We start from the raw sequence: 55,242 nt of genomic DNA on the forward strand, positions 1-55,242 counted from the left end.
GAAAACTCAGGGGCACGTCAGTGGTTTTTCAACATTTGCGGATTGCTGAGCGTAGTGCCCGGCCACTCGTGAATATCAGAATTCAGGGTTCTGAAAGCGCGCTCATGCGGAGACCGCGCCTCTGGCAACCCCGGCAGCCCGATCTCCAGGTCGATGCCGTATCGATCACAGGACCATTTGAAGGTGTCGTTGTCGAACTCTCCAGCACCATCGACCATGACGCATTCTGGAAGGCCGCTACACTCCCATTCTCCCGGCACCAGATAGGTACGTAGCAAGTGCGTTTTGTTGGTCACGACCATCGCCATGGCCATCGCCACGGTTTCTCGTCCGGGCGGAAACCTGGAGAGAAAGCCGGCAAGCTTCACGCCCGTAAACAGGTCTGTAGCCGTCGTCAGCGTGGGCCGAACGACGTCATCAGGTCGCTCGATGCTCAGCACCTTCACGTCGGCTGGCGTGTGATCGATGATGACAAACTGAAGAGGCCTTTCGGCTTCCAAAGTACCTTTCTGGAGCATGTGTAGGCGACGCCCCGCCCGACCGTGACGTTGCGAGGCGAAATGCGCCGGATCACGTTTGTAAATGCATAGAATGGCGCGCCGTATAGTCGACTCTGATGGCTGCTCCGCTGCCGGCACTCCGTTGATCTCGAAGTGAGACGCGAGATCGGCGCTCAGCTTCCGGTCATTTCGCTTTTTGCTCGCTCTTTCATACGTCCAAGCTTCGATGATCCTCATCAACCGTGTCGAGATTCGAGTACCTGGCTTGGGTCCTGTTTTTCCGGGTTTCCAAGCTTCGAATGTGTCGAAGACCTTGGCTCGTCTGATGTCGCCTTGATGGGTTTTCAAGGAGACATTTAAGGTTTGCTTCAGAACGCTTTCGGGCAGCGCATAGCCACCGAATTCGCCAGCCGCTATCCGACGTGCAACGACAAATCGTCGTCTAAGCCGTTCTTCATAGGCACTGGATGCGGAAGGCATGATTGGCGACTCCTATCGCCAATTAACAAACGCCTTTAGGCATGGCCGCGCTAGCAATGACCGATACCACAATTGCTTCTTCAGGCCTGACGGTAGTAATTGTGAGCCAAATGGTCCTCCGCAATTTGGGAAATTTCACAATTTCCGCGACGCTATGGAGCGCATGAGGCGGCAATCAATCGCGACAAAAGCCGGAATCAATCATGGTCGGCTACACGGCTTTCCTGAGCTTGGTGTTGGACACTCACTGGCGTGTCTGCCGTTTGGGCTGCTGTGTCAGACCAACACCCTTGAGCCATAGCTTCAGCGCCTCCCAATGGATCGCCGCGACCACCTTGAACGTCATCAGCGGGATTGCTGCTGTCGCAGCGGCGATGTTGCGATCCTCCAGGCGTTCCCGCTTGGCCGCCATAGCGGCCGTGATCAGCACGCCTTCGGCATCTAGCCCATCGATGGTCATGTCCAGGCGATCGCCCGGCGTATGGCCACGGAACTGGTAATCCATCTCCATGCCCATGAATGGCGACACATAGAGCGCCTTGGCCGCGCCCTGACGAATGACGCCTGCGGCCCGATCCTCGATCGGGATCGGAATGACATAGGCGTGGCGGATGCCGAAGGTGCTGGTCACCTCGTACACCATGGCGGCCAACCGTCCGTTCGGCCAATGGCAATAGTAAATGCTGATCGGGTTGAAGACGTATCCAAGGACGCGCGGCATGGTTAACAGGCGGACAGGTCCGCCTGCGAGATCGATGCCGGCTTGAGCCATCCACGCATCCACCTGAGGACGCAGAGCGCCAGAACCGTCTCCGTAATCCTTGTCGTGGAAGGACAAGAGATTGAACCGATTGCGCGAAAACAGGCGCAGGCGCGCGTCCACATCATCGATTTCCGACAGGTCAAGCAGAAGCCAGAAGACGCGATAGTTCAGCCTATGGGTCTTGGGGCGAAGGCGTCGGTGCATGACCCGGCCGCGATAAAGGGCCGAGCTGAATATCACGCGGCACGTTCCAGCTGAGCGCTCGCCGGCGTCGTCAAATGAATGCGACCGCTTTCGTTGGCGACAGACCAAGGGCGACGTACGCCGCCGAGTTGCTCGGCGACGGCGAGGCCGGATTGCAGGCCATCCTCGTGGAAGCCGGCGCCGAAATGGGCCCCGCAGAACCAGACGCCCCCCTGCCCTTGCAGGCTCCACAACTGCTTTTGCGCCTTTATGGCCGCAGGATCGAAGATGGGGTGCTCGTACAGTTCGCTGCGTAAAATCGTGTCGGCGCGCGGTGGACGCGGTGGATTGAGCGTCACGAACAGATCGTCGCCCGGCAGGCCTTGCAGGCGGTTCATCCAATAAGTGACGCAAAGGCCGTCGTCCGCGCCAATATAGTTCCAGCTGGCCCAGGCGCGACGACGATGCGGCATCAGGCCGGCGTCGGTATGCAGGACGGTCAGATTTCGGCTGTACCGGAAAGCGCCGAGCAGCGCCTTCTCCTGCGCCGTCGGTTCGGCCACCATCGCCAGAGCCTGGTCGGCATGGGACCCGATCACAACTTGGTCGTAGCGCTCGATCCCGCCTTGGCTGTCGTGAACGAAGACGCCCTGGTCGCTGCGCCGCACCGCAGTGACGCCATGGTCCAGCCGAATGTCCTGGATGGCGCGAGCGAGATGTTCGACATAGACGCGGCTGCCACCCTCGACAGTGCGCCACAGCGGGCGTCCCACCAGTTTCAGCAGACCGTGATTGCCGCAGAAACGGATGAAGGACTCGGCCGGATAGTCCATCAGCGTGTGCGCCGGCGATGACCAGATCGCGGCGGCCATGGGCAGCAGGTGATCGTCGCGGAACGCCTCGCTGAACCCTTCGCGCTTCAAATAGTCGCCGAGCGTCAGCGAAGAATCAGACATCGCAGCCAAATCCTTTGGCGCCTCGCGATAGAAGCGCAGAATTTCGCTCAGCATGGACCAGAAGCGAGGACGCAGGGCGTTGCGACGCTGAGCAAATAGGCCCGGCGCGGCATATTCGAACCGCCCATCATCCAGGGAGACGGCGAAGGACATATCCGTCGCCCGTGTCGCGATCCCCAAATGCTCGAACAGGGCTATAAGATTGGGATAGGTCGCGTCGTTAAAGCAGATGAAGCCGGTGTCGACGGCGATGTCGCCAGAAGGCACGCCGGCCATAACTGTATTGGAATGCCCGCCCAGCCGGTCGCCCTTTTCGTAAAGCGTCACGTCATGGCGTTTCGACAGAAGCCAGGCCGAAGACAGAGCGGCGACGCCAGATCCGACCACAGCGATCTTTTGACGTTCGGCAGAGGGCGTCGCGGACGACAGGGGCATGAAAACTCCGAAAGATACGCCGCAGCGCAATCGCTAGGGCATGAACGGATTACGGGTCGCCGTCATGTTCGGATCGCGATTGATCCAGACATTTCCGCTGAGCGTATTAGTGTTCATGCATGCCGAGCCGTTATCCTTCGCATCAACGCCATGTCGGTCAAACCGCATGAAGGCGCTCGACAGCTTGCCTGATCCGCTGCTGCATGATCGGCTGATCGAACAGATCGCCCTGAGACGCGATCGTGACGCGTTCGCTGCGCTCTTCGCCTATTTCGCGCCGCGGCTGAAGGCCTGGCTGATCAAGTCGGGCGCGACGCCTGGCGCGGCCGAGGACTTCGCGCAGGACGCCATGCTGACCGTGTGGCGCAAAGCCGATCTGTTTGATTCGTCCAAGGCGCGCGCCGCCACGTGGATTTTCACCATCGCTCGCAACCGTCGGCTGGACATGCTTCGTCGTGACGCGCGTCCCCTGCCGACGCCCGAAATCGAGCTGGCGGGGGACGACGTTCGCCGACCCGATGAACTGCTGTCGATGTCGCAAGACGCGGACCGCGTGCGCGACGCTCTGGCCCGGCTCAGCGCTGACCACGTCGAGGTCCTGCGTTTGGCCTTCTTCATGGACAACTCTCATTCCGAGATCGCCAAACATCTCGGCCTGCCGCTCGGCACCGTCAAATCCCGTATTCGTAACGCCATGACCAAGCTTCGTATGATCCTCGCGCCGTCCGAGGAGGCTGCGCGATGAAACCTCAGCGCAATCCCTCCGAAGAACGTTTGCTGGCCTATGCGGCCGGCACGCTCAGCCCGCCCGAGGCTGTGGTGATGGCGGCCCATCTGGCGATGCGGCCGGCCAATGACGCCTGGGTGCGCGACCTGCAGTCGGTCGGCGGCGAGTTCTTAAACGAGACGCTCCCCTCCCCCTTGTCGAATGATGCGCTCGCCTTGGCGATGGCGCGGATCGAGACGGATGCCGGCAAGGCCAGACACAGCGCGCCCCTGAACGACATGCCCGAGCTGCCCGAGCCGCTGCGACGCTATGCGCTGGGTCCATGGCGCTGGGTCGGGCCCGGCATGCGCGTGCGCGATGTCCATGCGCCGCGGGATGGGGATTGCCGTGTCATTCTTCTGAAGATCGAATCGGGTCGTGAGACGCCAAAACACACGCATGGCGGCGTCGAGCTGACCTGCGTCATCTCCGGCGCCTATGCGACCGAAACCGAGCGGTTCGATGTGGGGGACTTTGAAGAGGCGGATCCGGAGGTGCTGCATCAACCCCGTGTCGTGTCGGACGAGCCGTGTCTGTGCGTCGTCGCGCTTGACGGTCAGATTCAGCTGGATGGGTGGGTCGGCAAGCTGATCCAGCCCTTCGTTCGCCTGTGACGGCTCTTGCGACCATTTGGGGTGTCGCGGCCCTATTTCTCGTTGTTGTCATGTCTACGGCCTGGCTGGTTCAGAAACGAACCGGTCAGGGCGGTTGGGCGGACGCCTTCTGGTCGCTCGGACTGGGAGCAGCCGGCGTCGGCGTCGCGCTGTTTCCGATCGACGGCGCCACTCCGTCGTTGCGCCAGTATCTCGCAGCGCTGCTGATTGGCCTTTGGGGCTTGCGGCTAGGATCTCACATCGCTGTTCGCGCCGCCCACGAGGAGCGCGAAGACGCTCGCTACGCGCGTCTGCGAGAGGACTGGGGCGCCGGTTTTCAGGTGAAGATGTTCGGCTTCCTCATGTTGCAAGCCGGAGCCGCAGCCTTCCTGGCGCTAAGCGTGATGGCGGCGGCGCGCAACCCAGCGCCGGGCCTGACGCTCCAGGATGTCTTAGCGACACTAATCTTTGTCGGAGCCCTGATTGGCGAAGCTGTTTCCGATCGCCAACTGGCGGCCTTTAAACGTAATCCGGCCAACAGGGGCGGAGTCTGCGATATCGGTCTGTGGGCCTGGTCACGCCACCCAAACTACTTTTTCGAATGGGTGAGTTGGTGCGCCTGGCCTGTGTTCGCCATCAATCTGAGCGGTGAATGGCCTTGGGGTTGGCTGGCGCTGACAGGGCCAGCGTATATGTACTGGCTTTTGACCAAGGTGTCCGGCGTGCCCTTGCTGGAAGAGCATATGCGACAGTCGCGACCCAAGGCGTTCGAGGCCTATGCCGCCCGCACCAGCGCGTTCTTCCCTCGCCCGCCCCGGCGATGAGGCGATATTAGTCTTTCTGAGCTGACCCCAGATGCGTTTCGCCCCGCTCGCGGGCTATCTGCATCTGCCTGTGCCGCTCGGCATATCGCTGCCGCTGGACCGCGTCGCGGGCGTCGTGACAGCGCTCGCAGCACACGCCTTCGATATAGTGCGGCGAAGCCCGACCGGCCTCATCCACGGGCAGACGACATCCCCGGCACAAGGTGTGGGGACCTTGCCTCAGGCCGTGCCCGACCGAGACGCGTTCGTCAAAGACGAAACACTCTCCACGCCATAGGCTCTGATCCTCGCCTACAGTCTCAAGATACCGAAGGATGCCGCCTTCCAGATGGTGGACGTTCTCCACGCCCTCGGCCTTCAGGAAGGCGGTCGATTTTTCGCAGCGAATGCCGCCGGTGCAGTACATGGCCACGCGCTTGGCGCCGGTCTGCTCAATCAGGGCGCGACCTTCGCTGCGAAACCAGTCTGGGAAATCGCGAAAGCTTCGAGTATTCGGCTGGACGGCCCGTTCGAACGCGCCGATCTCGCCCTCATAGTCGTTGCGCGTATCGATTACCAAGGTCTCGGGATCGGCGATCAGGGCGTTCCAGTCCGTGGGCGCAACGTAGACGCCCGCCTGGTTCGCAGGGTCCAGATCCGGCTGTCCCATGGTGACGATCTCGCGTTTGACGCGCACCTTCATCCGGTGGAAAGGCAGGGCGTCGGTCCAGGCGTATTTGAGTTCGAGCGTCTCGAAGCCTCGCATGGCATGGATCGCGGACAGCACCGCTGCGATGGCCGCCTCTGATCCGGCGATGGTGCCGTTCAGACCTTCCGGCGCGACAAGCAGGGTCCCCCTCACCTGCCCAGCGTCGCAGACCGCCTGAAGCGTCTTGCGTACGGCGTCGGGGTCGGGGTCGGCAACCGGCGCGAACCGGTAGAGCGCGGCGACAAGGACGGCTTGGCTGGACGAGGCCTGATGCTCGGTCATGGATCAGCCCCTCGAAGGCGCCGGAGATGGCGCGCCCAGCAGGACTCGAACCTGCAACATCCCGCTTAGAAGGCGGGTGCTCTATCCGGTTGAGCTATGGGCGCTCTGGCAAGACGTTAGACGTCAGTGCGTCCAGGACTGCTTGCGGTTGGTAGCGAAATTGTCGGCATAGGCCTTGATGATCACTGGCGGATCGTTCGGCTCGTGCAAGCGGAAGGCGATGCCATGACGTTCGGCGTATTCGATCGCTTCTTCCTTCGATTCGAAGCTCAGCCGAACCTGGCCGTTCATGTCGGTGGAGCTGGTCCAGCCCATTAGCGGATCGATGGTGCGCGCCGACGCGGGTTCGAATTCCAACCGCCAGTCGCGGCTCTTGGCCTTGCCCGACTGCATCGCAGTTTTGGCCGGGCGGTAGATGCGAGCCAACATGGCGAAATCCTCAGTGACGGCGTGGTCTGTGACCCTGCCATAACGCGCGCCGGACATATGATCCAGCGGCCTTCCGTTGGTCGGGGCGAGAGGATTCGAACCTCCGACCCTCTGGTCCCAAACCAGATGCGCTACCAGGCTGCGCTACACCCCGGACCGAACGGAGCGCTCTATTGGCACTTCGCGACGCGATCCGCAATCAAGGCTTGAAATAAGGATGTAAAACTTTGTCGCCGGGCTTGGCGTTGATTTCGGCCGCCCGCCCTGCCCGCAGTTCCAGGACGCCGTTGGCGGCGCCATTGGAAGGTATCGGCGCCTCGGAGAACGGCGTGGCGTGCGAAGCGATGGAGACGATCCGGCCCTGCGGATCGATATACAGAATGTCCAGCGAACTCGGCGTGTTGCGCATCCAGAAGCTTTGCTCGCGCGGCGCTTCTCCCGGCCATTGGAACAGCATGCCGCGGTCGGCCTCCAGCGGTGGACGGAACATCAGCCCCCGTTGACGTTCGGGCTCTTCGTCCGCGATCTCGACCCAGAACTGATGCTCGCCCGACGTGGTCACGACGGCCAACTTTTGCAGCGGCTCGCCATTGGGACCGACCGGCGCCTTGGCCGCGCATCCGGCAAGCGCGAGCATAATAAGCCCGGCCATCGCAAAACGTCTCGTCGCCTTGATCATACGCCTCTCCTGAGCGCTGGATCAGTCGCCCGTTCTGATGTCCGCCACCACCAGACCCTTGGGCCCGTTGGCGAATCGCACCCGCACCGCATCGCCCGGAATCAGATCATCCAGGCCGCAGCGACGTAGGGTTTCGATGTGGACGAAGATATCGCCCGGCTCGCGATCACGCACGACGAATCCGTAGCCCTTGGTGCGATTGAACCATTTGACCAGGGCGGTCTCCAGCTGTTCGTCACTTTCGGCGACCGGCCGCGGCGGCGGCGAAGTCACAGGTCGACGCACGGCCGGCGTCGCTTCGCCCTCGCCCAGGTCATGGATCTCGATCGTCTGCCAACCCTTGGCGCGCTTGACGCAGTCGCAGGTGATGGTCGCGCCTTCATCGGCCGCGTCACGGCCGAGATCGCGCAGGCTGCTGATATGCAGCAGGACGTCTCTTGTTTCGGTCAGGGTCGGATCGTCAGGGACGATGAACCCATAGCCCTTGACGGCGTCGAACCACTTCACGCGCCCAGTGACGCGAACGGTCTGCGCCGTTTCCGTCTCTCTAAAGTCAGACACTTAAAAACCCCCGCCCGCGCCTCCAGCGGACTCGTTTTATATTTAACACCGTTCCGCGAAATTTTGAAAAGCGGAAAAGGCGCGTCTATGCAGAAGCTTGCGTGTGGGAGTGCAAACGCGCGTTACGGATGCCGGCGAATGAGCGCCTGTTTCGTCTGCAATTTTGTTTAGGCTGTTTGGCGGGAGCCTCAAAAGGCTCAACCATAGTCCTGCCCGCGTGGCAGTCCCTAGGGGAATCGAACCCCTCTTTTCAGGTTGAAAACCTGACGTCCTAACCGATAGACGAAGGGACCGCTGCGCGGGAGAGCCGGCGATATAGCCGCGCCCTCGGGGCGGTGCAAGCGTGGATTTTCAGTTTTTTGGAGAGGTCGTCAGATCATTCGAGGATCGGCGACATCCTCGATCTCGAACTGCACGCCCTTGCGGCCATTCCAGTCGTCAGCCTTCAGCCGGCCCACGACACTCAGCCCGCCCTGCCCCGACAGCAAGGCCTGGCCCGTCGGCAGATCGGCGCAGCGCCAGGCGATGGCCTTGACCGACGCGCCATCCGGGCCGACCAGCCGGCACCGCACGTGACCGCCATTCATGGCGACGGGTTCGCGGGCTTGAACCCCGCTTAGGGCGAAGCTGGGTTCCGGGTTGGCAGGGCCGAATGGGGCCAGACGCTCGAACGATTCGAACAGATCGCGCGTCGCCGCCGCAGGGTCGATCAGGGCGTCGATCTCAAGCACGTCCTGTGCGACAGCTTCGACCCTTTCGGTGGCGAGTCTCTCGTTCAGGAAGACGGTCAGCTCGGACACGCGCGCACCGTCCATCGTCAGGCCTGCCGCCATGGCATGACCGCCGCCAGCGAGCAGGATCCCGCTCTCCCATGCCGCCTGGATCGCGCGTCCCAGGTTCATGCCTGGCTGTGACCGGCCCGAGCCCTTCCCGAGACCGGTGACGGGATCGACGCCAATGACGATCACCGGCTTGCGCCAGCGCTCGCGCAAACGGCCGGCGACGATCCCGACGACGCCCGGATGCCAGTCCTCGCCCGCGACCACGACGACGGCGCTCTCGTCGGCATGGGCGCCGGTCGCCTCGACTCGACGAACGGCGGCGTCGGTGACGGCTCGCTCGACATCGCGCCGTGACACGTTCAGGGCATCGAGCTCGATCGCCAGGGCCTCGGCCTCGGCCGGATCATCCGTCGACAACAACCGCGCGCCGAGGTCGGAGCGACCGATGCGTCCTCCCGCATTGATGCGCGGTCCCAGGATGAAACCGGCATGATTGCTCTTGGCCGGTCCCGGTTCGGCGCCGGCCGCCGCCAACAGCGCGCGCAGACCCGGATTGCGCCAGTCGCTCATGACCTTCAGACCAAGGCCGGTCAGCGCGCGATTGAAGCCGGTTAGCCCGGTCACGTCGCAGATGGCGCCTAGGGCCGCCAGATCCAGCCACTGACGAATGTCCGGCTCGATCCTCTCGGCGAACAGGCCCCGACGCCGCCCCTCCCGGTTCAGCGCCGCCAGAAGCACGAACACGACGCCCGCCGCCGCCAGATTTCCCTGACCCGAATTGCAGCCCGGCCGGTTCGGGTTGACGACCGCCAACGCCGTCGGCGGCTCGCTGCGCATCAGGTGGTGATCGATCACGACAACGTTCAGGGCGATGGCGGCCGCATGGGCCAGGGCTTCGTTCGCCGCCGCCCCACAATCCACCGTAATGACCAGGTCCGCGCCCGACGCCTTCAGCGTGTCGAAGGCCCTGGCGCTGGGGCCGTACCCTTCAGTCATCCGGTCCGGAACATAGATCGGAAGCGGATGGCCCATCGCCCGAAACCAACGCACCAGCAGCGCCGCGCTGGAGGCCCCGTCCACGTCATAGTCGGCGAACACATGAATGTTCGCCTTGGCCTGTAATGCGTTCAGGATCGCATCGGCGGCCGTATCCATGTCCATGAAGCTTGAAGGATCGGGAAACAGGGCGCGCAGGGTCGGGGTGAGGAAATCTTGGCCCTGGTCTGCGCGAACACCCCGCGAGGCCAGCGCTCGGGCCAGCAGCTCTTCCAGATTCAGGGTCTGCATGTGCGCGCGCGTGGTTGCGGCATCGGCCGGACGTTGACGCCAGGCGCGCCCGGACAGGGATCGAGACACGCCGAGGAATGCGTTCAGTGTCTTTGCGCCGCCGTCGTCTGCCATCAGCACATTATCGCGGGATTCTGCCTCCCGCGCGACCGGTCATCGCGTCGGGCGACGGTCGAGCGGCGGTGGAGCCTTGGCCCTGTCACGCAGACTTTGGGCGAAGGCCTCGATATCCGCCTGGGTTCGGACGGCGTCGGGCGACACCGGAACGGCGTTCACGGCCGCGCGTGTTTCGGCGGCGAGCGCCTCGGCGTCGCCGAGCGTCCAGTCGATTCGTGCGATCTCGCTGGTCAGCGTCGCGCTGTCGCCTTGGAGACGCTGCACATTCGACGCGACCTGAGTGACCGGCGGCAGATCGGTCGGCGCTGCCGGAAAGTCCTCCCAGCGCGGATAGCGCCGATTGGCGTCGACCAGTTCCTGGATACGTGGCGCAAGCGGCGAGACAGCCTCCGTCTTGGAGGCGGATGCGCCGACACAGCCGCTCAATGGCGTCGCGATCGCGGCTGCGGCGATCAGGATCATCTTTTTCGAGTGCGACGCGTTCATTTCCTTGATGGTCTTATGCCATCATCGCGGTGCGCGGAAGGGCGGATGAACCGCCCTCTGGCGCAGGAAGCGCGAAGGACGATCATGGCCAAGACTCCCAGAACGCCGACAGACGCCCCCGACCGCCCCGCACGCAAGGCCGGACGTCCGACGTCCGCCAAGCCCCGCCCGCCTCGCCAGCCCAAATCGAAAACTGCCGAAACGCGGGAAGCGGCCGCCGAAGCCCATTCCGAACCGACTCCTGAACCGACCGCAGCGACGCCCAACCAGGCCGAGTTGATCGAAACCCTGTCGATGAATCTGGCCAAGGCGGCCATGATGGCCCAAAGCGCGATCGCCGAGGCGGCGCTGACCCAGGCCGATCGGCCGGCCGCCCTTTCCGCCGATCCCTTCAACGTCGCGCCGGCCATGACGTCAGTCATGACCAGCCTAGCCGCCCAGCCCGACAAGATGATTCAGGCACAGGCTGACCTGTTTGGCCGCTATATGCAGCTCTGGTCATCGACGGCGCGTCAGGCGGCCGGCGAGGCGCCCGATCCCGCACCGGTCGACAAGCGGTTCAAGGACCCGGCCTGGTCCGAAAACCCGATGTTCGACATGATGCGGCGATCCTATCTGCTGACATCAGACTGGATGAACGGCCTGATCGCCGGGGTCGAGGACGTCGATCCGACGCTCAAACGTCGCGCCCAGTTCTTCACCCGCCTGCTGACCGACGCCTTTTCGCCGTCGAACTTCCTGGCCTCCAACCCCGTCGCGCTGAAAGCCTTGGCGGAGACCAGCGGCGAATCACTGGTGAAGGGCATGCAGAACTTCGCCGCCGATCTGGAACGTGGCGGGGGATCGCTGCGCATCAGTCAGGCCGACTATGGCAAGTTCGTCGTTGGCGAGAACGTCGCCACCGCGCCGGGCCAGGTCGTCAGGCGCGACGAGTTGTTCGAACTGATCCAGTACGCACCCTTAACTGAGAGCCAGCACGAAATCCCGCTGCTGATCTTCCCGCCCTGGATCAACAAATTCTACATCATGGACCTGCAGCCGGCGAACTCGCTGATCCGCTGGCTGTCGGCTCAGGGCTTTACGGTCTTCGTCTGTTCCTGGGTCAATCCGGACAGGGACAAGGCTGGCTTCGGCTTCGACGACTATCTGGAAAAGGGCATCTATCGCGCGGTCGAGAAAACGCTGGAGCAGGCGGAAACCAAGCAACTGAACGCCGTGGGCTATTGCATCGGCGGCACCCTGCTTGGCGCTGGCCTGGCCCATATGGCGGCCAAGGGCGACAAGCGCATCGCCGCCGCTACCTTCTTCGCCGCTCAGCATGACTTCGCCGAGGCCGGCGACCTGCTGCTGTTCACCGACGAACACTGGATCGCCGAGATCGAGCGTCAGATGGATGCGGCGGGCGGCGTCCTGCCGGGCGCAGCCATGGCCGAAACGTTCAACGCCCTGCGGTCCAACGACCTGATCTGGTCCTTCTTCATCAGCAACTATTTGCTGGGCAAGGATCCGCCCGCCTTCGACCTGCTGTTCTGGAACGCCGATCAGACCCGCATGCCCAAGACCCTGCATCTCGACTATCTGCGTCAGATGTATGGAGCCAATGCCTTGGCCAAGGGGCAGTTCGAGATCGGCGGCCTGACGGCGGACCTGTCGAAGGTCGAGATCCCGCTCTATTTCCAGGCCAGCCGCGAGGATCACATCGCGCCGATGAACTCCGTCTATCGGTCCGCCAAGCTGTTTGGCGGCAAGGATGTGACCTTCACCCTGGCCGGGTCAGGTCATATCGCCGGCGTCATCAACGCCCCGGCCGCAAAGAAGTATCAGCACTGGACCAACCCTGCCCTTCCCGCGACCTTGGCCGAATGGCAGGCGGAAGCCATCGAACATCCCGGCAGCTGGTGGGAGCATTGGTCGGCCTGGCTCGGCGCGCGATCCGGGAAGCAAATCCCCGCCCGCGACCCGGCCATGGGCCCGCTCAAGCCCATCGAGCCGGCGCCGGGCAGCTATGTGAAAGTGAAGTCTTGAACCGTCTCGAACCCAACGCCCTGCTCGCCGTCAGCACAGGCGTCGCCTTGATCCTGCTGATCATGACAGCCAGCCTGTTCGGAGAACCGGGCAACACGGTCAAATATGTGATCTCGGCCGTCATCTGCGCGGCCGCCTTCGTTCTGCTCAACGAACGAATGGCGCGCGCGATGAAACGTCCGGTCGCTCAGCCGCTGATCCACGTCAGCACGCCGGGCACGGCGGTCTGGGCCGGACTGTTTCCATTGATCGTCATCGCCATGGCCTGCGCGCCCGTTTTCTTCGCCGGTCACGACTATGGTCTGCTGGTGATCATCGCCTCGGTCATCTTCGGCCTGACCGTCGATTCAGCCGTGCGCGCCCTTCGCGCCTAGGCCGAGACGAACTTCAGCGCCACGCCGTTGTTGCAGTAGCGTAGCCCCGTCGGACGCGGACCATCGTCGAACACATGCCCTTGGTGTCCCAGGCAGCGGGCGCAATGATATTCGGTGCGTGGAATGCCGATGGCCAGGTCACGCTTCTTGCCGACATTGGCGGCGATCACGTCATAGAAGCTGGGCCAGCCGGTGTGGGAATCGAACTTCCACTGCGATCGGAACAGCGGCAGATCGCAGCCCTTGCAGACGAAGGTCCCGCGAGCGTGCTGATCGTTCAGCGGGCTGGAATAGGGACGCTCCGTCCCCTCGTGCCGCATGACGCGCCAGGAGGCGTCGCCCAAGCGTCGTCGCCAATCCGCATCGGACACCCGACGATAGGGCGAGGCTGCATATTGCCCCTCCCCGGCTTCGGACGTCTCAGGCGAACAGGCGGACAGGGCGAGCGCGCCGGCGCTCATCAGAAGGCCCCGGCGATTCAGAATCAGGGACTGGGTCATGTCCCTGATACGACGCACGCCGCCGAATGGTTTCAGACCTCAGATCAGACCGGTCGCTTCATCCAGGCCCAGCATGATGTTCAGGTTCTGCACCGCCGCGCCCGACGCACCCTTGCCCAGGTTGTCGAGCAAAGCGACCAGCCGCGCCTGCTCGCCGTTGCGATCGCCGAAGACATGCAGACGCAGGCGATTGGTGCCGTTCAGGCCTTCGGGCGCGATGCCGGTCATGGCCTCGGTCTCCTCCAGGTCGGCGACCTCGACGAACCGCTGGCCGTCATAGGCCTCGACCAAGGCGCCGTGCAGCCGTTCGACAGAAGGGGTTTCCGGCAGGGCCCCCAGATGCAGCGGAACCTCGACCAGCATGCCTTGGCGATAGTTTCCGACCGCCGGCGTGAACAGCACGTCTCGGCTCAGACCTGTGTGTTTTGTCATTTCAGGCACATGCTTGTGCCTCAGCGTCAGACCATAGGCGCGATAGGCGGTCGCGGCGCCCCCGCTGTCTTTTGCGGCCGCCTCGAGCGCGGCGATCATGGCCTTGCCGCCGCCGGAATAGCCCGACACCGCATTGACCGTGACCGGATAGTTGGCGGGCACCAGACCCGCCTTCACCAGCGGCCGCACCAAGGCAATGAAACCCGTGGGATAACAGCCGGGGTTCGAAACGAACTGAGAGCGCGCGATCAACGCACGCTGCCCGGCATCCATTTCAGCAAAGCCATAGGCCCAGCCTGGCGCGACGCGATAGGCGGTCGAGGCGTCGATCACCTTGACCGACGGGTTCTCGATCATGGACACGGCTTCCCGCGCCGCATCGTCGGGCAGACACAGGATCACCGCGTCAGCGCCGTTCAGGGCCTCACGCCGCGCATCCGCATCCCGACGACGCTCGCCCAGCAACAGCAGTTCCAAATCCGGGCGCGCTTCCAGCCGCTCGCGGATTTCCAGCCCCGTGGTGCCGGCCTCGCCGTCGATGAAGATGGTGTGGGTCATTTGTCTCTCCCGTTCCTTCTCCGCTTAAGGGAGCAAAGGCGCAAGAAAAAGGGCGCTCCGGGTCTCCCCGAAGCGCCCCAAATCCAAACCGCGTAAACGCGATCAGCGCTTCGAGAACTGGAAGCTGCGGCGAGCTTTGGCGCGGCCGTACTTCTTGCGCTCGACGACGCGGCTGTCGCGGGTCAGGAAGCCATGCGGCTTCAGAACCTTGCGCAGTTCCGGTTCGAAGTGCGTCAGGGCGTGCGACAGGCCGTGACGAATGGCGCCGGCCTGGCCCGACAGGCCCGAACCTTCGACGGTGCAGATCACGTCATACTGCGTGGCGCGATCCGAGACGGTCAGCGGCTGAGCGATCATCATGCGCAGCACGGGACGAGCGAAATACTGCTCCTGGTCCTTGCCGTTGATGGTGATCTTGCCGGTGCCGGGCTTCACCCAGACGCGAGCGATGGCGTTCTTGCGCTTGCCGGTCGAATAGGCGCGGCCCTGGGCGTCCAGCTTCTGGACATAGACGGGCGCGTCGTTCTCGACCGAAGAGCTCAGGCCCTTCAGGGCGTCGAAGCCGGTGGCGGTTTCGGTGTTGGTCACGTCGGTCATGCTCAGACGCTCCGGGTGTTCTTGGGCGACGCCGACTTGAAGTCGATCGTTTCCGGTTGCTGGGCTTCGTGGTCGTGCGCGGCGCCGGCGAACAGGCGCAGGTGCGTCATCTGCTTGCGGGCCAAGGGGCTTTCCTTGGGCAGCATGCGCTCGACGGCCTTTTCAAGCACGCGTTCGGGGAAGCGGCCGCCCAGAACCTTCTCAGGCGTGGTCGACTTGACGCCGCCCGGGTGACCGGTGTGGCGATAGTAGATCTTGTCGGTGTTCTTCTTGCCAGTGAACACCACCTTGTCGACGTTGGTGACGACGACATAGTCGCCGCAATCGACGTGCGGGGTGTAGTCGCCGCGGTGCTTGCCGCGCAGACGGTTGGCGATGAAGGTCGCAAGGCGGCCCACCACGACGCCTTCGGCGTCGATGTGGATCCACTTCTTCTCGACCTCGGCCGGCTTCAACGAAGCCGTAGTGCTCTTCAGCATGAGGGGGTTCCTGGAGACGAAAATCGGGTCCGGCCCCCGAGGGAACCGAATGAAGGCGCGCTGATACAGGAGACGATTGGTCGCGTCAACGCACTAAACAACATCACATTTGCCACAACGCATTGTTTCAACTGAGTTTTTAAAATACGGTATTAAAATACCCGACGCGAAGAGGCTAGGCAGCGTTACGGCGTAACATAAAACGTCATCAAAGGATGATTATAGGCGGGCATCGCAAAGACGACAGCTCTGGAGTCCCTTCATGATCCTTCATCGTCGCGGTCTGATCGCCACGGGCGCAGCCGCCGCCTTCTCGGGACTGGCTCGTCATGCCGCCGCTCAGACGGCGGGTGAAGAGACCTACGTCAACGAGGTCCATGGCTACGGCCCGCTGCTGCGCGATCCCAATCGCTTGCTCGATCTGCCCGAAGGCTTTTCCTATCAGGTCGTGGCCCAGAGCGGAGACACGATGGATGACGGCTTGTTAGCTCCGGGTCAGCCTGACGGCATGGCTTGTTTCCCGCTGGAAGGGTCTCGCGTGGCCCTGGTCGTCAATCACGAGCTGAAAGGCTCCAGCGGCCTGCATCGCAACCTCGGCCCCGGCGGCCTTCGTGAGGAACGGCTTGACCTGCTGGACGCCACCAAGGGCTACGACACCTATAAGAATGGCCGCCCCCTGCCCGGCGGCTGTTCCACCATCGTCTATGATCTGGCGACCCGCCGGATGGTCAGCCGACATCTGACGCTGGCCGGCACCTCGACCAACTGCTGCGGCGGCCCGACGCCGTGGGGCAGTTGGCTGACCTGCGAGGAAACGCTGGAGACGCCGGCCGACGCCGATGTGACCAAGGCTCACGGATGGGTCTTCGAAGTGCCGGCGACCGCAACCGCCCTGGTCGATCCGGTGCCGCTCAAGGCCATGGGTCGCTTCGATCACGAGGCCGTCTGCGTCGATCCCCGCACCGGCGTCGTCTATCTGACCGAAGACGACAACGCCGGCCTCTTCTATCGCTTCATTCCCAATGCGCCCGGCAGGCTGAGAGAGGGCGGCCGGCTTCAGGCGATGGCCTGGAAGGGCGCGCCCTCGGCCGACACCCGCAATCAGGACGCTCGCACCTGGGCTGTCGGGGATTGGAGGGAGATCGAATGGATTGATCTGGACGACGTCGAATCTCCCAATGGCGACCTAGCCAAGCGCGGTCATGCGTCCGGCGCGGCCTGGGTGGCGCGGGGCGAAGGCGTCTGGTGGGGCGATGACGAACTGTATTTCACCGCAACCTCGGGCGGGCCAATCCGCCGCGGTCAGGTCATGCGGCTGGTCCCCGGTCTGAACGGCGCGGCGGACCGGCTGCAGTTGTTCGTGGAAAGCACGGACCCGAAGACGATGAATATGGCCGACAACATTACCGTCGCGCCCTGGGGACACTTGATCCTGTGCGAGGACAACTATTCCTCGGACGTCCGCAATCACCTGAAAGGCGTCACGCCAGAGGGCAAGGTCTATACGATCGGCCGCAATGTCTTCACCGGCAACTCCGAGTTCGCCGGCGCCTGCTTCTCGCCGGATGGCGAGGTGCTGTTCGTCAACATCATGTACCCCGGCATGACTCTGGCGATCAGAGGCCCATGGTCCTCGGTCCGGACATGAAGATGCGCGGCTGAGCCCGCAGCACCAACCATAGGTTCACGGTGGCCGTCGCCAGCACGATTGCGGCGCCCGCCTGGTGCAGCACGCCCAGCCACACCGGAACCGCGTGCACCAGGGTCACGATCCCCAGCAGAGCCTGGAACCAGATCACACCCGCAAGCGCAAAGGCGCCGAAGCCCATTCCCTCCGCCACGCGCCAGCGCCAGGCCTGGAAGGCATAAATGCTGACGGCGATCAGCAGGCCATAGGCGACCAGTCGGTGATTGAACTGCGTCAGCGCCTGATCATGCAGAAAGGCGACCGCGCCCAGGCTCCAGTCGGCCGGCGGCAAAACGGCGCCGTTCATCAGCGGCCAGTCGGTATAGACCAGCCCCGCATGACCGCCCGCAACCAGGGCGCCCAGCAGACATTGCAGGAAGACCGCGCCGAGCAGCAGGCCGGCGCCCCTCGCCCAACCCGACGGCGGCCGGCCGTGATCCTCGCCGTTCCAGGCCTCCAGCCCCGTCCAGATCAGGGCGGCGAACAGCACGAACGCCAGACCCAGATGTGTGGCCAGACGCTCCGGCGCGACGCTGACACGCTCGGACAGGCCGCTAGACACCATCCACCATCCGATCAGCCCCTGAAGGCCGCCCAAGGCCAGGAGCAGGACACAGCGCCAGATCAGGCGATTGGGCATCGCCCACTGGTGGAATACCGACCGGGCCGGCCCAAGACGGCACAGCAGGAAGACGATCAGCGGCAGGGCGAACACCATACCCACCAGACGCCCGATCAGCCGGTGCAGCCACTCCCACCAGAAGATGCCCTGAAACTCGCCCAGGCTCATGCCGGCGTTGACCTGCGCGTACTGCGGGATCTGCTTGTACTTCTGGAAGGCCTCGGCCCACTGGGCGTCGTTCAGAGGCGGAATCGCGCCCATGATGGGCTTCCACTCCGTGATCGACAGGCCCGAGCCCGTCAGCCGCGTGATGCCGCCGATCACGACCATCAGGAAGACGACGGCGGCCGTAGTGAAGAGCCACACGGCGACGGCGCGGTTACGATCTGGATTTCCGAAACGGTTCATTCGACGCCTGACACTGACCCGGATATGGTGTCGCGTCGAACGAAGACCAGACGCGACCGGTGCGGTATGCCCGCCCCAAGCGACAAGATCGAGTCGGATTGAGTTAACGGCGCTGTTGCCGCAGGAGATCAGGGTTGCAATACGCCGATATCGCCGCCGCCGTCGCAGGCGGCCTGCTGCTGGCCTGGATCGCGGACCTTCTGACGGGCCGGCGCGGCTTTGGCGGCACAAGCCTTGTGTCCGGGATCGGCCTGGCCTGCGGATGGTTTCTGGCGGTGCGGGTCTTCGCGGTCAGCACGATGGACAGCTGGGTCTGGGTGCCGTGGGCGCTCGTCGGATCGGGCATCTGTCTCGTGGCCTTCTTCCTGTTCCGGAACAAGCGCTGATGCCGCCGCGTCTGCGTCGCTTCGTCGCCGCGATCGGCGTGCTGCTCTTTCTCGTTTTCTGGGTTTGGGGCCTGATCGCCCTGCGCGGACTGCTGCCGCCGTCGCAGTGGATCGACTTCCTGTTCTTCGGCATCGGCGGGACCGCCTGGGGCCTGCCGCTCATCCCGCTGCTGCGATGGGCCGAGCGCGGCTGAGCGCCGAACCTGCCTCCAGATACGGCGATGGGGCCGCCCGCAAGGACGACCCCACCATCATCATTCTTTTTCAAGAATGGTCGGAGCGACAGGATTCGAACCTGCGACCCCTTGACCCCCAGCGGCCTCCAATGCCTTTTCAGGACTGTTCAGGACTGTGCTAATGCACTGTTTTTAGAAAGTTTTTGAATTCACCCCTCTTCGTCGCTATGCTTCGAGTTGCTGCAATTTGCTCCCCATTTGCTCCCCAAAATCGGGGCGCTTCGGACGAGGATTCAGATGGGCGCGACACGACTGACAGACCGGAGCGTCGCGGCGCTCAGACCGACTGACGAACATCGTCTCGAGCTCTGGGATGCGGACCTGAAGGGTCTCTACCTGCGGATTTCGGGGCACTCGAAAGTCTGGGGCTTTCGTTATCGGCGTCTGGATGGAAGTCAGCCGAGAGTTCGGCTCGGTCGCTATGTTCCGCCGGATCAAGCCCTGGGCGACGCCGCCGCGCTGACGGTCGCGGGGGCCCGCGCGAAGGCGAGGAAACTTCAAACCGAGATCGACGCCGGCCGCGATCCAGCGACCGAAATTCAGGTCATCAAGGCCGAAGCCAAGGCTCAGACGCTGAGGACGTTCGACGACATGGCCGAGGGCTACTTCAGGGCCACCGAGACCGGAGAGTATCGCCCGAGCAAAAAGCGCAAGCGCGCGCCCACCATCCTTTCCGAACGGAACCTCTACCGGAAGCATCTCCGCCAGATCGCGGGTTTGCGCATCGAAGCGGTGACCAAGGACGTGGTGCGCAAACGCCTTCGGGAGATCCTGCAAGAGGGCAAGGGAGTTACGTCCAATCGCGCCCGGAGCCTGATCAGCCAGATTTTCGCGTGGGGAATCTCCGAAGATCGGGTTCTCAGGAACCCCGCCCAGCAGCTCGACGATCTCGCGGAGGAAACCCCGCGGACGCGCGTCCTCAACGATGTCGAGTTGCGAGCGCTCTGGCGGGCCCTCGAAGACACGTCCGGCTACCGACGTCCGCTGCCGAAAGGCCGGGACGAGGCGCTAATGGTGGGGCGTCCGATCCGGATCGCGATCCAGCTGGCGGCCCTACTTCTGCAGCGACGCGCGGAGGTCGCGGAGATGCGAGTCGCCGAACTCGATTTCGCCGAGAAGACATGGACGATCCCCGCCGGCCGCACCAAGGCCGGACGCACCACCGTCGTTCCCTTGGGCGCGTTTTCGATCGTCCTGATCAAGGAAGCCCTGGCGCTTCGGCCAAAGCCGTCGGAGGGCGCGGAGCCGTCGCCGTTTGTCTTCGTCGGGCGCGGCGAGGCGCCGGGCGCCATTCATCCCTCGGCGATCAGCCACGCCATGCGCGACATCAGGGCCGCGATCGATATTCCGGACATCACGGTCCACGACCTGCGCCGCAGCGGAGCGACCAGGCTGGCGCGAGCCAGGACAAGCCCCTTCATTCTGTCCAAGCTTCTCAACCATGCGAACGAGCTAGGCGGCGGATCGTCCATCACCATGTCGGTCTATGTCCAGCACGACTATCTTGAGGAGAAGCGGGAGGCGATCGAATGCCTGGAGCGCTTGATCCTCGCGGCGGTTCGTCCCGGCACTGAACTCCAGCCGCCCCCTCCCCCGGCCTTGCCGGCTCCACCCAGATTGCTATTCCACGAGCCCGCTTGACGGTCGGGAGGTCAGAAAGACAATCCCCTCGCCATAGGACCTCGCTGCGGGTTTGGCCAATGTCAGATGCTTGCACTCCCCGCTCTCCCTCCACCCTCGCGCAGCGCATTCGAACGCGACAGGTGAAGCTCGCCATGGCCCACACCTGGGCAATGACTGAGCGCCGGCTTACGTCCCGCAAGGGGCATGGCTAAGGTCGGCGTTCCTTTTACTATCCGGTGCGATCCCGTGGATTCCAGTTTCGTAGACCTCGACATCCTGCTGACCAAGGTCCGCAACCCGCAATCCCGCACCTACTTCCTGGACGCCGTGCGGGCCTACAAGGCCGGGGCGCTGCGCGCCTCGCTCACGGCCGCCTGGGTCGCTATCGCCTATGATCTGATCGCCAAATATCGCGAGCTCAGCGCCATGGGCGATGCCGCGGCGACGGCCTTCCTACAGTCGTGGGACAATGCGACGGCCATCCGCGACATCCGGCAACTGCTTCAGCTAGAGGGCCGCATTCTCGAAGACGCCGCAGACAACACCCAGGCGATCAGCCAGATCGCGGGCCGGCAGCTCGAACGCCTGCGCGAGGATCGTCACCTCTGCGCCCATCCGGCCTTCTCCGCCGAAGCCCTCCTATTCGAACCGACCCCCGAACTGGTTCGGATGCATCTCGTCAACGCCGTCGACCTGGTTCTCGGTCAGGAAGCCCTCCAGGGCCGCGCCATCTTCGAGGTCTTCGACGCCGACGTCCAATCGTCCGGCTTCCCGACCGATCCCGCGCGGATCCTCGACTATGTCGAGCAGCGCTACCTCGCGCGGGTCCGGCCGCAGGCGATCCGCAACTTCGGCACCGTGCTGGCGAAGTCTCTGCTGAAGGGCGTTCCTGCCCATCTCGACGTCGTCCGCCCCAAGGTCGAAGCCGCGCTGGTCGCGGTTCGCGACCGGGCGGCTGCAGCCTGGCCTGACGTGGTGGCCAGCATCGTGCGTCTGCTCGACGCGCTCGACCCGGCCGACCGCGCGCGCGCCATCGCCTTCGTCGCAGCCTTCCCCGACTTCTGGCACCTCGTGCAGGAGCCGACCCGGACCTCCCTGCAGGAGACGGTCAACAACGCCGACGGCGCCACTCTGACGGACTACCTCCTCCTAAAGGGCGTCGCCTTCGCGCCATTCAGGGCGCCGATCCTCGCCCTTATCGCCGGGTTAGACCGCGAGCCTCTGGCTCAGGCGATCGCCGCCGCGCCCCTGCGGGAGCTTTGGCCCCATGCGGTTGAGCTCTACGCCCAGTCCGGAAGCTTCCGCGGCTCCGAAGCCAATTTCGACGCGTACATCACGCCCTACACGGGCCGGCTCGACACGGCGGCCCTCGATCAACTGCTCGACGCCGTCGCCGCCACCGGCCAGAACTACGCGGCGTCCGGCACCAGCGCGCTGCTCCTGAGCCTGGTTCGGAACGCGGGCGGCGGACGCCTGCCCTCGCCGGACGCCCGCAATCGCTTCTATCAGATGCTCCTACGGTCACATCGGCGCGAGGCTTTCGGCGAAGTGGTCGCCCTGTTCGAAGCCGACGGCTGGACGCCGCCTCCGCGGGAACGCGAGGACGAAGAGGACTGACGTCTTGGCGACGCCGGGGACTGAGCAGGGACCAGCGCGAATGCGGCCTACGCGGCGACTTTCGGTTTCGACATGAAGGCGAACTTGACCTTGCCGCACATGCACTGGAGGTACTCACGTCGGCCACGTCCCGGACTTACCTCGATCAGGACGCCGCACTGGTCACAGTTGAAGAGCACGAACAGCGCCTGAAACGCGTCGATGACCGCGATCATCTCCGCCTTCTGCAGGTCAGCCCATGCATTGTAGTGGACGGCCGGATTGATCTGCCATTGTTCGACCTTGGCGTCGGTCACGGCCTGGGCGAAGGCCGTTTCGCTCGCCTTCACCGCCGCCAACCGCTCCGTATCCGACCAGCTTTCCGCCGCCAGACGCGCGTCTTTGAGAAGAGACTTCATCTGTCCGATGGCCGGATCCAGCAGGTCGCCCAGGTCATGATGTCCATCGACGCTGAACTCGACCTTGGCGCGCAGCGCCTGGCAGGCTTCCGCGGATAGGTGCTCCAAAGATCGACGCAGAGCGCCAGCCGCGCCTGCGACATCGTCATTTCGCGCCTTCTCGCGCATTTCGTCCCACACGTCGCCCTTGCTCCAGGTCGTGGGACCTTCCTCCACCGTCCATTTGCGGAACTGGACCGTGTCCTTTGGGGCCACGAGGCCCGTGGTGCTCATGAACTTCAGCCAGGCGCGGTCGTGGGTGGTGAGAACGAACTGCGTGTCCGGGAACTCCGCCTTCAGCAGCTTCGACACCTCGCGCCGATGACCGGCGTCCACTGACATCAGCACGTCGTCAAGGACCGCGAAGGTGAAGCCCGTTCCCAGGAGATACCGCATCAGGGCGAGGTAGAGACACAGGCCCATGCTGTCCTGGTGTCCCTCGCTATGGTAGGCGCCCGGCGGAAAGAAGCCCCGTCCGTAGAAGTCCACCCCGAAGCCGAGCTTTCCCAGGGAGGGTTTCAGTTTGGCCTCGAAGTTCCCCTCGTCATCGGCGTTGATGCGGCGGTAGAGCTCGGCGAAATGGCCTTGAACATCTTCGTAGACCTTCTCCAGCGCCGCGGTGGAGGTCGCAGAGTACAGGTCGAAGACCTTCTTCGCCCTGTCGGCGCGGGCGTTCGCCGTCCGGGCGGCCGCGCTGGCTGTCCGCAACGCCTCAAGGCGCAACTGACCCGTGATGAGGTAATCGCGCGCGGCGTCCTGGTCCGAAGGCTCCGGCAGTCCGCCGATGGCTCCCGAAAGCCGGGTCAACACATCGACCAAACCTGCGGAGGGCGTCAGCTCGTCAAGCCGGGCCAGCGTCTTGTCGAGCGGCAGAAGCGCCGCAAGCGCAGCGCCGGCATCGACCAGAGCCTTGCCATGGTCGGCGATCTGATCGAGTTCATGGGCTTCGAGAAGCGACTTGCCTGTGAGGTAGACCGGCCGGGTCAAAGCCGCTTCCGCTTCGAGCGCGTCTCGAACCCCCATCAGCTTGTCTTCGGCCGCCGCGCGCAGGACCTTGACCGCCTCCAGTTTCGCCCGCTTGGCCTGAATGATCGCGGTGAGCTCGTCCAGGGTCTTGGGCGTGTCGCAGACGGGACAGACTTCACCCTCATAGAGATCGAGAGCCGTCTTGAGAAAATCGTCGCGCACGACGTCCTTCAGCAAAGATTCGTCAGCGATTAGCCGCTCGACCGCCGTCCTCGCCGCCGCGACCTGGGCGCGGACGTCTTCCCCCGATCGCCGATCGACTGAGTCCCGCAGCGCGGCGAGATCAGCGGCGGCGACCGCCTTGTTGACCGCGGCGACCGGGCCGCCCGCTTGTGAGCTCAACCCATCGCGTAGCGACCCCTCGGGCCCCAGCGTCGAAAGACCCTCCAGTCCAAGCACCCTCCGGCGCCGGTTGGCGGCTTCGAGGATTTCCGGTGCGGTCGCGTCAGCGATATCCATGGCGCGTACAAACTCAGCCTTCGCCGCATCACGGGTCGCGGCCGCGGCCTTCGCAGCGGCCTGACTGGCGTTAGAGATGCGCTGCAGCCGCGTTCTCAGGACTTCGAGGTCGTCCAGTTTGAGGAGAGCCTGGACGTCCTTGGCGCGTTGACCCGGCTCGGTCAGGACAAAGCGAATGATCTCCCGGCGAGACAGGGCGATCTCCGGATGGGCCTCCAGCTGGCGGAACACCGCCTGCACCTCCGGGCTGTCAGGATGGGCCTGAAGCACGGCGGGCGCCTTCACCGATCGCCGAACCTGGACGGATCGCCTGAGCGACGGGATCCACACTGTCGCTTCGACGAACGCCTTCTCCGGTTCCGTCTTCCTATCGACGTGAGGGCCATGATCCTTGATGGACAGGTCGCCGCGGCCTTTCCCGGTCAGGCGCGAGATTGTGCCCGTCAGAACGAACTCCAAGGCGTCCACGACGCCGCTCTTGCCGGTGCCGTTGGAGCCGCAGACGGCGAAGTTCCGCCGCTGAAGATTAAGCGACAGGCTGCGGATGCCGCGGAACTCCGCGATCGTGAGGCTCTCGACCTGGATCATGCCGGATCGCCTCCGAAGAGCGCCTGACTGATCGCGGCCTCGCTGAGATCCTTCTTCGTGATGAGCGTATCGACCAACCGCTGTGCGGTGTCAGCCAGCCCCTCTTCGGATTCAACAGCGGTCGTGAACGCCGTCAATACACGGTCGAGCACGGACAGGTCCGTGGCCGGTTCGTTCGATTGAGCGTCTTGGTCTGTCATGGTCGCCTCCCCGGTCAGGAGCCTAGAGCAACTGCGCGGCACAACCAACACGATTGACCGAGACGACTTTCCCGCTTGCTGGCGGGTAAGCCAAGCCCGCCGGCCCAATCCGTGATAAAGCCGATCAGCGCCCTGTCGCGCTCGCCATCCGCGCGCCTGCCAGGCTATCGGACTCGCGACTATTTCATTTCGACGCTGGAGCGTCGGCGCCGCTCGAGCAGACGGCTAGAGCCGCAGGTGAGGACAGTCGATGACGCTCCAACATCCCGAATGGCATCCACAGCGCCATCCCGAGTTCGACGACCGAATGGCCGTCGAAAGCGCGACGCTTCTCCAAAAGCTGCGAACGGACCCCGTCTATCGGAGGGCCTGCCTGGACGATCCGCGCGGTCTTCATCGAGACCTCTACTCCGCCTTCGTCCCGCCAGCCCATCCGGAATACGCCGGCGGCTATCGCGGCGTCCCCGGCACATCCCTCGCGCTGCGTGTCATGGGCGGTCCGAGCGTCATCGTCGAGGGTCAGACGTTCACCTTCATGGACCCGCCGGACGTCCCTTCGGCCATGCAAAGCCTCGTCGGGACCGTGCGCTTGCGGATCGACACCCTCGTCGAGCCGTGGGACCAGTTGGTGACGCTCTCTTATCTCTTCAGCCAGTTCGGCTTCATCCATCCCTTCCTGGATGGAAACGGGCATGTGCAACGGTCGCTCTTCGCGGCCGCGGCGGTGGAGATGAACCTGCCGCTCTCCAACCGGTTCGCGATCCATCCACGACCGTACGACTTCCTGCTGGCCCACACGCTTGAAAACTACAGTCGCCGCCCCGCCCAGCGACCGCAGTGGTTGAGCGCCGTGGCGGAGTATCTGGTTCAGTGGCTTGAGGGACCGTTCGACGCCCCGGGCATGGGCATGGCGCCTCTTGACCGGGAGGGTGGCTAACGGCGGGGATGGGCGCGCCAGCCCCCGCGCGGAGACCGGGCCCGACGTTCGATCCTCTGGCCGTGCGATAGGCCGGGATATCCAGAAGATGGGCGTCGCCGTCGGTTCGAGCGCCCGCGACGATCACCACGCCGTCGCCGAACTCGATCACGCAGTTCGATCCCTGCGGCGGATCGTCAATCACCGAGACAACCGCGCCCGGGTAGGGATGGCTCCTGGAGAAACGAAAGCGCATGCGCCGTCTGCGCCCGCCGCGTCGTGCGGTTCCCGAGCCCTGAACGTCGGGATATGGACGCGCGCTGGCGGCCTGAGCCCGACGATTGACCGATCAGGCATCCGATCGGCCAACAGCCGAGCCGCACCCGGTTGCACAGGGTTCGGTGATGCGCCCTTCAAGCCACCGGGCGGTCAGAACTCACGCCCGGCTGCGCCGGTGGTCGCCGCGGCGGATTGAGCCAGGCTTGCACCGGGCCGTCGAAACCGTATCGGAACACCGCCGCCGCCGCAAAGGCGGAGGCCAGACCCAGCCCCCAGACGCCCCAGCGAACGGTCGCCGGCCAGGCCGCCTGGCCAAGGGCGTCGAACGCGCCAAACCAGACGATCCGGGTCACTTCGTTTGTCAGGAACATAGCGAAGGACATAAGACCAAGCTGCTCGATCAGCCGTGACGGACGCGCCACGGGCAGGGCTCCGGCGGCCCAGATCATGACGGTGAGCAGGAGAAGCGAAATCAGGGCGAGATCGGACACGGCCTGGGCCGCGATCAGACCCGCGAAGGCGGCGAGCCCCATCCATGCCGCACGGACCGGCGGGACCCAGACGCGCGCGCCTAGGATCGCAGCCGCGACGCCCAGCAGGAACAGGGGCAGCGCCCGGATGAATCCGTGACGGAGCGGAAGCCGGTAGAGGGGGTCGCCCAACCATGCCCGGCTCGCACCATCCGCCACCAGAAGCAGCATTACGACGCCTGCAACCACGAGCCAAGGGCGCAGGCGCCAGAGCGCCCTGCAGATCCAGGGCAGGGCCAGGTAGCAGCCCAGCAGCGCCGATAGCGTCCAGGTCGGGGCGTTCCAGCCCTGCCCGCCCGGGACGCCGTAGGCCTGGACGAGGAAGACCTGGGCCGGAAGCTCGGGCCAGGCGAACCATTGCGGGTTGCTCGGACGGATTCCGACGGCGGCGGCGGTCGCGACGAGCAGCGCGAGCGCGGCGATGACGACGAGATGAGAGGGCGCGACGCGAAGAAGCCGTTGGCGCACATACAGGGAGAGCGAGAGGGTGCGATTGGCGAAGCCCTCCCCGTAGATGCGCGCGAGGACGTACCCCGAGTCGATGATGAAGAAGTTCGTCAACAGGTAGCCCCGGTCGAAGACGGGATGAACCTCGCCGAGCGCGACCGGGGCGGCCTCGCGGAAATGGTAAAGGACGATCAGGGCGGCCGCCACGAAACGCAGAATGTCGAGCCATCCCCCGCGCGTGATCCGGACGGGAACCCGCGCAGTGGCCTCTAGGGCCGTCATCGGCCGGGCCTGACGGAAGCGGCGGCGTCTGGGACGGCGTGCCTGTGGGGCGGCGCGAGATTGATCTGATCGCGTCCGACGTACAAGGCGGCGGTCCCGAGAACGCACACCAGCGCCAGGATCGCGGCCAACAGCCGGCCGGCCGGGTCCTTGGCCGCCATCCGGAAGGTCAAGGCGGTCAAAAGAAGCATCAGCCCGCCGAAGGCGCCGTACAGGGGAAACCGGTAAGTCGTCGCCATGGGCGCCGCCACGCAGAAGACGACGAAGGCGGCCACCAGGCCGGCCCCGACCGCGATCAGGGTGTCTCGGACCGGCCGAAACGGCGCCGGCGGACGGGGGCGCCGGGACCTACCGCGGGCGCGGTATTTGCCGGGACGCCAGCGGGGCGCCCGGCTGTGGATCGTGGACCGCTTTGAGCCCATCGGCCTAGTTCGTCCGCATGCGGGTGGCCAGCCACACCCGCATGCGGACGATCTCCGCCTCCTGGGTCCGGATGACCTCTTGGGCGAGGCCGCGTACCTCCGGATCAGAGCCGTGCTCGAGCGCGATCCTGGCCATGGCGACCGCGCCCTCGTGGTGGGCGATCATGCCCCGCATGAAGTCGACGTCGGCGTCGCCGCTGTACTCGATCTCCATGGCCGAATGCATCCGGGCGTTCGCCTCCTTGTAGGACCGCGTCGCCGGGCTGTCGGCCGCCGCGTCGCTGTGGCCGGCGTGTTGATCGATCGGCCGGGCATCGACCGCCGGGGTCGCGGACGGTCTCGCGGCCTGGCGGGACAATACGCCGAAGCCGAACACCGAGACGAGAAGGAAGAGCGCGATCACGCTGACCCATCCGATGCGTTTCATAGGGGTTCTCCTGTGCTTGGGGTTTGCGAGTTCACGCGGCCTCTCGCGGGCCGCGCCAGGCGAGCAGACGCAGCGCGTTGAAGACGACCAGCAGCGTCGAACCCTCGTGCAGAGCCACCGCCGGACCGATGCCAAGCCCGAAGATCGTCGCCGGAACGAGGAAGGCCACCACGCCGAGGCTGACGAACAGGTTCTGACGGATGATGCGGCGGGTCTGCCGGCTGAGGCCGACGGTGAACGGCAGCTTTGACAGGTCGTCGGCCATCAGGGCGACGTCGGCCGTCTCCAGGGCGACGTCCGATCCGGCCGCCCCCATGGCGACGCCCACGGTCGCCGTCGCCATCGCCGGGGCGTCGTTGACCCCGTCTCCGACCATGGCGACCTTGGCCTCCGCCCGCAGTTTCTTGATGGCCTCGACCTTGTCCTCCGGCATCAGGTCGCCCCAGGCCTCGGTCAGGCCGACCTGCCCGGCGACCGCCTGAGCGGCTTTCTGATGATCGCCCGAGATCATGATCATCCGGCGGATGCCGAGCGCGCGCAGCGCCGTCAGTGTCTCGCGCGCCTTCGCCCGGGGCGTGTCCAGAAGTCCGATGACGCCGAGGTCCTTGTTCCCCTGCCGCACCACCATAAGGGTGCGGCCCTCGTTGCGCAGGGCGGCGACCGCGATCTCCGTATCGGGGCCCAGCGGCGCGATGCCGTCGGCGCCGAACATCTCCGGCTTGCCGATCCAGATCTCCTTCCCCTCCAACCGGGCGGTGACCCCCTTCCCCGTCAGGCTGCGCAGATCCGTCGCGGTTCGCGCGGGCGCGGTCGCCAGGCGCTGGCTTCCATCCCGGACGATCGCCTCCGCGAGCGGGTGGTCGCTGAGCCGTTCGACGGCGACGGCGATCTCCAGCAGTTCGTCTTCGGTCGTCTGGCCGAAGGGCACGACATCGGTGATCCGCGGCTTGCCTTCGGTGAGGGTTCCGGTCTTGTCGAAGGCGATGGCATCCAGCGCGCCGAGGTTCTCCAGCGGCGCCCCACCCTTCACCAGGACCCCGGCCCGGGCCGCCCGGGCCACGCCGGACAGCACCGCGCTGGGCGTGGCGATGGCCAGGGCGCAGGGGCTCGCCGCCACCAGCACCGCCATCGCGCGGTAGAAGCTGTCGCGGAAGGGCTCGTCGACGACCACCCAGGCGAACAGGAGAACGAAGGCCAGACCGAGGACCAGGGGGACGAAGACCCGTTCGAAGCGGTCGGTAAAGCGCTGCGTCGGCGATTTCTGGGTCTCGGCCTCGCTGACCATCCGGACGACCTTGGCCAGGGTCGTGTCGTTGGAGCGCCGCGTCGTCTCGATCTCGATCGCGCCGCCGCCGTTGATCGTGCCAGCGAAGACCACCGACGACGCCGCGACCGATGCGGGTCTGGCCCGCGCTTCCTCGGCGTCCGCGACCGGCTGCTTGTCGACCGGGATGCTCTCTCCGGTGACCGGCGCCTGGTTGACGCTGGACGTGCCCTTGATCACGAAGCCGTCGGCCGGCAACCGCTCGTTCGGCCGGACGACGACCAGGTCGCCGATCTCCAGCTGCTCCACGGGCAGTTCGACGACCTGATCGCCGCGCCGCACATGGGCGGTGCGCGGCGCCAGGGCCGCCAGCGCCTCGATCGCCTTCTTGGCGCGGCCCATGGCGTAGTGCTCGAGCGCGTGCCCCAGGCTGAACAGGAACAGCAGCAGCGCCCCCTCCGCCCAGGCGCCCAGCGCGGCCGCGCCCGCGGCCGCGACCAGCATCAGGGTGTCGATCTCGAACCGCTTGCGCCGCAGGTTTCCGATAGCTTCGCCGACCGTGAACCAGCCGCCCAAGGCGTAGGCGATCAGGAAGAGCGCGAACGGCAGCGCCGCCGGGAGGGCCGGAACGAATTTCTCGATCAGCCAGCCGACCGTCAGGGCGACGCCGCTCCCCACGGCGAAGATCAGCTCCGTGTTCGGCCCCAGCACCCCGCCATGGCTATGGTCATGACCGTCGCCTTCGGAATGGCCGTGGTCGTGTCCATCGCCCTCGGCGTGTCCGTGATCGTGGCCGTCGTCCGGACCATGACCCGACGCCGCGTTCCGGGCCGCTTGCGGCGCCGGACCCACAGCCGCCGATGGGCCGGCGACGTCCGACGTCTCCGTCAATTTGAGACCAAGAGACGCCAGGCGCTCGACCAATCTCTCGCGGCTCGTGGCCTGACGGTCGAACTCCAGACGCAAGGCGCCCGCCGGATCCAGCGCGGCTTCGATGACGCCGGCTTCCTCGCCCAGCTCGGCCGCGAGCGTGCGGGCGTGGCGCGCATGCCGGACGCCGTGCACCCGTCCCGTCAGGTGGCCGAACCGCTCGCTGACCTCGGCGCCGGCCTGCCGCGCCCGCCGTCTGACCTGGGCCAGCGACAGCAGGTCCGGATCATAGTGGATGCAGAGCTCCGCGCCGTCCGCGCCCTCGACCAGATGCGCCTCGGACACGCCCGCCTCGGCCCGCATGAGGGCGATCAGACGTCCCACGCAGCCGTCCTCGGCGTCAGGCGCGTGGGGAAGAAGGACGGGAATATTGAGCCGGAGGGTCTTGGGCATGGTCGGGCCTCAGGGGAAGTCGCGGGTAGGGTTGGAGCGTTCGGGGATGAGAAGACCGGCGCCGTGCATGGCTGCGCCCGCAGCGAAGGCGGCGAGGGCCAGGATCGCGCTGAGCAGGGTGACGAGACGTTTGCGGTTCACCTCGCACCTCCTCAGGGCAATGCGACGACGGCGTCGAGCCAGCCGATCGCCTGGAGGCGCTCCAGCCCCTCGAACACGGGCAGCGCCAGGAGAAAGACCAAGCCGTCGCGGACGGTCTTGAGAAAGAACGACGGGCGGACCGACAGCTCCGCCTCATCTCGCCAGAGGCGAGGATCGGGCAGGAAGCGCGGGGTCCGCTCGAAATACGTCCGGTAGGTCTCGCCGAAGGCGGTCCCCCGGTAACTCTCCTCGCGTCTCGCGACGATCAGGAAGACCCCCCAGCAGGCCAGGGCGAACGCGAGGCCGACGCTGAGGCTGCCGGTCTGGGCGCCGACCCCGAAGGCCCCGATGACGCTGAAGACGTAGAGCGGATTGCGGCACAGCGAATAGGGTCCGCTGGTGACGATCTCCTGCTTCTTGCGCCCGCCGATATAGAGGGAGCACCAGGCGCGTCCGAGCACGCAGACCATGATCGCCACCATGCCAAGATGCTCGACCGGGTGTTCGAGCCCGGGCAGCGCTCGCACCAGAGCGGTCCAGGCCAGCAGGGCGAACAGGCCCGCGCCGATGAAGAGTTTCCGCCAACGCTGGACCGAGGCGATGTCGATCAGGGGCGGGCTCATGCGTCCGGCTCCGGTCCGTCGCGTCGCGCGGCCCGGGCGTCGCCGAGGATGTCGAGCCCCCCCTTGGCCGCGATGGCCGCGACCAGGACGCCGACCACCAGGTCGGGCCAGGCCTGGTCCAGCCACATCACCAGACCGCCGGCGACGAGGATACCGCCGTTGGACGCGAAATCGTTGAGGCTGAAGGTCTCGGCGGCCTTCATGTTGACGTCGCTGCTCTGCTGCCGGCGGATGAGCATGAGGCAGATCAGGTTGATGACCGCGGCGATGACGGCGAGGACCATCATGGTCGGGCCGACCGGTTCCGTCCCGGTCAGCGTCCTGCGCAGGGCGTCGAGCAGGACGAGGACCGCGAAGATCAGCAGCATCACGCCGGAGACCTGCGCCGCGCGGGTCTTCCAGATCAGGGCCCGGCCGACCGCGAGGAAGCTGATCAGATAGACGGCCGCGTCGGATCCGTTGTCCACGGCGTTGGCCAGCAGGGCGCTGGAGTCGGCGGCGAGGCCGCCGACTCCCAGGCCCACGAACAGCAGAGCGTTTAGGGCCAGAACCGCCAGCAGGATACGGCGCTGGACCTGCTCCGTGTCGTGGGCCCCGCTCATTCCTCCAGTCCTTCCGCGGCGCGGTGCTTCACAGCCTTGGCCGCGAAGGTGGGCAGGACCAGGAGGGTGAGGGCCGTGGCGGTCAGAAGACCGCCGATGACCACGGTCGCCAGAGGCTTCTGCACCTCAGCGCCCGCCCCGTGCGCGATCGCCATCGGAATGAAGCCGACGATCGCCACCAGCGCTGTGGTCAGGACCGCGCGAAGACGGCTTGAAGCCCCCTCAATGGCGGCGATCATGGGTTCCGCCCCGGCCTGGAGCCGTTCGCGGATCGCCTGCATCAGGACCAGCCCGTTCAACGTCGCAACGCCGGAGACGGCGATGAAGCCGACTGCTGCGGACACCGAGAAGGGCATGCCCCTCAACAGCAGGGCCAGCGCCCCGCCGACCAGGGCTAGGGGCACGCAGGCGAAGACCAGACCGGCCTCCGCGAAGGAGCCCAGAGCCATGAACAGCAGGATGCCGATCAGGATGAAGACGACGGGGATGACCAGACCCAGCCGCTGCTCGGCCCGCTTCAGGTTCTCGAACTGGCCGCCCCAGGTCAGGGAGTAGCCCGCCGGAAGTTGAACCTGTTCCTGCACGCGCGCCTGGGCGTCCGTGACGAAGCCGCCCAGATCGCGCCCGCGCACATTGGCCTGGACCACCATGCGCCGGCTGCCGTCGTTGCGGCTGATCTGGTTCTGGCCTTCGGCGATCTGGATGCGGGCGACCGAGGACAGGGGCACCGTGACGCCGGTCGTCGTCGTGATCGGAAGCGCGGCGAGCGCCGCCGGATCGTTGCGGGCCTCATCCGCCAGACGGACCACCACGTCGAAGCGCCGGTCCCCCTCGAAGATCTGCCCCGCTTCGGCGCCGCCGATGGCCGCAGAGACGGCGTTGGACACCTCAGCCGCCGACAGCCCGTAGTTGGCCGCAGCGAAACGATCGACGCTGACCGTCAGGGTCGGCAGGCCGGAGGCCTGTTCCACCCGCACGTCGGCCGAGCCCTGGGTATTGCGCAGGACATTGGCCACCTGGTCGGCCGTGGCCTGCAGTTGGGTGAAGTCATCGCCATAGACCATGACCGCCAGATCGGTTCGTACGCCCGAGATCAGTTCGTTGAACCGGAGCTCGATGGGCTGACTGAACTCGAAGCTGTTGCCGAGCTGGGCCGAGGCCAATTCCTCGAACCGCGCGATCAACTCCTCCTTCTCCAGCCGCGGATTCGGCCATTCCTTGCGGTCCTTCAGGATGATGACCGCGTCGGAGATGTTGGGCGGCATGGGGTCTACGGCCGCCTCGGCGGTGCCGGTCCGGGCGAAGATGGTCTTCACCTCCGGCTGGGCCGCGATGGCGCGCTCGATCGCCATCTGCATGGCGAGGGATTGTTCGAGCGAGGCCGACGGAACGCGCAGCGCCTGCATGGCGATGTCGCCTTCGTCCAGCGTCGGGATGAACTCCCGGCCCAGGGTGGTGAAGGCGACGCCGCCCACCGCCAGCGCGCCCAGCGCCGCGATCAGGACGATCTTGGGACGGCTGACGGCCGCCCGGATCGCCGGTTCGGCCCAGCGGCGGACCCAGCGGATGATGAAGGTCTCGTGCTCGTGCGCGTGACCGTGCTCGTCCACGTCGACCTTCTTGGGCTCACGCACCAGCAGCGCCGTCATCGCCGGCACGAAGGTGAAGGAGAAGATGAAAGCCCCGACGAGGGCCAGCATGACGGTGGCGCCCATCGGAATGAAGGTCTTGCCCTCCACCCCCTCGAGCATCAGCAGGGGTGTGAAGACGAGCAGGATGATCAGTTGGCCGAAGGCGGCCGGCTTGACCATCTTCATCGCCGCGGCCCCGGCGACGCTCAGGCGCTCTTTGCGCGTCAGCGCCCGACCGACCTCGATCCGCTTCTGCGATAGCATCAGAAGCGTACTTTCGACTACGATGACCGCGCCATCGACCAGAAGGCCGAAGTCCAGCGCGCCCAGGCTCATTAGGTTACCGCTGATCCCGAACCGGTTCATGCCGATGATGGCGAACAGGAAGCTGACCGGGATCATCAGCGCGGTGATGCTCGCGGCGCGGATGTTTCCAAGCAGCAGGAACAGCACCACGATCACGAGCAGCGCGCCCTCGGTCAGGTTCCGAGCCACGGTCGCGATGGTCTTGTTGACCAGCGCGCTGCGGTTCAGGACCGGCTCGGCGACGATGCTCGGCGGCAGGCTGGCGCCGACTTCCTCAAGACGTTCGGCCGCAGCTTGGGCGACGGTGCGGCTGTTGCCGCCCGCCAGCATCAGGGCCGTGCCGATGACGGCTTCGTGGCCGTCGCGGCTTGCGCCGCCGAGACGCGGCGCCTGCCCCACCTCGACGGTGGCGACATCGGCGACGCGGACGACCAGACCGTTACGGTTGACGACAGGGGCCTGGGCCAGATCCGGAATGGTCTGTGCCAGGGCGTCGGTGCGGACGGTCAGGGCTTCACCCGAGCGCTGGACATAGCCGGCGCCCGCCTGGGTGTTGGCGTTCTCCAGCGCCAGGATTAGATCGCTGAGCCCCAGACCATAGCTGGCCAGCTTCGCCGCGTCGGGACGGACCGCGAACTCCTTCACATAGCCGCCGTTGACGTCCACGCCGGCCAGACCAGCCGCCGTGCGCATGCGCGGGGCGATGATCCAGTCCTGAACGGTGCGCAGATAGGTCGCCCGCGCCTGCGGCGTAGTCAGCAGCTCGCCTTCGGGCGTCAGATAGGCGCCGCCGGCCTGCCAGCCGGGCTGGCCCGGTTTGGCGAGGTTCTGGGAGTTGAACGGCTTGTAGTCGACCGTCCACATCAGCACCTCGCCGAGACCCGTGGTGATCGGAGCCAGACCCGGCTCGACCCCTTCGGGGAGGTTCTCCCTGGCTTGGGCCATCCGCTCGGCCACCTGCTGGCGGGCGAAATAGATGTCTGTCTGTTCGGTGAAGATGACCGTGACCTGGCTGAAGCCGTTGCGGCTCAGGGACCGGGTGCTCTGCAGGCCGGGGATGCCGGCCATGGCGGTTTCAATGGGATAGGTGACCTGCCGCTCCATCTGCTCGGGCGCGAGCGCCGGGGCGATGGTGTTGATCTGGACCTGCCGATTGGTGATGTCTGGCACGGCGTCGATGGGCAGCTTGGTCAGCTGGAACAGACCCCAGGCCGAGACGAGGGCCGTGGCGAGGACCACGAACCATCGGAATTTGACCGAGGCTTCGATGATGAATTTGAACATGCGATCGCCCCCTTAGTGACCGTGCTCGGCCTCGCCCTTGGCCAGTTCGGCCTTGAGCAGGAAGGCGTTGGCGGAAGCGATGCGTTCGGAGCCGGTCAGGCCGCGCAGGATTTCGGTGCGCCCGGCGGCCTGGCGGCCAGCGAGCACCTGGACAGCCTGGAAGCCGCCCTGGACCTGCACGAAGACCACAGTGTTGCCGTCGACGGTCTGGACCGCTTCGGACGGCACGGTCATGCCGCCCGAGGTCGCCTGTCCGGTGACCACCGAGCCGGACACGGCGGACCCGGCGGGCGGCAGGGTTCCGGAAGACGGACGGGCGCGGATGACGGTCGCTCCGCTCTCGTTCAGACCGGCGTCCGCGGCCACCCCGGTGACGACCGCGTCGAACTCGCCGGACGGCCCGGTGACCCGCATCGCCGCGCCCGGGCGAACATTCGCCGCCAGGGCGGGAGGCGCGTTGAACACCATCTCGACGCGGGCCGGGTTGGACACTTCGGCGACCACGCCGCCCTGGGCGACGAAGCCGCCCGGTCCGACCTGCACATTGCTCACCACGCCCGAGATCGGGCTGGTCACGCTGAGCCGTCCTGACGCATTGGGCGATCCTGCGGCCGCAGAGCGCGCCCGCGCCGCGCGGGTCGCCGCCTCTGCGCTGAGAAGCTGCGCCCGGGAGGCCTCGACCTCCTGGCGGGCGACCACCCCCTGTTCGGACAGGTTGCGATTCCGCTGATAGGCCTGACGCGCGGCCTCGGCGGAGGCTGCAGCGGCATCGGCGTCGGCGCGGAAGGTGGCGGCTTCACCGCTGACCAGGCTGACGAGCGGCTGACCGGCGCGGACCGACTGACCGGGCGCCACAAGCAGCCGCTCGACCCGGCCGCCAACCGCAGCGGCGACCGCAGCGCGGGAATCGACCATCGGCTCGACCCGCCCCGCCAGACGCGTTTCCGCCCCGCCGCCGGCGCTTACGCCGACGACGGAGATGCCGGCCGCCTGGATCTGCGCGGCGGTCAGTTCGACGCGGCCCTCTTCGGCCTCGCCCTCCTCGGCATGACCGGCCTCGCCTTCCGCATGCCCGCCTTCCTCTTCGCCATGGCCGGCTTCGCCCTCCGCGGCCGCCGGAGCAGGCGGCGCGTCGGCGCCTCGCGTGGCGAGATAGAGCCCGCCGCCGCCAAGGACGACGAGGGCGGCGACGCCGCCGATCAACAGGGTCTTGTTGGATGTGCGCTTGCGCATCACTGGGCTCCTTGGAAGGGGGCGCGGCCGTCCAGGCGCGCGAGATCGATTTCGGCGCGGACGCGCGCGAGGCGGGCGTCGACGGCGGCGGACCGCGCGTTGACGAGGGCGGTTCGGGTGACGCGCAGCTCGACCTGGGAGATGCGACCGGCCTCGAAGCCGATGCGCGACAGCCGGTAGGCCTCCTCGGCCGCGGTGACGCCGGCGTCGGCGGCGGACACGCGGCTCACCGAGGCGGCCAGGCGCGCCACCGCGGCGGCCCGGTCGGCTTGGGCCTCCTGCCGCGCCGACATCAGGCGGGCGTCGGCCGCCCTGAACTCGGCCTGCGCCGCCTCGATGTTTCCCCGGTTCCGGTCGAACAGCGGCAGCGGCATGCTGATCCCGAAGGTAAGCGCGGTGGCGTCCTCCGCCTCGAAGCGGCGAATGCCCACGCTGGCGTTGATGTCCGGGCGGGCCTGGACACGTTGCACGTCGATCCGGCGTTCGGCGGCCGTGCGCTCGGCCTCGGCCACGCGCACGGTGGGCGCGTCGTTGATCGCGGAGCCCACCCCGGACGGCGCCTCGTCCAGCAGACTGACGTCGATGCGCGTCACGGGCGACGGGATCATCGCCACGGCGGTGAGGCGGGCGTAGGCGGCGTCCCGTTCGGCGACGGCTTCGTCGAGGGTCGCCCGGGCCGACGCGGCTTCGGCCTCGCCCTGGATGCCGCGCAGGAGCGGCTCGCGCCCCTCCTCCACCAGCGCCAGGGCGGCGCGGGCGTCGGCCAGGGTCAGGGTCAGGACCTCATCCGCCAGGGCCGCGCGGCGCTGCGCCGCCTCGGCTTCGGAATAGACCAGGGCCAGGCGACCGGCGGCGTCGATCACCGCAAGATCGCGCTGCAGGCCGACGGCGCCGGCCTCGGCGCGCGCGGCGGCGATGCGGCTCGCGCGACGTCCCCACAATTCGAGGTCCGTGCTCAACGCGAGGGTCGTATCGGCGTTGTCCATCCCCGAGAAGGGGCCGGAGCCGTACGCGTTCTCGACATCGAGCCCGAGCACGGGGTTGGGACGCACACGGGCCTGACGCACGCGGGCTTCTGCGGCGTCGAGGTTCGCGCCCGCCTCCAGGGTGGCGGGCGTCTGGCCGAGCTGCGCGAGCAGTTGGGCGTAGGTCGGGGCGGGGTCAGCCCAGGCGGGACTGACCAGAGTCGCTGCGATCGCAGCAACCGCGCAGCCGACCGCGAGACGCGGTCGCCGGCGAGATGTGGGAGACATATTCCATTTCCAGATTTCTGATCACGAAGAGGCGCCCGCAAGGGCGCAGGCCTTCGGTCAGACTCTGGGGGGTCGCTTCAGGCCGTCGGGCGTGACCGAGGCCAGGACGTCATCGTGGCGGCCGCTTTGCAGCAGCAGTTCGCCGAACGCGGGTGCGATGGCGTCGACGCCGTGAGTGCGCGCTGTGGAGGTATGGTGGCAGTGTCCGTGCGCGCAGATGCCATGGCTTCCGGACGGGTCGCCGTGGTCGCCGTCGTCGGGATTGTGATCGACGAACGCGTGCGCTGCTGGGGGCTCCGGCATGCAGGTCGCGGCGTCGACGGCGGGCGCAAAGAAGAAGGCGGCGAAGACAAGTGTCATCACCGCGATCAGCTTGGCCCATGTCGTCATCGACGAGGTCATCGCGCGTTCGTTACTTCCGTTCTGCGGAGGTGGCAATCTGTTACAAAGTCCACGGGCCTGCCAACCACCCTGCCAGCGGCGACGTGTCGCGTGCGCGGAGCCGGCGTGCTGCTAGGATCAGGTCCATCCGCAGGAGCCGTCATGTCCTCTCTTCGCCTCACCCGCCGCGCCGCGCTCGTCACCGGCTTGGCGACCGCCGCCCTCCCGCCGCTCGCCCAGGCTCAGACCCCCGGTCGGGTCGCGCGGCAGATCACGGTCTACAAGACGCCTTGGTGCGGGTGCTGCGGCGGTTGGGTCGCGCACATGCGCGGCGCCGGCTGGACGGCGCTCGTGGTCGATCTTGATGACCTCGCCCCGATCCGGGCCCGTCACGGGATACCGGACCGCCTCGCGTCGTGCCACACCGGCGTGGTCGGCCGCTACGCGATCGAAGGCCATGTGCCCGCGTCGGATGTCGAACGGCTTGTGCGTGAAGCGCCTATCGCGCGCGCCCTGACCGCACCCGGCATGCCGGCCGGATCGCCCGGCATGGAGGCCGCCGGCCGAGAGCCCTATGTCACTCTCCTGATCCTCGCGGATGGCTCGACGCGCCCCTTCGGACGACACAACGGCGCTTAAGGCGGCCGCGCCACCCGATCCCATCCGACCAGGCGGGATCAGCTTCACGGGGCGGACAGGGAGACCCGGCTCGAGCCGTCACTTGGAGGCGCTCTCAGGGCGTCGAGGACGCAGCAGGCTTCGACCGTCGTCCGCCCACACTGGTCGAGCACCGAGACAAGGGTCTTTTCCAACCGCCGAAGATCCGAGATCTTGACCCGCACCGCGTCCAGATGCGCCGCCGCCACGTGATCGACCGCCTGGCACGGACCGGCGGCAGGCCCGGTGGACAGCGTCAACAGGCTGCGGATGTCGTCATGCGAGAAGCCGAGATCGCGGGCGCGCCGGATGAAGAACAGCCGGTCCAGATGCGCCCGTTCATAGACCCGGTGGCCGCCCTCCCCGCGTTCCGGCGCGTCCAGCAGACCGATCTGCTCGTAGTAGCGGATGGTGACCACCTTGCAGCCGGTGCGCCGCCCCAACTCGCCGATAGAAAATCTCTCTGTCAAAGGCCTTGAACCTATAGGGACTATAGATCGTATATCGGCGGCCGACACGTTTCCGGCAAGGCTCGCTCCGATGAAAGACTGCTGCTCCTCTCCGACGTCCGACGAGGTCGGACCGACCTGTTCAAGCCGGAGCGTCCTGGAGCCGGCGTCCGCGCCGGCGGAGGCGGGGTGCTGCGCCGGACCGAGCCCCTGCGCCTCCAAGCCGCCCTTCGTCACGACCGCGCCCATCGTCCCGGCCCATACCCACTTCGCGGGCGATGACTGCTGTTCCGCCAAGGGCGACGAGATCGCCGCGCTGGGTGAGCACGCCGACGTCCGGCGCGTGCTGGTCATCGTACTGACGATCAATCTGCTGATGTTCTTCGCCGAGTTCGGGGCGGGTCTGTTTGCGCGGTCCACCGCTCTGATGGCCGATTCCATCGACATGCTCGGCGACGCCCTCGTCTACGGGCTGAGCCTTTACGCCCTGAAGCGCAGCCTGCGCTGGCGCGCCGGAGCGGCGCTCGTGAAGGCCGCCGTCATCGCCGCCTTCGGCGTCTGGGTCTTCCTGGAAGTGGTCCGCAAGCTGATGGGCGACATCACCCCGACCGCCGAGACCATGGGCGTGTTCGGCGCGATCGCCCTGGTCGCGAACCTCGCCTGCCTCGCCATGCTCTACCGGTTCCGGAACCGCGACGTGAACCTGTCGAGCACCTTCGAGTGCTCCCGCAACGACGTCATCGCCAACACCGGCGTGCTCATCGCGGCGGGCGGGGTGGCCTGGTTCAACGCCGGCTGGCCCGACATCCTCGTCGGCGGCGTCATCGCCCTTCTGTTCTTCCGCTCGGCGATCAAGGTGCTCGGCGAAGCTTGGCCCCAGTTCCGCGCTGCGCGGCCACAGGCCGTTGCGCTCGACTAGAGCGGATCGCGCGCCGCAGCCGAGGCGGCGCGACGGAAACGACGACCCCGCTGTCTGAAAGCGCCAGCCGGAGGTCAGGACCCCGGCGAGGTCTCGGGGTCGTCGCCGGCCTCCCGGCCGAAGCTTGTCTGCAAGGCCCGAAGCCGACTGGCGATCTCCTCGTCGGAAACCTCCACCTTCAGATGGTCCTGGATATACTGGAGCCGGGCGTCGCATTCGCGGAGGATTTCGCCCCAGCACCGCACCCACACCGTATAGTTGGGCTGTCGCACGGCGATGCCGATCTCGCGTCCTTCCTGGGTGATCGCCTGTCCGACGATGTCGTCGTATTCCCCCACGACCAGGAAGAAGTTCCACCGCGTGTCGGTGTGCCGGAAGTCGGGCGCGCCGGCCAAGGCCAGGGCGTAGTCGGAAATCTGGTTGAGCATCTTGCGATCGGCCTTGGCCGACGGCCGCTTGAGCTCCACGATCAGATACTCCCGCTTCTCTTGATGGGGTCCGGGAATGCTGCGGCCGAGCAACTGGTCGACCCGGCCGGTTCGGCCGTCAGGCTTGGTGACCCGCCCGCCGGCGCGCTTCCCGCCCAGGTCCTCCGAGACCCGTTGCATCACCTTGGTCAGGCCCGCTTCGGGCACCGCGAGGTGAAACTGCTCGCCGAAGATCCAGGTGTTGTCCCGCACCAGCAGGTCCAGGCCGCCGCGTTCGCGAATGACCTTCTTGCCGTCGGTGTCGAACACAGCCTGGCGCAGCGTCTGGAGGAAGGCGATCCGGTCCGCGATCAGGCTGGACGCCGCGATGATGTTGGACAGTTCGGTCTTCTTGAGCAGGGCCGAGAACTGGTTCTGCCGCTCCTTGGGGAGTCCCACCACGGCGTGAAGGATCTGGGTGAGCGAGTCCGGATTGTGCCGCAGAGCCTCGCGCAGCAGGGTCAGGGTCATCCGCTTCAGGCCGGTGTCGGCCTTGCGGAACTCCTTGGAGTAGTTGGACACGGCGTAGGTCGCCATGTCGAACACGTCCCGCTCCCGCTGCTGAAGCGTATCGGTCGGGTCCCCCTCGTAGGGATAGGCCCCTGCGGCCTTGAGCTCCTCGATCAGGCGTCCGGCCCGCTCGTGGCCGCGTCGACGGAAGTGCGCCTGCGACTGATCGCGGACCGCCTCGACGACCTTGGCGAAATCGCCGTCGGTCAGCTCCAGTTCGAGCAGGTTGTCGGCGGCGAGTTCGACGAAGAAGCTGGAGGTCGCGTAGATCGAGAAGGCGAAGTCGGGCGCATTGATCCGCGCCGGCTGCGAGCCGAGCACAATGCCGTTGTCGCCGCAGAAGTGGATCTTGCGGCTGTCGATCGGCGTCGACCATTCGACGATGTCGAGCTTCAAGTCGCGGATCGTCCGGTCCTTGCCGACGATGGGCGGCAGGACGAGAGAGACGGCGTCGGCGATCGCCGTCGACGGATCGATCCGGGCGCCGTCGTACCAGAGCTCCAGCTGCGGGTAGAGCTTCAGATACTGGGCGAAGGTGGCGGTGAACTGCCGGCGCTGCTCGTCGGTGACGAGAGCGTCGAGGTTCTGTTTCAGGGGATGCAGCGACACCGAAACGCCCGGAGCGCCGACCGCCGGCTCCGGGTCGCCAATCTCGGCGGTCTCGATGGCTTCGGCGCGGATGTCGATCGACAGCTGTTTGAGACCGTCCTCGCTCGCGTATCGCGAGGTCCAGCGGGCGCGGTCGGCCAGGGAGAAGAACCGCAGCCGACCCCGTCCCTCCTTGCCGTGATAGGCGCGGCCGCTCGGCGCGGCGGAGCGTTTCCAGGATTCGCCGAGTTGTCCGAAGTCCCGGTCCGCGCGGTCCGCGCTGATCCCCTCGCCGTCGTCGTTGACGATGATCTCGTCGACGCCGCCCAGCGCCGTGCGCCGGAATTCGACATGGACGCGCGTGGCGCCCGCGTCGAAGCCGTTCCACACCAGTTCGGCGATCGCGCGCAGCGGCTCCGTCGTACGGACGACGGTCTCGATGTGGTCCTGCTTGGCCTGAAGCTGAACGCGATGGGTCGCCATCAGGCGGCCAGCGGCCGCGACGCCAACCAGCCCTTGTCCTGCAGGACGTCATAGGCCAGCCGCAGCTGCTCGGGCGAGAACTGGCGCTTGCGCTCGCCCCAGGCGTAGGTCTCGGACACCGCCGCGTCCGCGCTTCCGGCGTCCAGACGGGTCGCGACCCAGTGCACCGTCGCCAGAAGCTCCAGGCCGAACGGCGACTCGAAGCCCTCGACCAGGTCGGTCACGCGCTCGAAGCGCGCCTGCGTCTCGGGGGCGTCCTTGAGCTTGGCCTGGGCGTCGACGACCGCGCCGGGCACCAGCTCGAGCCGCTTGGTCGGCGCGTCGCCGCCATCGGCGTAGCCGGACAGATAGTGGCCTTCGACCTCGCGCAGCACGTGCCGGAGGTTCTCGGCGTAGGGCCCGTAAAAGGCCTTGGCGTAGCGCAGCTTCAGCGGTTCGCCGGCCTCCTGCATGAAATACATCAGCTTGTGGACCTCTAGCAGACTGACGAACGGGTCCAGAAGGCCGTTGAGATATCGGTCGACCAGCCCGACCAGCGCCGCGCGCCCCGGCGACATCGCGGGCGCCGCGCGCGACCTCGACATCGCGTCGGCCGCGGGCGCGCCGCCCGGCTCATAGACGATGACCTCGACATCCGGGACTGCCTGCAGGGCTTGCTCGATGCGCGGCCGCACCTGACGCCAATCGAGACCGCCCAGGCCGCTGCCGAGCGGCGGAATGGCGATCGACCGGATCTTCCGCTCACGGATCACGCGAACCAGATCGATCAGGCCGGCGTCGATGTCCTCCATCCGGCTCTTGCCGCGCCAGTGGCGTTTGGTCGGAAAATTGATGATGAAGCGCGGCGTATCCAGGCGATGACGCTCATAGACGAACATCCGGCCCGGCTGGACCTCCTGCGCTTCGCACGCCCGCGCATAGGCCTCGTAATTGTCCTGGAACGCGTTCTTGAATTGCAGCGCGACGCCCCGGCCCATGACGCCGACGCAGTTGACGGTGTTGACGAGCGCCTCGGCGCCCGACTTCAGGATGTCGCCGCTGGTGAATGTGATCATCGCTCCCCCCTAGTAATACCACGTCGGCTGCAGGTCGACGCGCGCCGCGTGGGCGGCGCCGCGCAATCGGGCCTCCACCGCCAGCTTGACGGGCTGGTTCAATACCCCGATGCGTTCCACCAGATCCCACGGGACGCTGTCGTGCAGGAGAAACTCGGCCTGCTTGCCTTCCCGAACCTCGGGGGCGGACCAGGCGTTGGACATCACCGCGTCCCAACGGATTTCGTCGAGCGCCTCGAGGCTGTCGCGAAATTCCGCATAGTAGGCCCCTGCATTCGACAAGGTGAACGCCCAGCGCCGCCCATGAGCCTGCGCCCAGTCCACCACCGTGCGCAGGTCGGCCTCCAAGTGGACGATCGGTTCCTGGCCGCCGCGGTAGTTGACCTCGGGGTGATTGCCCCGGTGTAGCAGATAGAGCATTACCGATCTAGAACAAAAATAGAACGGGACATACTGGCCGACCGTATCGCCAGGATGGCAGCGCACCGGAAGGTCCAGGCGCCGCGCCTTGATCGAGGCCATGCCGATGGCGGTGACCGGGCCGCCGGCGGCGATCATCCGGGCGTCGCTGAACAGCCCGCCCTGGCCGATGATCGTCGGCAGGTTGTCCATGTGGGTGATGTGATAGATTTTCGGGCGTGCCGGCGCAGGCATGGCGTGCGTGGTTCCCCCCGAGAAATGCGGCAAGTCCTTTGTCTGCCTGATTCGGACGATTGTCGTGCAGAAGCCGCCAGGGAGCAATGCGCGACCCCTTGCAAAACGCCGGCAAGCCTGCCGACCTGTCTGATCGGTCGCCCCATCGACCGGACGGGCAGGCGCTGCCGGTCAAGCGCGTCTCAGAATCCGAAGTCGATCTGGGCCCCGGGGTCAGCCGGCCGACGCCGTGGCTTCCTGGGCGCAAGCGCAGGGGCCGCGACCGGGAGGCTCGGCGTGGGCTCCGGTCCGGAACTCGGACGCGGCATGGAGCGCGGCATGCCCGGCAACCTCGGCGCGCGGGCGCCCTTGCGCGGCGGGGGGGGCGGGACCTCGCCTGACCGGCTCCGCTTCCATTGGGTCAGTTCGCTCTCCCACCAACCGACGCGGCCCGGCGACACGCGGACGCGGCGCGGGAACGCGCCATCGCGCTCCATGCGCCAGGCGGTCGACCGGCTGATGCTGGCGATCCGTTCCACCTGATCCCAGGACAAAAGACGGTCGTCCCTGCCGCCGACGTCCGGCGCGCCCTCATCCACGGTCATCACAGATCCCCACAAGCCTCTGGTCCGCCTCGTCTTCCAAGAGGTCCCGCAGCAACCGGGCGTCGTTCGCCGCGTCGATCGGGTCCCGCCGTCGCCAGGCCATCAGGACGGCTTTCAGGGCGAAACTCGCCGCAGGGTCGGCGAGAACCTGCGCCGCTGTGACATCGGCCCTAGCCACGACGCCGCCCCCGAGCGGCCGTCGGCGCCCCGGTTCGAACGTCGGTGATCTGGCTGCACGCCCAGTCGCGCAGCAGCCCGCGGGGATAAAACGGCTTGGAACGGATGTGGCGGCATGGCGGTCCGTTCGACCCCGTCGACCAGAGCCGCGCGAGGCTCGCCGGCTTCAGCTGGATGCCGAGCTGCGACAGGAAGGCGGAGGCTTCAGCGCGCGTCAAAAGGTCGTCCGCGTCACCGGCGGCGCCCGCCTCCTGCCCGACCCCGAGCCCGATCATGGGTGTACACGCGGGCGGCAATGGCGGCTGTTGCGCGGGGCCTGCCCCGCCGTCAGCGCCAGGTAACAATCGATGACCGCGATCACATACGCCTGGGTCTCGGCGATGTCCGGAACCCGGCCGAGCCGCGCGACGCGGCCGGGCCCGGCGTTGTAGGCGCCGAGCGCGAGGCGCAGATCGCCGAAGCGCAACAGTTGTCGGGCGAGGTAGTCCGCGCCCCCGCGAAGGTTCTGGACCGGGTCGAAGCGATCGTCCACCCCGAGCTCGCGCGCCGTATCGGGCATAAGCTGGGTCAGTCCGCCCGCGCCCGCCGGGGACAGGGCCGCAGGTTGGTAGGCGGACTCGGTCAGGACCAGGGCGTGCAGCAGCTTCTCGTCCAGTCCGTGCGCCGCCGCCGCTCGGGCGATCTCGGCCTGGAAGGGCTGGCTGAGCGCGGCCAGGCGGGGCACATCCCCTTCCCCGGCGTCGGCCGGCGCCGATCCGGCCTCCGCCGTCGCTCGGCCGAACAGATCGCCGCCCGCCGCGCGCCAATCGACGGTTTGGGCGGAAGCCGGCGCACCCAGGGCGAGGAGCGCCGCCGCCCAAAGGATCGATCTCACCATCTCAGCACCTCCTGATATACGCCGAGCACCTCGGAGCGGGTCACGGGCCCGAAATACCGGCTGTCGAAACTCCCGGCCGTGTCGCCGAGCAAAAAGAGTTCGTCCGGCGCGAGCCGTCGGCATCCGGACCAGCGCGGCAGGATTGCGCCGCGCCGACCACGGGAGCGGACCGTCCAGACGCCGTCTGGCGTCAGCAGTTGCGCCCCTTCCACGCAGACGCGGTCGCCGCCCGCCGCGGCGACCCGTTTGATCAGCGCCGCGTCCCCCGGCATGCCCAGATCCCCGAGATAGGCACGCGCGGCGGCCGGTTGGGGGATGGCCACGACGACGCCGCGCTCGATCTCGGCGCCGAACCGCCGGGCGTACAGCCCCTCGGGCAGGCTCGGGCTTTCGTTGACGAGGGCCAGCGCCGGGACGTGTTGAGCGACCAGCGCCAGGCAGCCGAGGGCGAAGACGGCGACGCCTGTTACGCACCAGCGGTTTCCATTATCGAGCGGGCTCATGGCTGGTACGGCTCAAGGATGAGGTCACGGGTGATCATCACCCGCACGGGCGCGCCCGCCCGCAGCCGGATGGACGGGCGGACCTCCAGTTCCCGGTCGATCAGCCGGCCGCCGACGCGGGCGCCCTCGATGGCGGCCGCATCGCCGGCGTCGCCGAGAAGGCCGCCGCCGCCCTCGTCGTCGCGGGCGATCTGCCCGAGCGTGGTGATGGCCCCGGCGAACAGCGTCCCGACCAGCAGGGGAAACAGACGACGATCGACCGAACCCCGAACGCCGACGGCGCCCTGGGGGTCGACGCCGGGCTCGCCGGTCAGGACCAGGCTCTTGCCGTTGGGCAGGATGAGCCGGTCCCACGTCAGGAAGGCGCGCCGGTCTCCGTAGGCGCTCTCGCCCTCATGCCGCCCGATCAGCCGCGTCCCCTGCGGGAGCACCAGGTGGCGGCCGCTGACCGTGTCGTAGACGTTCTGGGTGACCGTGGCGATCACCGGGCCCGCGCGGGCGGTGTCGACCGCCGTCAGCAAGGCGGCGGGGATGATCGCGCCAGCCTTCAGTTCATACGGCGACAGGGGTGCGGTCAGGACGTGGCCGTTGTAGGTGGCGCCGTAGTCCGCGCTGGCCGGAGGGACGCCGGTCGGAGCCCGGCGCTCGGCGCCCGCCGGGACCGCGGAGGCCGCCGCACCGTCGCGAACCTCGGCGAAGAACAGGCCGGACCGGCGCGCCAGATCTCCGGGCGCGGGTCCCCGCGGTTCAGACACGGGGCGATAGACGGGCGGGGCCGCCCGAGGCGGCGGTTCGGAAAGCTCGGCCGGCGCGTCGTCGATCTCGCTCGGCTCCGCCGATGAACGCGGCTCCGGCAGGCGGTCGTAGGTGGCCGGTTGCTCGGTGACGACCTCGGCCGGACGGACCACGCCGCGGGCCTCGTCCTCGCGTGCGGCCTCGGCGCGGGCGCGAGCGCCCTGCCGCAATTCCGGCTGTACGACGAACGCCCATGCCAGAGACCCGGAGATCAGGACCACGCCGCCGATGACGATGATCTGGACGACGGATTTGCGCAGACGCACCGCGCTCGGACGAGGCGCCCGGCTGGCGAGCTCCGGGGCCGGAGACTTGGGCGCGCGGGGCCCGGCGCCGTCGCCCGGCGTCAGACCGGGGGCGGGTTGCGGGGGCGTCTCGATCATGGGCGGACTCCTTGAAGACGACGAATGCGGACCACCTGCGGCCTGCGATCGCCCAGTCGCAGTTCGGCGCGATCGAGCACGCGATCGACGATGAACAGGCCGCCGGCCTGCCGGTAGTTGACGAGCTGCGCCTCGCCGTCGGGCGCGATGGCGAACAGTGCGGGCGCCTCGTCGACCTGGAGGTCGGCGGGGAAGGCGATGAAGGTGCGCCGGCCGTCGTGGAACACGGCCGAGGGGGTCCATCTCGGACGCCGTCCCTGGGGTTCGAGACGGTATCGGGCGTCGAGCGGCCCTTCCGGCATTACGACCGGGTCAGGCACCCGCACGGCCGGTTGCAAGGCGACAGCGGCTGGCCCTGCGTCGACGCCCCCGGTCGGCGCGCTGTCCCAGGCGACGGCGGCGTTGAAGGCGTCGGCGGCTCCGCTGCGCAGATCGACCAGGTAGACGCGCTGGTTGGTGGTCAGGACCAGGTTGGTCTCCAGGCCGCGTTCGAGCGGCTTGATCAGGACATGGACGCGACGGTCCGGCCCCTCCCCCGACGCGACCTCGCCGATCTGCCAGCGGACGGTGTCTCCCGCCGCCTTGGCGATCAGGCTTTCCCCCGCGCCGAGCGTCAGGGTCGTCACCCGGAGCGGCGCGGTCCACACCTCGAACACCCGGCCGGGCTCCCAGGCGAAGATCTGGACGCCGCCCTGGAAGCGGTCGGACCGGGACGGCGCGCTCGCCGCGCTGTTGGCTTCGGCGATCGCCCTGCGGCCGGTCAGCGCCGGGAGCGCCGGCGCGGCATCCGCGGCCGGTCGCGGCGCCGTTTCCATGAGATAGGGCCGCGCCGCGTTCGCCTCCGGCGCCAACGCCGCCGGCTCCGGCTCCGGCTCGTCCGCCGTGGTCGGCGCCGGCCCGTCCAGAGCGATCGGAGCCTGCGGCAGGGCGGACGCCTGGCTCAGGCTTGCGGTGGACGCCGCATTGGGCGCGACCGCGTCTCGCAGGATCGCGCAGCCGGACAGCAGGGCGCTCGAAAGCGCCAGGATCAGGACGCGTCGGGGGTCCATGACACATCCTCGATCTTCAATCCCAGGGGATTGCGCAGGAGTTCGGCCTCCGTGCGCGGCGGTTGCAGGGTGGTGGTGATCAGCGCGCGCCAGCGCTCCGAGCCGGCGGCCTGGCCGTTGACGAAACGGGTTTCGCGCCATTGCAGATCGAAGGTGCGGCCGGAGCGGCGGACCACATTGAGGATCTCGACGTTGACGGCCTCGCGCCCCGCCTCGGCGAAGGGGTCATGGGTCTGCGCCCAGGCGTTCAGGAAGCCCGCCGCCTTCGGCGTCAGAAGATCGTAGGCCCGCAGCCAGTTCTGCCGGATGACGATCGGATCGATCGACTTGGAGCGGACGTCCCGGACCCAGCCGGCGAGGGCGTGGGCGATCTGCGCCTCGTTGGGCTCGTAGCGGCCGCCGATGGCGGTGATCCGCTGGGTCTCGCCGTAGTCCGACACCTCCACCACGAAGGGTTTCACCACGGCCCGCTCGGCCTGGACCCACCATCCCGCGCCGAGGAAGCCGGCCAGGACCAGGTTGGCAACGGCGATCCGACGCCAGTTCCGCGCATGGGCCAGCGACAGGCCCATGCGGTCGTCCCACATCTGACCGGCGCGAAGCCATGGGGTCGCTTCCGGCGCGGCGGCCAGGGTCCGCTTCGGGCGGAAGAACGGATGCATCTCAGGTCTCCTCTGTGCGGAGGTTGGGGGACAGGACGCCGCTGGTCTCGCCCGCGGGCATCAGGGTTCGTCCGGCGTTGGCGACGAAGAAGGCCTGGAGGGCGGCCGCCCTGCCCGGCGGGCGGGGACGCCCGGGCGTCGATCCCGACGCGGCGACGGCGCGGTGAAAGCCCGAGCGGGCGGCCCGGGCCTCCGCATCGCGGACGGAGGCGGGCCGGCTGGCCCCGGCGCCCACGGCTCCATCGCCCGGCTCCGCCTTGTCGGAGCCGGTCTCGGTCTCGGCGGCGCCAGGATGATGGGACCACGCCCGGGCCGGCTCCGCGACCCCCGGACCGGACGATGACGCCGAACCCGCCGGACGGACCGCGCCGGCGCTGGGGCGCATCGACCCGTTGTCGTTCGAGGCCGGCGGCGTCGACGGGCCGCCGCCGCCCGGATTCGGCCCGAACGGTGGCGACGACGGCGGCGCCCGTCCGCCGGTCGCCCCGGCGGCGGCGCGCGCCGGCCCCGCAAGCCGCGCCGCGCCTCCGCCGATCAGGGCGCCGGCGCCCGCGATCCCGGCCGCGCCCAGGGCTCCGGCGCCGCCCACGGCGAGCGCGCCGGTCAGAGCGCCGCCCGCCCCTAGGGCCGGCCCGCCGGTGACGAGCGCGGACGCGAGGTTCGGGATGAACATCGCCAGCATCGCCAGGAGCATTGAGGCGACGAGGATGGTGAGGGCCTCGTAGATGTCCGGGTTGGCCGAGGGCTGGAGTTGATCGAACACCGTCCGCGCCCCCGACACTACGATGGCGAGCGCCAGGACCTTGAGGCCGGAGGAGACGACGTAGCCGAGCGGCCTCTCGGCCAGGAAGGCGGACTTCGACCAGATGCCGAACGGCAGGAGGATGAAGCCGCCCAGGGTGACGATCTTGAATTCCAGCAGGGAGACGATGATCTGCAGCGCGAGAAGGGCGAAGGCCAGCAGGATGCCGATCATGGCCAGGCCCAGGATGAGGGCGTCCGCCATGTTGCCGACCACGTCCAGGGGATTGTCCACCGGCGCCGGGGTCTCGCCCAGGGCCTTGACGATCTCCCACCCCTGCTGGAGCACGGCACCCGGGTTGAGGAACTCGGCCCGCGAAAGCGAGCCGCCTCCGGCGACGAGCCCCAGCTCCAGGAAGCCGGCGTAGATAGTCTCCGACAAGGCCTGCCAGTCGTTGATCAGCCAGGCGAAGACGCCGATGAGCAGCACCTTGCCGAAGCCGGCGGCCAGCACCTCCCGGTTGGAGGAGAGCGCCCACTGGATTCCGGTGAGGGCCACGACCAGCACGATCAACAGGCCGAACACGCCGTTGACGGCGCCGGACAGGGCGTCGAAGCCCGCCGAGACGGTGTTCGAGAACACCACCATCAGGTCGTTGGGCGTGTCCATGCTGACCGGGGCCATGACGATCAGTCCCGGGCGCGGGCGAACGGATCGAAGGACGGCGCGACGGGGACTTCGCCCGAGCCGGCCCAGCGCTGGCGGCGGGCCGCGTCGCCGGAGGCGCGGTCGGCCGCCTCCCGCGCCGTGGCCTCCGCCATCAGCCGCGACTGGGCCAGCACCAGGGTCCGCAGGGCCGCCAGGTCCTCGGCCAGAACCGCGAGCAGCTGATTGGTCGACTGCACGGCCGCGGTCTGTCCCGCAGCCGACTGGCTGGCGCCGAGCGCACCGGCCACCCGGGCGTCGCGGGTCCCGCCCAGCCGTTCCAGTTCCGCCGCCGTCCGCGCCAGATCCTCGGCGGTGCGCCGGGCGTTCGCGGTGCGCGCCCCGCTCTGCTCCAGCAGGCGCAGGGCGTCCGCGCCGGCCAGATCGTCGGGATAGTAGGTCTCGAACTGGCGCTCCAGACCGCTGACCGAGGTCGCCAGCCCGCGCGCCGTGCGCGCCAGCTCGGCCATATCCCGCAGCGACTGGCTGCTGCCCGCCAGATGGCTGTAGGGCGAGGCGGCGAGGCTGCGGGCCTCGTTGGCGAGGCTCTCCAGCTGGCGGGCGGCCTGCAGCGCGTTCTCCAGGTGATTGCGGGGGTCGAACACCACCTGCTGGGCGCCGGCCGAAACCGGCGCCGCCAGGGCGAGGAGACCAGCGACGGCCAGGCCGGTCGCCCTATTCCGCCGCGAGCGGCGGGTCGAAGGCGTCGAAAACGGAATCCACATTCTGCACTCCCTTGGCTTTGAGGAATTCGCGGGCGAAGGCGGCCTCGCCGGATCGGGCCAGGACGTCGTCGATGAGGGTCTGGTCCTCGGGCGTCCCGGCGCCGCACAGAGCCAGGGCCACGCCCGTCAGGCGCAGGTCGAACAGCCGACGGCCCCGAGGCTGCCGCCAGTAGTAGGACCGCTTGGGCGGGGCGAAGGCGATCAGCTCCAGCTGGCGCCGGTTCAATCCGAAGCCCCGGTAGAGCGCGGCCGAAGACGGCTCCATCGCGCGCGGGTTCGGCAGGAACACCTGGGTCGGGCAGCTCTCGATCAGGCTGGCGGCGATGGCGGAGGCGGCCACGTCGTCGAGGCTCTGGGTGGCGAACATCACCGCCACCCGCTTCTTGCGCAGGGTCTTCAGCCACTCCCGGATCTTCGCCGCGAAGGCCGTCTCGCCCAGGAACAGCCAGGCTTCGTCCAGGATCAGCAGGGTCGGCCGGCCGTCGAACCCCTGCTCCAGCTCGCGGAACAGGGCCGAGAGCACCGGGGCCACCGCTGACGGCGTGGCCATCAGCGTCTCGAGCTCGAAGGTGTCGAACCGGCTGGTTCCCAGCGCCGCCCCCTCCCCGTCCAGCAAGGCGCCGTGCGGTCCCTTCAGGGTGAGGGGTTCGAGGGCGGCGGCGACGGCGCGATCCTGCACCAGGGCGCAGAACACCGTCAGGGTCCGTTGAGACACCGGCGCCTCGGCCAGGGCCGCGAGGGCCGCCCAGATTTCCTCGCGCACCCGCGGGGTGGGCTCCAGCCCGGCCAGCCGCACCGTCTCGGCGAGCCATTCCGAGGCCCAGGCGCGCGCATCATCGCGATCGATCCCCGCCAGCGGCTGCAGCGAGAGCCCCGCGCCCGGCTCCATCGCGCGCCAGCGCCCGCCGGCCGCTAGCGTGGCCGCCCGCGCGGAGCGGCCCTTGTCGAAAAAGACCACGCGCGCGTCCGGATACCGGAACCATTGCAGGGCGAGGAAGGCCAACAGCGCGGACTTTCCCGAGCCGGTCGGTCCCACGACCATCGCATGACCGACGTCGCCGACATGAAGCGCGAGGCGGAACGGCGTCGATCCGGTTGTGCGCGCCGTGGCCAAGGGTGGGCCGTCGAGGCAGGCGTCTTCCGACGGCCCCGCCCACACCGCCGAGATCGGCAGCAGGTCGGCCAGGTTGAGGGTGGACACCAGCGGCCGGCGGATGTCCGCATAGGGTTCGCCCGGCATCGATCCGAGCCAGGCCTCCACGGCGTTGAGGTCTTCGATGCGCGCCATCAGACCCTGCGCGTTGAGCGCGGCCTCGATCGCGCGGGCCTTGGCCGTCGCGCCCTCCTCGGTCGCATCGAGGACGGAGACCGTCAGCGTCAGATAGCCAAAGGCGCAGCTTTCCGCGCCCAGCGCGGCGAGCGCGCCGTCGCACTCTTCGGTCTTGGACGCGGCGTCGGTGTCGAGGAGCGGCACCTCCTCCTTGGTGATGGCCTCGCGCAGCAGCACGCCGACGCCCTTGCGCTTGGCGAACCAGCGCTTGCGCAGTTTGACGATCTCGCGCTCGGCCTCGGGCTTGTCGAGCCCGATCCAGCGCGCGGTCCAGCGGTAGTCGAACGGGAGGGCGCCCAGGGCGTCGAGCAGACCCGGCCGGGTCACGGACGGCAGCCCGCGCACCGAGACCACCTTGAGCCACCGATCGCCGAGCCTGGGCGCAATTCCCCCGGTCAGGTCCGCGTCCGCCAGCCAGCCGTCCAGGAACATCGGCGTCTCCGGCGGGCGGACCTCGAAGGACCGGGGGGACACGCAGTCATGGAGCCAGGAGAGAAGACCGGCGTCGTCGAGCTGGCGGATCTCCGTTAGGCCGTCCGACAGCAGGTCGAACACCGCGTGTGCCTCCCGGGTGAAGGCGTCGAGCGCCACCCGCCAGTCGGCGCCGCTCCTGGCCAGACCGTCGAACAGCCAGCGCTCAAGGCGTCGGGTCTCATCGGCGGGCGGCAGCCAGGTCAGCGCCAGCCGGTGGTCGGTCTCGAAGGCCGGATCGGCGGTTTCGAACCGGCTGCGGCGTTCCTCGTCGAGCAGCCAGGCGACGCCGAGGTCGAAGTCGCTTTGCGGATAGGGCGCTGCGGCCCGGCGGTGCGCCTCGACGTGAAGGCACCAGCCGGTCCCCAGCCGGCGCAGGGCGTTGTTCAGGCGCGCGCGGACCGCCATCAACTCCTCCTCGGTGGAGGATTCCAGGTCCGGCCCGCGGAAGCGGAAGCCCGCCAGGAAGGAGCCGTCCTTGTTCAGGACGACGCCGGGGGCGACGAGGGCCGCCCAGGGCAGGTGGTCCGCGAGGGCTGCGGGCCGGCGCCGGTATTCGTCGAGAAACCGCATCGCCCCTCACCCGTCCAGATGGCCCGGCAGGGCCAGATGGCGCCGCAGAACGTCGAAGAAGCGCCGATCCGACCGCGCGGCCCAGAGGCCGATGGCGTGGGCGACCGCCCACCACAGAAGACCGAGCCACCAGATGCGCAGCGCCAGACCCAGCACGACGGCGATGGTGCCCATGGCGATGGCGTAGTCCCGCGGCATGCCGGCCATCAGGACCGGCTCCGCCAGCGCCTGGGCCACGGGCAGGTCCCAACCCTCGGGCCGGTCTTCGGACCGCGACGCCATCAGGCGAACTCCACCCCTCCGGCGAAGCCGAAGAAGTCCAGGAAGAAGGTGGAGGCGGCGAACGCGATCGAGAGGCCGAACATGATCCCCAGCCCCCGGCGCATCGAGGAGCCGTTCTCGCTCATGGCGATACCGGCGCCGAAGATCACCACGGCGACGACGGCCGCCGCCTGGACCACGGGTCCGGTGATCGACTGGACCACCTGCTGGAGCGGGCCTTCCCAAGGCATGCCCGACCCGCCGGCCAGCGCCGGTCCGGCGACCGCCAGGCCAAGCATCATCGTCGCGCCGAACAGGCGGCGCCCAAGTCTCCGTCGCATGATTTGCTTTCCTTGTGTTCAGCGCGTTTCACCGCGCTTCGACTCATTGCAAGCAAAACTATCCCGCTACTGTCAACAGTAAAATACGCAAATAATTCACGACTTGAAGACGACTACACTGTAACTCAGATCGACTTGAATAGTAACTTGGATCGACTTACAGTGTTGATGCCGCGACGACTTGGTTTGACTTGAGACAAGTCGTCACACAATGCCTTGAATTATCCTCGCTTTTCTGGAGTCGGCATTTGCGACGCCATTCGCGGCGTCGTCAGGCCAGGCCTTCGACCGCGTAGCCCGCGTCCGACGCGCCGTTCACCGCGATCACGGATTCAAGCCGCCGCCCCGCCGTCGAGCGACGGATATGAGCGATAACGTCCACCGCCTGGCCGATGGTGCGACGCGGCGGCGCCGCGGCGATCTCGAGGGCCAGATCCTCGATCCGGCGCAGCGCCTCCTCGGCGGAGTTGGCGTGAAGGGTCGAGAGGCCGCCCGGATGACCCGTGTTCCAGCTCTTCAGCGTTTCGAGGGCGGCCGCGCCGTCGCGCATCTCCCCCACGACGATCCGGTCCGGACGCATCCGCAAGGCGTCGCGGACCAGATCGGCGACGCCGATGGCTACGGGGGCCCGGCGCGTCAGGACCGACACCGTGTCCCAGGCCGAGCATTGCAGCTCGGCGGTGTCTTCGATGAGAAACACCCGGTCGTCGGCGAAGGCCGGCTCGGCCAGGATGGCGTTGGCCAAGGTGGTCTTCCCCGACCCCGTGCCGCCGGAGATGAGGATGTTGCGCCGCTCGCGGGCGGCCTGGGCGAGGACATCGGCCTGCCGGGCCGTCATGACGCCGTCACGCACATAATCCCCGAGGGTCCAGA

Annotated in this window: 57 protein-coding genes and 3 tRNA genes (1 of these 60 only partly in view); 13 read left to right on the forward strand and 47 right to left on the reverse strand. The window is 67.3% G+C overall.

What is annotated here, in order from left to right:
• Positions 1-17: 17 nt before the first annotated feature.
• From VH88_RS13555 to VH88_RS13565, 3 genes are all read right to left on the reverse strand, one after another.
• Positions 18-980: a hypothetical protein gene (locus tag VH88_RS13555; protein WP_156146847.1), complete on the reverse strand. Its 963-nt coding sequence runs from the start codon at positions 978-980 to the stop codon at positions 18-20.
• A gap of 244 nt (positions 981-1,224) precedes the next feature.
• A complete protein-coding gene (locus tag VH88_RS13560) occupies positions 1,225-1,947 on the reverse strand; it encodes a DUF1365 domain-containing protein (RefSeq protein WP_045811762.1) in 723 nt (240 codons plus the stop codon).
• Between the two features lie 32 nt (positions 1,948-1,979).
• Positions 1,980-3,317 (reverse strand): NAD(P)/FAD-dependent oxidoreductase, encoded by a 1,338-nt coding sequence (locus VH88_RS13565; RefSeq protein ID WP_045811715.1) that lies wholly within the window; start codon positions 3,315-3,317, stop codon positions 1,980-1,982.
• Positions 3,318-3,483: 166 nt separating this feature from the next.
• Between VH88_RS13565 and VH88_RS13570 the strand changes: the two genes are divergently transcribed.
• Genes VH88_RS13570 through VH88_RS13580 form a run of 3 tightly spaced genes read left to right on the forward strand, consistent with a single transcriptional unit; the run spans position 3,484 to position 5,500 of the window.
• On the forward strand, positions 3,484-4,062 hold the full coding sequence (locus tag VH88_RS13570; protein ID WP_045811716.1) for a sigma-70 family RNA polymerase sigma factor: 579 nt from the start codon (positions 3,484-3,486) through the stop codon (positions 4,060-4,062).
• Entirely contained in the window at positions 4,059-4,697 is a 639-nt protein-coding gene (locus tag VH88_RS13575) for a ChrR family anti-sigma-E factor (RefSeq protein WP_045811717.1), read from the forward strand. Before VH88_RS13570 ends, VH88_RS13575 begins: the two co-directional genes overlap by 4 nt.
• Complete coding sequence (locus VH88_RS13580) at positions 4,694-5,500, forward strand: DUF1295 domain-containing protein (RefSeq protein ID WP_082064507.1); 807 nt, start codon at positions 4,694-4,696, stop codon at positions 5,498-5,500. The genes VH88_RS13575 and VH88_RS13580 overlap by 4 nt, the downstream gene beginning before the upstream one ends.
• A 7-nt stretch (positions 5,501-5,507) precedes the next feature.
• Here the strand turns inward: VH88_RS13580 and VH88_RS13585 are convergent, their stop codons facing one another.
• The 9 genes from VH88_RS13585 to VH88_RS13625 all read right to left on the reverse strand — a co-directional run bounded on the left by VH88_RS13585 (position 5,508) and on the right by VH88_RS13625 (position 10,787).
• Positions 5,508-6,470, reverse strand: coding sequence for a rhodanese-related sulfurtransferase (locus tag VH88_RS13585; protein WP_045811718.1), 963 nt, complete (start codon positions 6,468-6,470; stop codon positions 5,508-5,510).
• A 27-nt stretch (positions 6,471-6,497) separates the two neighbouring features.
• A tRNA-Arg gene (locus VH88_RS13590) sits at positions 6,498-6,574 on the reverse strand.
• Positions 6,575-6,593: 19 nt separating this feature from the next.
• Positions 6,594-6,956 (reverse strand): ETC complex I subunit, encoded by a 363-nt coding sequence (locus tag VH88_RS13595; protein ID WP_082064508.1) that lies wholly within the window; start codon positions 6,954-6,956, stop codon positions 6,594-6,596.
• A gap of 20 nt (positions 6,957-6,976) precedes the next feature.
• Positions 6,977-7,053: transfer RNA gene (locus tag VH88_RS13600), tRNA-Pro, on the reverse strand.
• Between the two features lie 45 nt (positions 7,054-7,098).
• Positions 7,099-7,578, reverse strand: coding sequence for a DUF192 domain-containing protein (locus tag VH88_RS13605; RefSeq protein WP_052689615.1), 480 nt, complete (start codon positions 7,576-7,578; stop codon positions 7,099-7,101).
• A 21-nt stretch (positions 7,579-7,599) separates the two neighbouring features.
• Complete coding sequence (locus VH88_RS13610) at positions 7,600-8,139, reverse strand: cold-shock protein (protein ID WP_045811719.1); 540 nt, start codon at positions 8,137-8,139, stop codon at positions 7,600-7,602.
• Positions 8,140-8,357: 218 nt separating this feature from the next.
• Positions 8,358-8,432: transfer RNA gene (locus VH88_RS13615), tRNA-Glu, on the reverse strand.
• A gap of 78 nt (positions 8,433-8,510) precedes the next feature.
• On the reverse strand, positions 8,511-10,322 hold the full coding sequence (gene recJ / locus VH88_RS13620; RefSeq protein ID WP_045811720.1) for a single-stranded-DNA-specific exonuclease RecJ: 1,812 nt from the start codon (positions 10,320-10,322) through the stop codon (positions 8,511-8,513).
• Positions 10,323-10,361: 39 nt separating this feature from the next.
• Positions 10,362-10,787, reverse strand: a complete 426-nt coding sequence (locus VH88_RS13625) for a hypothetical protein (protein ID WP_197071091.1) — start codon at positions 10,785-10,787, stop codon at positions 10,362-10,364.
• Between the two features lie 108 nt (positions 10,788-10,895).
• Here VH88_RS13625 and phaC point away from each other — a divergent pair, with 108 nt between their 5' ends.
• Positions 10,896-12,836, forward strand: coding sequence for a class I poly(R)-hydroxyalkanoic acid synthase (gene phaC, locus VH88_RS13630; protein WP_156146848.1), 1,941 nt, complete (start codon positions 10,896-10,898; stop codon positions 12,834-12,836).
• Positions 12,833-13,210 carry a hypothetical protein gene (locus VH88_RS13635; RefSeq protein ID WP_045811722.1) on the forward strand — a complete coding sequence of 126 codons (378 nt, stop codon included), beginning with the start codon at positions 12,833-12,835 and terminating at the stop codon, positions 13,208-13,210. The genes phaC and VH88_RS13635 overlap by 4 nt, the downstream gene beginning before the upstream one ends.
• Here the strand turns inward: VH88_RS13635 and msrB are convergent.
• From msrB to rplM, 4 genes are all read right to left on the reverse strand, one after another.
• Entirely contained in the window at positions 13,207-13,710 is a 504-nt protein-coding gene (msrB, locus tag VH88_RS13640; RefSeq protein ID WP_045811723.1) for a peptide-methionine (R)-S-oxide reductase MsrB, read from the reverse strand. The genes VH88_RS13635 and msrB overlap by 4 nt on opposite strands.
• Before the next feature lie 39 nt (positions 13,711-13,749).
• Positions 13,750-14,700 carry an N-acetyl-gamma-glutamyl-phosphate reductase gene (gene argC, locus VH88_RS13645; RefSeq protein WP_045811724.1) on the reverse strand — a complete coding sequence of 317 codons (951 nt, stop codon included), beginning with the start codon at positions 14,698-14,700 and terminating at the stop codon, positions 13,750-13,752.
• Positions 14,701-14,802: 102 nt separating this feature from the next.
• On the reverse strand, positions 14,803-15,297 hold the full coding sequence (rpsI, locus tag VH88_RS13650) for a 30S ribosomal protein S9 (RefSeq protein WP_017503896.1): 495 nt from the start codon (positions 15,295-15,297) through the stop codon (positions 14,803-14,805).
• Between the two features lie 2 nt (positions 15,298-15,299).
• Positions 15,300-15,776 (reverse strand): 50S ribosomal protein L13, encoded by a 477-nt coding sequence (gene rplM, locus VH88_RS13655; RefSeq protein WP_017503897.1) that lies wholly within the window; start codon positions 15,774-15,776, stop codon positions 15,300-15,302.
• 262 nt (positions 15,777-16,038) lie between these two features.
• On the opposite strand from rplM, the gene VH88_RS13660 reads away from it, so the two are divergent.
• Positions 16,039-17,424 (forward strand): alkaline phosphatase PhoX, encoded by a 1,386-nt coding sequence (locus VH88_RS13660; RefSeq protein WP_045811725.1) that lies wholly within the window; start codon positions 16,039-16,041, stop codon positions 17,422-17,424.
• Here VH88_RS13660 and VH88_RS13665 read toward each other — a convergent pair.
• The gene (locus VH88_RS13665) at positions 17,393-18,493 is read right to left on the reverse strand and encodes a COX15/CtaA family protein (RefSeq protein ID WP_045811726.1); all 1,101 of its coding nucleotides are present in this window, start codon (positions 18,491-18,493) and stop codon (positions 17,393-17,395) included. The genes VH88_RS13660 and VH88_RS13665 overlap by 32 nt on opposite strands.
• Before the next feature lie 134 nt (positions 18,494-18,627).
• Between VH88_RS13665 and VH88_RS13670 the strand changes: the two genes are divergently transcribed.
• The 4 genes from VH88_RS13670 to VH88_RS13695 all read left to right on the forward strand — a co-directional run bounded on the left by VH88_RS13670 (position 18,628) and on the right by VH88_RS13695 (position 22,355).
• Positions 18,628-18,879: a hypothetical protein gene (locus VH88_RS13670; RefSeq protein ID WP_017503900.1), complete on the forward strand. Its 252-nt coding sequence runs from the start codon at positions 18,628-18,630 to the stop codon at positions 18,877-18,879.
• A complete protein-coding gene (locus tag VH88_RS13675; protein WP_045811727.1) occupies positions 18,879-19,073 on the forward strand; it encodes a DUF2842 domain-containing protein in 195 nt (64 codons plus the stop codon). Before VH88_RS13670 ends, VH88_RS13675 begins: the two co-directional genes overlap by 1 nt.
• 279 nt (positions 19,074-19,352) lie before the next feature.
• Positions 19,353-20,756, forward strand: coding sequence for a site-specific integrase (locus VH88_RS15435; RefSeq protein ID WP_052689616.1), 1,404 nt, complete (start codon positions 19,353-19,355; stop codon positions 20,754-20,756).
• A gap of 228 nt (positions 20,757-20,984) precedes the next feature.
• Positions 20,985-22,355, forward strand: coding sequence for a hypothetical protein (locus tag VH88_RS13695; RefSeq protein ID WP_045811731.1), 1,371 nt, complete (start codon positions 20,985-20,987; stop codon positions 22,353-22,355).
• A 47-nt stretch (positions 22,356-22,402) separates the two neighbouring features.
• Here the strand turns inward: VH88_RS13695 and VH88_RS13700 are convergent, their stop codons facing one another.
• Positions 22,403-24,865: an ATP-binding protein gene (locus VH88_RS13700; RefSeq protein ID WP_045811732.1), complete on the reverse strand. Its 2,463-nt coding sequence runs from the start codon at positions 24,863-24,865 to the stop codon at positions 22,403-22,405.
• Complete coding sequence (locus VH88_RS13705) at positions 24,862-25,065, reverse strand: hypothetical protein (protein ID WP_156146849.1); 204 nt, start codon at positions 25,063-25,065, stop codon at positions 24,862-24,864. The genes VH88_RS13700 and VH88_RS13705 overlap by 4 nt, the downstream gene beginning before the upstream one ends.
• Positions 25,066-25,372: 307 nt before the next feature.
• On the opposite strand from VH88_RS13705, the gene VH88_RS13710 reads away from it, so the two are divergent.
• A complete protein-coding gene (locus VH88_RS13710) occupies positions 25,373-26,002 on the forward strand; it encodes a Fic family protein (protein WP_197071092.1) in 630 nt (209 codons plus the stop codon).
• A 392-nt stretch (positions 26,003-26,394) separates the two neighbouring features.
• Here VH88_RS13710 and VH88_RS13715 read toward each other — a convergent pair whose 3' ends face one another.
• From VH88_RS13715 to VH88_RS13760, 11 genes are all read right to left on the reverse strand, one after another.
• Positions 26,395-27,519: an acyltransferase gene (locus VH88_RS13715; RefSeq protein WP_045811735.1), complete on the reverse strand. Its 1,125-nt coding sequence runs from the start codon at positions 27,517-27,519 to the stop codon at positions 26,395-26,397.
• Positions 27,516-27,794 carry a hypothetical protein gene (locus VH88_RS13720; RefSeq protein ID WP_156146850.1) on the reverse strand — a complete coding sequence of 93 codons (279 nt, stop codon included), beginning with the start codon at positions 27,792-27,794 and terminating at the stop codon, positions 27,516-27,518. The genes VH88_RS13715 and VH88_RS13720 overlap by 4 nt, the downstream gene beginning before the upstream one ends.
• Before the next feature lie 151 nt (positions 27,795-27,945).
• Positions 27,946-28,368 (reverse strand): DUF305 domain-containing protein, encoded by a 423-nt coding sequence (locus VH88_RS13725; protein WP_045811737.1) that lies wholly within the window; start codon positions 28,366-28,368, stop codon positions 27,946-27,948.
• A gap of 31 nt (positions 28,369-28,399) precedes the next feature.
• Positions 28,400-30,955 carry a heavy metal translocating P-type ATPase gene (locus tag VH88_RS13730; RefSeq protein WP_045811738.1) on the reverse strand — a complete coding sequence of 852 codons (2,556 nt, stop codon included), beginning with the start codon at positions 30,953-30,955 and terminating at the stop codon, positions 28,400-28,402.
• A gap of 9 nt (positions 30,956-30,964) precedes the next feature.
• Positions 30,965-31,096: a hypothetical protein gene (locus tag VH88_RS16625; RefSeq protein ID WP_255360440.1), complete on the reverse strand. Its 132-nt coding sequence runs from the start codon at positions 31,094-31,096 to the stop codon at positions 30,965-30,967.
• Positions 31,097-31,107: 11 nt separating this feature from the next.
• Positions 31,108-31,719, reverse strand: coding sequence for a methyltransferase (locus tag VH88_RS13735; protein WP_045811739.1), 612 nt, complete (start codon positions 31,717-31,719; stop codon positions 31,108-31,110).
• Entirely contained in the window at positions 31,716-32,321 is a 606-nt protein-coding gene (locus tag VH88_RS13740; protein WP_045811740.1) for a cation transporter, read from the reverse strand. The genes VH88_RS13735 and VH88_RS13740 overlap by 4 nt, the downstream gene beginning before the upstream one ends.
• A complete protein-coding gene (locus VH88_RS13745) occupies positions 32,318-35,542 on the reverse strand; it encodes an efflux RND transporter permease subunit (RefSeq protein WP_045811741.1) in 3,225 nt (1,074 codons plus the stop codon). Before VH88_RS13745 ends, VH88_RS13740 begins: the two co-directional genes overlap by 4 nt.
• A gap of 12 nt (positions 35,543-35,554) precedes the next feature.
• A complete protein-coding gene (locus tag VH88_RS13750; protein ID WP_045811742.1) occupies positions 35,555-36,775 on the reverse strand; it encodes an efflux RND transporter periplasmic adaptor subunit in 1,221 nt (406 codons plus the stop codon).
• Positions 36,775-38,028, reverse strand: a complete 1,254-nt coding sequence (locus tag VH88_RS13755) for a TolC family protein (RefSeq protein ID WP_045811743.1) — start codon at positions 38,026-38,028, stop codon at positions 36,775-36,777. Before VH88_RS13755 ends, VH88_RS13750 begins: the two co-directional genes overlap by 1 nt.
• A 57-nt stretch (positions 38,029-38,085) precedes the next feature.
• Positions 38,086-38,430 (reverse strand): hypothetical protein, encoded by a 345-nt coding sequence (locus VH88_RS13760; protein ID WP_045811744.1) that lies wholly within the window; start codon positions 38,428-38,430, stop codon positions 38,086-38,088.
• A 141-nt stretch (positions 38,431-38,571) separates the two neighbouring features.
• On the opposite strand from VH88_RS13760, the gene VH88_RS13765 reads away from it, so the two are divergent.
• The gene (locus VH88_RS13765; RefSeq protein ID WP_045811745.1) at positions 38,572-39,048 is read left to right on the forward strand and encodes a DUF411 domain-containing protein; all 477 of its coding nucleotides are present in this window, start codon (positions 38,572-38,574) and stop codon (positions 39,046-39,048) included.
• Between the two features lie 44 nt (positions 39,049-39,092).
• Here the strand turns inward: VH88_RS13765 and VH88_RS13770 are convergent, their stop codons facing one another.
• Positions 39,093-39,536 carry a helix-turn-helix domain-containing protein gene (locus tag VH88_RS13770; protein ID WP_231576693.1) on the reverse strand — a complete coding sequence of 148 codons (444 nt, stop codon included), beginning with the start codon at positions 39,534-39,536 and terminating at the stop codon, positions 39,093-39,095.
• Positions 39,537-39,606: 70 nt separating this feature from the next.
• On the opposite strand from VH88_RS13770, the gene VH88_RS13775 reads away from it, so the two are divergent.
• Positions 39,607-40,434 (forward strand): cation transporter, encoded by an 828-nt coding sequence (locus tag VH88_RS13775; RefSeq protein ID WP_082064510.1) that lies wholly within the window; start codon positions 39,607-39,609, stop codon positions 40,432-40,434.
• A 74-nt stretch (positions 40,435-40,508) separates the two neighbouring features.
• Here the strand turns inward: VH88_RS13775 and VH88_RS13780 are convergent, their stop codons facing one another.
• The 16 genes from VH88_RS13780 to trbB form a co-directional block, all read right to left on the reverse strand.
• On the reverse strand, positions 40,509-42,482 hold the full coding sequence (locus tag VH88_RS13780; protein ID WP_045811746.1) for an ATP-binding protein: 1,974 nt from the start codon (positions 42,480-42,482) through the stop codon (positions 40,509-40,511).
• Positions 42,482-43,537 (reverse strand): macro domain-containing protein, encoded by a 1,056-nt coding sequence (locus VH88_RS13785; RefSeq protein ID WP_045811747.1) that lies wholly within the window; start codon positions 43,535-43,537, stop codon positions 42,482-42,484. Before VH88_RS13785 ends, VH88_RS13780 begins: the two co-directional genes overlap by 1 nt.
• A gap of 9 nt (positions 43,538-43,546) precedes the next feature.
• The gene (locus VH88_RS13790; RefSeq protein WP_197071094.1) at positions 43,547-44,224 is read right to left on the reverse strand and encodes a DUF4433 domain-containing protein; all 678 of its coding nucleotides are present in this window, start codon (positions 44,222-44,224) and stop codon (positions 43,547-43,549) included.
• A 149-nt stretch (positions 44,225-44,373) separates the two neighbouring features.
• Complete coding sequence (locus VH88_RS13795) at positions 44,374-44,775, reverse strand: AlpA family transcriptional regulator (protein ID WP_045811749.1); 402 nt, start codon at positions 44,773-44,775, stop codon at positions 44,374-44,376.
• A gap of 170 nt (positions 44,776-44,945) precedes the next feature.
• On the reverse strand, positions 44,946-45,227 hold the full coding sequence (locus tag VH88_RS13805) for a hypothetical protein (RefSeq protein ID WP_045811751.1): 282 nt from the start codon (positions 45,225-45,227) through the stop codon (positions 44,946-44,948).
• Positions 45,224-45,829 carry a lytic transglycosylase domain-containing protein gene (locus VH88_RS13810; protein WP_045811752.1) on the reverse strand — a complete coding sequence of 202 codons (606 nt, stop codon included), beginning with the start codon at positions 45,827-45,829 and terminating at the stop codon, positions 45,224-45,226. Before VH88_RS13810 ends, VH88_RS13805 begins: the two co-directional genes overlap by 4 nt.
• Entirely contained in the window at positions 45,823-46,332 is a 510-nt protein-coding gene (locus VH88_RS15790) for a S26 family signal peptidase (protein ID WP_082064511.1), read from the reverse strand. The genes VH88_RS13810 and VH88_RS15790 overlap by 7 nt, the downstream gene beginning before the upstream one ends.
• Positions 46,329-47,510: a TrbI/VirB10 family protein gene (locus tag VH88_RS15445; RefSeq protein ID WP_052689617.1), complete on the reverse strand. Its 1,182-nt coding sequence runs from the start codon at positions 47,508-47,510 to the stop codon at positions 46,329-46,331. The genes VH88_RS15790 and VH88_RS15445 overlap by 4 nt, the downstream gene beginning before the upstream one ends.
• The gene (locus VH88_RS13825; protein ID WP_045811753.1) at positions 47,507-48,559 is read right to left on the reverse strand and encodes a TrbG/VirB9 family P-type conjugative transfer protein; all 1,053 of its coding nucleotides are present in this window, start codon (positions 48,557-48,559) and stop codon (positions 47,507-47,509) included. Before VH88_RS13825 ends, VH88_RS15445 begins: the two co-directional genes overlap by 4 nt.
• Complete coding sequence (gene trbF / locus VH88_RS13830) at positions 48,538-49,221, reverse strand: conjugal transfer protein TrbF (RefSeq protein WP_045811754.1); 684 nt, start codon at positions 49,219-49,221, stop codon at positions 48,538-48,540. The genes VH88_RS13825 and trbF overlap by 22 nt, the downstream gene beginning before the upstream one ends.
• Before the next feature lies 1 nt (position 49,222).
• On the reverse strand, positions 49,223-50,647 hold the full coding sequence (trbL, locus tag VH88_RS13835) for a P-type conjugative transfer protein TrbL (protein WP_231576694.1): 1,425 nt from the start codon (positions 50,645-50,647) through the stop codon (positions 49,223-49,225).
• A gap of 5 nt (positions 50,648-50,652) precedes the next feature.
• On the reverse strand, positions 50,653-51,393 hold the full coding sequence (locus VH88_RS13840; protein ID WP_045811755.1) for a conjugal transfer protein TrbJ: 741 nt from the start codon (positions 51,391-51,393) through the stop codon (positions 50,653-50,655).
• Positions 51,344-53,767, reverse strand: a complete 2,424-nt coding sequence (gene trbE / locus VH88_RS13845; RefSeq protein WP_045811756.1) for a conjugal transfer protein TrbE — start codon at positions 53,765-53,767, stop codon at positions 51,344-51,346. Before trbE ends, VH88_RS13840 begins: the two co-directional genes overlap by 50 nt.
• 6 nt (positions 53,768-53,773) lie before the next feature.
• The gene (locus tag VH88_RS13850; RefSeq protein WP_045811757.1) at positions 53,774-54,049 is read right to left on the reverse strand and encodes a VirB3 family type IV secretion system protein; all 276 of its coding nucleotides are present in this window, start codon (positions 54,047-54,049) and stop codon (positions 53,774-53,776) included.
• Positions 54,049-54,369 (reverse strand): TrbC/VirB2 family protein, encoded by a 321-nt coding sequence (locus VH88_RS13855; protein ID WP_045811758.1) that lies wholly within the window; start codon positions 54,367-54,369, stop codon positions 54,049-54,051. The genes VH88_RS13850 and VH88_RS13855 overlap by 1 nt, the downstream gene beginning before the upstream one ends.
• Positions 54,370-54,640: 271 nt before the next feature.
• Positions 54,641-55,242, reverse strand: partial view of a P-type conjugative transfer ATPase TrbB gene (gene trbB / locus VH88_RS13860; RefSeq protein WP_045811759.1) — the 3' portion only. 355 nt of this gene lie beyond the right edge of the window; the window shows 602 of its 957 coding nt (coding positions 356-957); the start codon falls outside the window, past its right edge — the gene reads right to left on this strand; its stop codon occupies positions 54,641-54,643.

This window comes from Brevundimonas sp. KM4, from assembly GCF_000964075.1.
GTDB lineage: Bacteria > Pseudomonadota > Alphaproteobacteria > Caulobacterales > Caulobacteraceae > Brevundimonas > Brevundimonas huaxiensis.

Excerpts from the sequence above, each read along its gene's own strand:
- VH88_RS13575 (WP_045811717.1), top strand. The coding sequence starts at position 4,059 with ATGAAACCTCAGCGCAATCCCTCCGAAGAACGTTTGCTGGCCTATGCG.
- VH88_RS13725 (WP_045811737.1), bottom strand. The coding sequence starts at position 28,368 with ATGAAACGCATCGGATGGGTCAGCGTGATCGCGCTCTTCCTTCTCGTC.
- VH88_RS13745 (WP_045811741.1), bottom strand. The coding sequence starts at position 35,542 with ATGTTCAAATTCATCATCGAAGCCTCGGTCAAATTCCGATGGTTCGTG.
- VH88_RS13735 (WP_045811739.1), bottom strand. The coding sequence starts at position 31,719 with ATGAGCCCGCCCCTGATCGACATCGCCTCGGTCCAGCGTTGGCGGAAA.
- recJ (WP_045811720.1), bottom strand. The coding sequence starts at position 10,322 with ATGGCAGACGACGGCGGCGCAAAGACACTGAACGCATTCCTCGGCGTG.
- argC (WP_045811724.1), bottom strand. The coding sequence starts at position 14,700 with ATGACCCACACCATCTTCATCGACGGCGAGGCCGGCACCACGGGGCTG.
- VH88_RS13780 (WP_045811746.1), bottom strand. The coding sequence starts at position 42,482 with ATGGCGACCCATCGCGTTCAGCTTCAGGCCAAGCAGGACCACATCGAG.
- VH88_RS13560 (WP_045811762.1), bottom strand. The coding sequence starts at position 1,947 with ATGCACCGACGCCTTCGCCCCAAGACCCATAGGCTGAACTATCGCGTC.
- trbE (WP_045811756.1), bottom strand. The coding sequence starts at position 53,767 with ATGCGGTTTCTCGACGAATACCGGCGCCGGCCCGCAGCCCTCGCGGAC.
- VH88_RS13805 (WP_045811751.1), bottom strand. The coding sequence starts at position 45,227 with ATGATCGGGCTCGGGGTCGGGCAGGAGGCGGGCGCCGCCGGTGACGCG.
- VH88_RS13555 (WP_156146847.1), bottom strand. The coding sequence starts at position 980 with ATGCCTTCCGCATCCAGTGCCTATGAAGAACGGCTTAGACGACGATTT.
- VH88_RS13625 (WP_197071091.1), bottom strand. The coding sequence starts at position 10,787 with ATGATCCTGATCGCCGCAGCCGCGATCGCGACGCCATTGAGCGGCTGT.
- trbL (WP_231576694.1), bottom strand. The coding sequence starts at position 50,647 with ATGGCCCCGGTCAGCATGGACACGCCCAACGACCTGATGGTGGTGTTC.
- VH88_RS13775 (WP_082064510.1), top strand. The coding sequence starts at position 39,607 with ATGAAAGACTGCTGCTCCTCTCCGACGTCCGACGAGGTCGGACCGACC.
- VH88_RS13740 (WP_045811740.1), bottom strand. The coding sequence starts at position 32,321 with ATGAGCGGGGCCCACGACACGGAGCAGGTCCAGCGCCGTATCCTGCTG.
- VH88_RS13700 (WP_045811732.1), bottom strand. The coding sequence starts at position 24,865 with ATGATCCAGGTCGAGAGCCTCACGATCGCGGAGTTCCGCGGCATCCGC.
- VH88_RS15435 (WP_052689616.1), top strand. The coding sequence starts at position 19,353 with ATGGGCGCGACACGACTGACAGACCGGAGCGTCGCGGCGCTCAGACCG.
- VH88_RS13755 (WP_045811743.1), bottom strand. The coding sequence starts at position 38,028 with ATGTCTCCCACATCTCGCCGGCGACCGCGTCTCGCGGTCGGCTGCGCG.
- VH88_RS13565 (WP_045811715.1), bottom strand. The coding sequence starts at position 3,317 with ATGCCCCTGTCGTCCGCGACGCCCTCTGCCGAACGTCAAAAGATCGCT.
- msrB (WP_045811723.1), bottom strand. The coding sequence starts at position 13,710 with ATGACCCAGTCCCTGATTCTGAATCGCCGGGGCCTTCTGATGAGCGCC.
- VH88_RS15790 (WP_082064511.1), bottom strand. The coding sequence starts at position 46,332 with ATGAGCCCGCTCGATAATGGAAACCGCTGGTGCGTAACAGGCGTCGCC.
- VH88_RS13730 (WP_045811738.1), bottom strand. The coding sequence starts at position 30,955 with ATGCCCAAGACCCTCCGGCTCAATATTCCCGTCCTTCTTCCCCACGCG.
- VH88_RS13765 (WP_045811745.1), top strand. The coding sequence starts at position 38,572 with ATGTCCTCTCTTCGCCTCACCCGCCGCGCCGCGCTCGTCACCGGCTTG.
- rpsI (WP_017503896.1), bottom strand. The coding sequence starts at position 15,297 with ATGACCGACGTGACCAACACCGAAACCGCCACCGGCTTCGACGCCCTG.
- trbF (WP_045811754.1), bottom strand. The coding sequence starts at position 49,221 with ATGCATCCGTTCTTCCGCCCGAAGCGGACCCTGGCCGCCGCGCCGGAA.
- VH88_RS13595 (WP_082064508.1), bottom strand. The coding sequence starts at position 6,956 with ATGTCCGGCGCGCGTTATGGCAGGGTCACAGACCACGCCGTCACTGAG.
- VH88_RS13705 (WP_156146849.1), bottom strand. The coding sequence starts at position 25,065 with ATGACAGACCAAGACGCTCAATCGAACGAACCGGCCACGGACCTGTCC.
- VH88_RS13750 (WP_045811742.1), bottom strand. The coding sequence starts at position 36,775 with ATGCGCAAGCGCACATCCAACAAGACCCTGTTGATCGGCGGCGTCGCC.
- VH88_RS13785 (WP_045811747.1), bottom strand. The coding sequence starts at position 43,537 with ATGATCACATTCACCAGCGGCGACATCCTGAAGTCGGGCGCCGAGGCG.
- rplM (WP_017503897.1), bottom strand. The coding sequence starts at position 15,776 with ATGCTGAAGAGCACTACGGCTTCGTTGAAGCCGGCCGAGGTCGAGAAG.
- VH88_RS13810 (WP_045811752.1), bottom strand. The coding sequence starts at position 45,829 with ATGGTGAGATCGATCCTTTGGGCGGCGGCGCTCCTCGCCCTGGGTGCG.
- VH88_RS13795 (WP_045811749.1), bottom strand. The coding sequence starts at position 44,775 with ATGACCGTGGATGAGGGCGCGCCGGACGTCGGCGGCAGGGACGACCGT.
- VH88_RS15445 (WP_052689617.1), bottom strand. The coding sequence starts at position 47,510 with ATGATCGAGACGCCCCCGCAACCCGCCCCCGGTCTGACGCCGGGCGAC.
- VH88_RS13605 (WP_052689615.1), bottom strand. The coding sequence starts at position 7,578 with ATGATCAAGGCGACGAGACGTTTTGCGATGGCCGGGCTTATTATGCTC.
- VH88_RS13710 (WP_197071092.1), top strand. The coding sequence starts at position 25,373 with ATGGCCGTCGAAAGCGCGACGCTTCTCCAAAAGCTGCGAACGGACCCC.
- VH88_RS13585 (WP_045811718.1), bottom strand. The coding sequence starts at position 6,470 with ATGACCGAGCATCAGGCCTCGTCCAGCCAAGCCGTCCTTGTCGCCGCG.
- VH88_RS13760 (WP_045811744.1), bottom strand. The coding sequence starts at position 38,430 with ATGACCTCGTCGATGACGACATGGGCCAAGCTGATCGCGGTGATGACA.
- VH88_RS13665 (WP_045811726.1), bottom strand. The coding sequence starts at position 18,493 with ATGAACCGTTTCGGAAATCCAGATCGTAACCGCGCCGTCGCCGTGTGG.
- VH88_RS13660 (WP_045811725.1), top strand. The coding sequence starts at position 16,039 with ATGATCCTTCATCGTCGCGGTCTGATCGCCACGGGCGCAGCCGCCGCC.
- VH88_RS13850 (WP_045811757.1), bottom strand. The coding sequence starts at position 54,049 with ATGGCGTCGCGGTCCGAAGACCGGCCCGAGGGTTGGGACCTGCCCGTG.
- VH88_RS13825 (WP_045811753.1), bottom strand. The coding sequence starts at position 48,559 with ATGGACCCCCGACGCGTCCTGATCCTGGCGCTTTCGAGCGCCCTGCTG.
- VH88_RS13715 (WP_045811735.1), bottom strand. The coding sequence starts at position 27,519 with ATGACGGCCCTAGAGGCCACTGCGCGGGTTCCCGTCCGGATCACGCGC.
- VH88_RS13570 (WP_045811716.1), top strand. The coding sequence starts at position 3,484 with ATGAAGGCGCTCGACAGCTTGCCTGATCCGCTGCTGCATGATCGGCTG.
- phaC (WP_156146848.1), top strand. The coding sequence starts at position 10,896 with ATGGCCAAGACTCCCAGAACGCCGACAGACGCCCCCGACCGCCCCGCA.
- VH88_RS13675 (WP_045811727.1), top strand. The coding sequence starts at position 18,879 with ATGCCGCCGCGTCTGCGTCGCTTCGTCGCCGCGATCGGCGTGCTGCTC.
- VH88_RS13855 (WP_045811758.1), bottom strand. The coding sequence starts at position 54,369 with ATGCGACGGAGACTTGGGCGCCGCCTGTTCGGCGCGACGATGATGCTT.
- VH88_RS13840 (WP_045811755.1), bottom strand. The coding sequence starts at position 51,393 with ATGTGGATTCCGTTTTCGACGCCTTCGACCCGCCGCTCGCGGCGGAAT.